Source organism: Spirillospora sp. NPDC047418, from assembly GCF_040643275.1.
Lineage (GTDB): Bacteria > Actinomycetota > Actinomycetes > Streptosporangiales > Streptosporangiaceae > Spirillospora.
This window is the reverse complement of record NZ_JBEYTW010000071.1, coordinates 1-45,278: the sequence shown is the minus strand read 5'-3', so window position 1 is coordinate 45,278 and position 45,278 is coordinate 1. Positions and strand designations below refer to the sequence as shown.

Genomic DNA, 45,278 nt, shown 5'->3' with positions numbered 1-45,278 from the left:
GCGGGCCCGCGGCACGGAGCGGCGGGCGGGGCCCCGGGGCGGGGGGGGCTGGGGCGGCGGGGGCCCCGCCGCGGGGGGCCCCCCGGGAGGCGCCGGCTCCGGCACCGGCCTTGACCTTGGTGGTCTTGACCTGCTTGGCCCCGGTCCGCTCCCGGCGGGCGATGTTCTCGCGGATCTGCCGGTACTTCGGCTCGCGCTCCTTGAACTGGACGAGCAGCGGCGTCGCCACGCAGATCGAGGAGTACGTCCCGACGATCATGCCGACGAACAGGGCGAGCGACAGGTCCTTCAGCGTGCCCGCGCCGAACAGCGTGGTGCCGATGAACAGGATCGCGCCGACCGGCAGGATCGCCACCAGCGAGGTGTTCAGCGAGCGGACCAGCGTGCTGCTGAGCGCCTTGTTCGCGGCCTCGCTGTAGGTGGTCTTGGAGGTCGGGCCGAGCGGCTTGGTGACCTCCTTGATCATGTCGAAGACGACGACCGCGTCGTACAGGGAGTAGCCGAGGATCGTCAGGAAGCCGAGCAGGGTCGCCGGGGTGACCTCGAAGCCGACCCAGGCGTAGACGCCGGCCGTGATGACGAGGTCGTGGACGAGCGCGACGACCGCGGCCACCGCCATCCGCCACTCGAACGCCACCGACAGGTAGGCGATGATCAGGACCATGAAGACGGCCAGCGCCTGCCAGGCCTTCTTCTGGATCTCACCGCCCCAGGAGGCGCCGACGACCTGGGTGCTGACCTTGTTCGCCGGAACCTTCAGCTCCTGCGTGATGCTCGACTTGACCTCGGTGACGTGCGAGGACGACATGCTCTCCGTCGTGATCCGCCAGTCGCCGCCCGCCTTCTGCACGATCGCCTGGTGGGCGCCGCCGTCGGTGACGGCGGTGCGCACCTGCTCGATCGACGCGCTCGGCGCCTTGAAGGTGAAGACCGAGCCGCCTTTGAACTCGACGCCGAAGTTGAGGCCCTGGAAGAGCAGGCCGGCGATCGACAGCAGCAGCAGGAAGCCGGAGATCGAGTACCAGATCTTCGGCCGGCCGACGATGTCGGCGCTGATCTCGCCCCGGTAGATCCGCGAACTGGCCGCGCGCAGTCCCATGGGTCAGGCCTCCTGACTCGTCTTGGGGGCGGTGGCGGTGGCCTTCTCCTGGGCGGCGCGGTGCAGCCGTCTCGGATCGAGTCCCGACATCGGATGTCCCCGGCCGAAGAACGTGGTGCGCGACAGCAGCGTGACCATCGGCTTCGTGAAGAAGAACACCACGACGATGTCGATCAGCGTCGTGAGGCCCATCGCGAACGCGAACCCGGCGACGCCGCCGACGGCGAGGAAGTACAGCACCAGCGCGGCCAGGAAGGTGACGGCGTCGGCGACGAGGATGGTACGGCGCGCCCGCTTCCAGGCGTTCTCCACCGAGGAGCGCAGCCTGCGGCCCGCTCTCAGCTCGTCCCGCAGGCGCTCGAAGTAGACGATGAACGAGTCGGCGGTGATGCCGATCGAGACGATCAGCCCGATGATGTGCGGGAGGGAGAGCCGGAAGCCCATGCCCTCACCGAGGATCACCACCGACAGGTAGGTGATGACGGACGCCACGACCAGGCTGGACACCGCCACCAGGCCGAGGCCCCGGTAGTAGAACAGGCAGTACAGCAGGACCAGGCCGAGGCCGATCGCGCCGGCGATGAGGCCGCCGGTCAGCTGGTCGGAGCCGAGCGTGGACGACACCTCGTCGATGGAGCTCTGCGTGAACTCCAGCGGCAGGGCGCCGTACTTGAGCACGTTGGCCAGGTCGGTGGCGTACTGCTGGTCGAAGCTCTCGGGCGGCCCGTCGATGCTGGCGGTGCCGCCGGTGATCGGGCCCTCCCGGATGGCGGGCGCCGAGACGACCTGCCCGTCCAGGACGATCGCGACCTGCGCCTGCGGCGCCGACGGGTTCTGCTGGTAGGCCCGGGACGCGTCCGTGGTGACCGCGCCGAACTCCTTGGCGCCCTTGCCGTCGAACTTCAGCGAGACCGACCAGCTCGCCTGGCCCTGCTGGGCATTCGGCGGCATCGCGTTGGCCTCGTCGACGTTCTCGCCGAGCACCCGGACGGGCCCGAGGATGTACTTGGTGACCTGGCCGCTCTCCTCGTCCTGGTCACAGGCGGCGACGAAAGTGCGCTTCGGGTCGTTCGCGCCGTCGGCGTGCCGGTCGCCGTTGTAGCAGTCGAGCGCCTCGAACTGCTTGATGACGGCCTTGTCGGTCACGCCGGGGTAGGTCCCCTGCCCGGTGGGGTCACCGGACGGCGGGACCAGCGGCGACGACGGCGGCGGCGTGGCCCCGCCGGACGGCTTCGGCGTCGGGGCCGTCAGCGCCTGCGACAGCGCTTTGCCGCGCGGGGTCGCCGACGAGGACGGCGAGGCGCTCGCGGACGCCGACGCGGACGGTGAAGGGCTCTTGCCGGCGTCGTCCCCGCCCTTGCCCCCGGCGGGCCCGCTCGGCGACGGGGCCGGCGAGGCCGCGCCCGCCGGGCGCCCGTCCGCCGTGGCGAACACCTCCCGGAACTGCAGCTTCGCCGTGGTGCCGATCAGGCTGACGACGCGGCTCTGCCCCTCACCGGGAACGTTCACCACGATGTTGCTACTGCCCTGCTTCGCGACCTCGGCGTCCGAGACCCCCAGGCCGTTGACGCGCTGCGTCATGATCTTGACGGCCTGGTTCATCTGCTCGGCCGGGGGATCCTCCCCGCCCGGGGTCTTGGCGGTGAGGGTGACGGTCGTCCCGCCGGCGAGGTCCAGGCCGAGCTTGGGCGTCGTGCGCCCCTGCCAGACCGCCAGGCCGGCGAGTACGACCATGACCGCGAACAGAGCCAGGAGCGTGCGCCCGGGCTTGGGAGCGTTTCTGGGCGAAGCCACTTGTCGTCGTACTTCCCGTCTTTGTCGTCGCCGCAGGAAGGTCAGGCGGACGGCTTGTCGGCCGCCTTGACCTTCGTCTTCCCCTTCGGCTTGGACTCGGGCTCGAGGTCCTCGTCCGCCGCGGCGTCCTCGGCCTCGGTGTCACCGTCCTTGGACAGGACGACCTCGGTGTCGTCCTTGGTGAGGTCGACGGCGTCGTCCTCGTCCCGCGCGTCGGCGTCGTCCTCGTCGAGGTCGTCGTCCTCGTCCTCGAGCTCATCGGGCTCGGGGTCCTTGAGGACCTGCATGACGGCCTGCTTGACGAAGCTCACTTCGACACCGTCCGCGATCTCCAGCAGGAGACCGCCGTCCTCCTCCACCTCGACGACCGTGGCGCGCATCCCGCTCGTCGTCAGGACCCGGACGCCCGGCTGTATGTCGCTCTGCATCTGCGCCTGCTCCTTGCGCCGCTTGCTCTGCGGGCGGATGAGCAGGAAGTAGAAGACCAGGGGAACGGCGAGGAGCAGAAGCAGGTTGAAGGCCCCGCTACCGCCCGAATCCGCCGCGAGAATCATGTTGCCGCCCATTACGGGAGCATCCTTCCGATGTCGGTTGCCAGCCAGTGACCGGAACGGCCACGCGCACGGGACCGCCGGCTGGAGACGGTGAACCAAGTCCCGGAGTCTAGAGAGTACGCGAGGCCCCGGCAACGACGCGACGATCGGCGACGCCGGGAAGTTCCCAACCCGTTACCGGATGATCACCGTTTCGGCCGATCGGCGGCCTCGTCCACGTCGAACAGGGTCCCCGCCGGCGGCGCCGCCGGCGGCTGGGCGAGGCCCAGATGCGCCCACGCGGCCGCCGTGGCGACCCGCCCGCGCGGCGTCCTCGCCAGCAGTCCCTGCCGGACGAGGAACGGCTCGGCGACGACCTCCACGGTCTCGGGCTCCTCCCCCACCGACACGGCGAGGGTCGACAGCCCCACCGGGCCGCCGCCGAACTTGCGCATGAGCGACTCCAGGACGGACCGGTCGAGCCGGTCCAGTCCCCGTTCGTCCACCTCGTACAACGCGAGCGCGGCCCGCGCCGATTCCAGGGTGACGGCCCCGTCGGTACGGACCTCGGCGTAGTCGCGGACGCGGCGCAGCAGCCGGTTGGCGATGCGGGGGGTGCCGCGGGAGCGCCCGGCGACCTCCGCGGCGGCGTCGCCGGTGATCCCCACGTCCAGCAGCGCGGCCGACCGGCGGACGATGACCTCCAGCTCGGCGGGCTCGTAGAAGTCCATGTGCGCGACGAAGCCGAACCGGTCGCGCAGCGGCCCGGGCAGCATCCCCGCCCGGGTGGTGGCCCCGACCAGCGTGAACGGGGCGATGTCGAGGGGGATCGCGGTCGCGCCCGGCCCCTTGCCCACGACGACGTCGACCCGGAAGTCCTCCATCGCCATGTAGAGCATCTCCTCGGCGGGACGCGCCAGCCGGTGGATCTCGTCCAGGAACAGCACCTCGCCCTCGGCGAGGGTGGACAGCACCGCCGCGAGGTCGCCGGCCCGCTCGATCGCGGGCCCGGAGGAGATCCGCAGCGGCTGCCCCAGCTCCGCCGCGATGATCATGGCGAGCGTGGTCTTGCCGAGGCCCGGCCCGCCCGACAGCAGCACGTGGTCGGGCGTCCGGCCGCGCCGCAGCGCGCTGTGCAGCACCAGCGAGAGCTGCTCGCGCACCCGCTCCTGCCCGACGAAGTCGTCCAGCTTCTTCGGCCGCAGCGCGGCCTCGATCCGCTGCTCCTCGGCCCCGTCGGCATCCGCGGAGACGAGCCGCTCGAACTCCTCGCTCATTTGCTGAGCTTCTTCAAGGCCGACTTCAGCAGCGTCGCCACCGGCGGGGCCTCCCCGCCGTCGAGGTCGGCGGCGACCGCGTCCACGGCGGCGTCGGCGTCCTTGGCCGACCAGCCGAGGTTGACCAGGCCCATCTGCACCTGGTCCCGCCACGCCTCCGAGCGGGCGGGGGCGCGGACCTCGTCGGCGCCGCCGATCGGCCCGCCGAGCCGGTCCCTGAGTTCGAGGACGATCCGCTGGGCGCCCTTCTTGCCGATGCCGGGCACCTTGGTCAGGGCGGTGAGGTCCTCGGCCGCGACCGCGCGGCGCAGCGCGTTCGGCGTGTGGACGGCGAGCATCGCCAGGGCGATCCGGGGCCCGATGCCGCTGGCGGTCTGCAGCAGTTCGAACACCGTCCGCTCGTCGTCGTCGGCGAACCCGAACAGGGTGAGGGAGTCCTCACGGACGACCAGCGACGTCGGCACGTGCGCCTGCTCGCCGACCCGCAGGCCGGCGAGGGTGGCGGGCGAGCACTGCACCGACAGGCCGACGCCGTGCACGTCGATCACCGCCCCGTCGGGACCGGCGGCGGCCACCCGGCCGCTGACGAAGGCGATCACTGGGCACTTCCTCCTCTGCTGCGGGCGGCAAGCCGCGCCCGTTCGGCGCGGGCCGCCTCCTCGATGCGCGACCGCTGGGCGTGTGCGAGCCGCTGCTGTGCTCCGCCGCGCCACACGTGGCAGATCGCGAGGGCGAGCGCGTCGGCCGCGTCCGCCGGCCTGGGCGCCGTCTCCAGCGACAGCAGCCGGGTCACCATCCGGGTCACCTGCGCCTTGTCGGCGCGCCCGTTGCCGGTGACCGCGGCCTTGGCCTCGCTCGGCGTGTGCAGGGCGACGGGCAGCCCGCGGCGGGCCGCCGCCAGCATCGCGATGCCGGCGGCCTGCGCGGTCCCCATCACCGTCCGGACGTTGTGCTGGGAGAACACGCGCTCGACGGCGACGGCGTCCGGCGCGAACTCCGCCAGCAGCGCCTCGATGCCCGCCTCGACGCCCACCAGGCGCAGGGCGTGGTCCTCGCCCGGGTCGGTCCGGACGACGGACACGTGCACCAGGTGGAGCCGCTTGCCCGGGGCGCCCTCGACGACCCCCACCCCGCACCGGGTGAGCCCGGGGTCCACCCCCATCACCCGCACGGCCGCTCCTTCGATCATCTGTTCGGCCGCCAACGCTACCAATCCGCGGCGCCGGTCAGAAGAAGTCGAGCGAGAACGGCGTGGCCGCGAACGCCGCCGCGAGCCCGGCCGCGTCCCCGCCGGCCCCGCCGTCCCCACCCGCCATGAGGCCGGTGCGGCGCAGTGTGGGGACGGGGACGCCCGCGTAGAGGGCCGCCAGGCCGCGCGGGCCGAGGCGCACGGCGTCCGCACTCGCGGCCGCGCGCTCCAGCCGCCCCGCGCCGTCCCCGATCTCCAGCGTCCAGTCGCCCGTGTTCGCGGGGCGCTGCACGTCGTCGATCCGCAGCGGGACGCGGGCGGTGACGCCGGCCGGGTAGCCGCGCGCCGCGATCGCGGCGGGGGCGTCGACCACGCGGAGCATCCACTGGCTGCGCCGGACGGTCTCGTCCTTGCGCTCGCCGAGCATCCACAGCACCGGGTCCATGGGCGGCACGCAGGCCCGCACCGTCTCGGCGGTCGAGGACCCCGACCCGACGATCGCCCACAGCGCCCGCAGGGTGGCCTCCGACGACGCGACGAGCCGGGTGACCTCCAGCGCGCGGTTGCCGTCGGCCCAGCGGTAGGACAGGAAGCCGTCGCCGGCGAGGTGGACGTAGTCGTCGCCCGCGAGCGCGCCCCGCCACCGCGCCTCGGTCCAGCCGACGGGACCGCAGTCGAGGGCGGACGCGTGCGCCCGGCCGATCACGGCGGCGACCTCGGCGGCGTCTCCGGGGCCCGGCCTGCGGACGGGGACCCGCTCGGCGGCGACGGTGCGCAGGGCCGCGGTGGAGATCTCGATGTGGTGCTGGGCGCCCGCGTGCTCCCAGCCGAGCGAGCGGTAGAGCGGCGTCGTCGCGGGATAGAGCATGGCCAGCGGGTGCCCGAACGCGGCGCACCGCTCCAGCAGGTCGCCGACCATGCGGCGGCCGAGGCCCCGGCCGCGCTCCTCCGGCGCGACCGCGACCGCGCTGACGCCGCCCAGCGACACGGCCCGCCCGTGCCACCACTGCGTCATCTCGTGCACCGCGCCCGTGGCGACGATCCCGCCGCCCTCGAACCCCGCGAACTGCCGCCCGGTCTCGAACGACGGCGCGATCATCGGGAGGCGCCGCCGCCACAGCTCGTCCGGGACCGGGCCGAACGCGCGGCCCCGGATGTCGCGGACGGCGTCGATCTCCTCGGGGGCCAGCGCGCGGATGTCCATGATCGAACCGTAGGCCATGGCCGGGACGCCGGACGCCGCCGCACCCGGGCGGGCGGCGGCGGCGTCGCGAGCAGGACGCGTCAGGCGTCGATGGAGGCCATGATCTCGTCGGACACGTCGAAGTTGGCGTAGACGTCCTGGACGTCGTCGGAGTCCTCCAGGGCGTCCAGGAGGCGGAAGACCTTCTTGGCGTTGTCCTCGTCGAGGGGGACGGTGACGCTCGGCAGGAACTTGCTCTCGGCCGACTCGTAGTCGATGCCGGCGTCGACCAGCGCGGTGCGGACGGCGACCAGGTCGCCGGCCTCGCTGACGACCTCGAAGTTCTCCTCGTCGAGCTCGTTGACCTCCTCGGCGCCGGCGTCGAGGACGGCCATCATCACGTCGTCCTCGCTGGTGTTCGCCTTGGGGACGATCACGACGCCCTTGCGGTTGAACATGTACGACACCGAGCCCGGGTCGGCGAGGGAGCCGCCGTTGCGGGTGAGGGCGACGCGGACCTCGGAGGCGGCGCGGTTGCGGTTGTCGGTGAGGCACTCGATGAGCACCGCGACGCCGCCGGGCGCGTAGCCCTCGTAGGTGATGGTCTGCCAGTCGGCGCCGCCGGCCTCCTCGCCCCCGCCCCGCTTGCGGGCGCGCTCGATGTTGTCGTTGGGGACGGAGTTCTTCTTCGCCTTGTAGATGGCGTCGTAGAGGGTGGGGTTGGCATCGGGATCGCCGCCGCCCGTACGGGCCGCCACCTCGATGTTCTTGATCAGCTTCGCGAAGAGCTTGCCCCGCTTGGCGTCGAGGGCCGCCTTCTTGTGCTTGGTCGTCGCCCACTTGGAATGGCCGGACATCTGTCACTCCTCCTCTGTCGTCCGGCGCACCAGATCGGCGAAGTAGTGGTGCACGCGGAAATCGCCTGTCAACTCCGGATGGAACGAGGTCGCCATGAGACTTCCCTGACGAACGGCGACGATCCTACCGGCGTTCGGGCCGCTCTCGGCGCGCCCGAGGATCTCCACGGCGTCGCCGACGGACTCCACCCAGGGTGCGCGGATGAAAACGGCCCGGTACGGCGTGTCTCCCATGCCGGCCAGCGGGACCCGCGCCTCGAAGGAGTCGACCTGCCGGCCGAACGCGTTGCGCCGCACGGTCATGTCGATCCCGCCGCAGGTCTCCTGGCCCGCCGCGCCGCCCCTGATCCGGTCCGCCAGCATGATCATGCCGGCGCAGGAGCCGTACGCGGGCATGCCCGCCTCGATCCGCTTGCGCAGCGGGTCGAGGAGCTCGAAGGAGCGCGCCAGCCGCCACATCGTGGTGGACTCCCCGCCGGGCAGGACGAGGCCGTCGACGCTCTCCAGCTCCGCGGGGCGGCGCACGGCCAGGGTGCGCGCCCCGGCGGCCTCCAGCGCGCGGACGTGCTCGCGCACGTCGCCTTGGAGAGCGAGAACGCCGATCGTCGGCTCAGTCGTCACGTGGGGGCCTTCCCGGGATGCGCGGCGGGTCTCGGCCGCGCGCGGCGGGTCTCGACCCTGGACTCTTCCTACAACGTGCCGCGGCCCGGCCGATCTTCCCGCGGCGGTACTCCGCGCCGAGCGCCGGTCAGGCGTGCTTGAAGCGGCGCAGCGGGAGCTCCAGGGGCAGGAAGCCGTCCTTGCCGCGGTCGGCGATGCCGCGGCCGAACATGTGCGCCTCGGCGAGGGCGAGCCCGAACTCCTCGGGGTCGAACGGGAGCGGGACGTCCGGCGCGCCCGCGTCGATGGCGCCCCAGAACGCCCGCTCGGCGGGCAGCCGCTCGCCCTGGTCGACGACGACGCCGTCCTCGGCGGTGACGAACACCTCGCGGCGCAGCTCGCCGGACTCGTACCAGCGGAACCAGCAGCCGCGGATCACGTTGTGCAGGACGAGGACGCCGCAGTCCGCGCCGGGCAGCGCGGCGGCGGCGGTGTCGGCGACCCGGCGGGCGTCGTCGTCGAGGCAGAACAGGCGCCGGTCGCACAGCAGCAGCGCCCGCTCGAACGCGCCGACGAACAGCTCGTCCTCGTACGGCCAGAGCGCGAAGTCCAGGACCGTGTCACCGGTCTCGGTCAGGGCGTCCGCCGGGTAGAGGCGGCGCGCGATCGCCGCCGCGGCGTCCGGGTCGGGCACCAGGCCCGGCCGGAACACCTCGGTGGGTTCACCCGCGCTCGCGCAGGCCAGCGCGACCGACCAAGCCATGCTCTTCCCTCCCGCGGCCGGACACCGCCCACCCGGCCACGCCGCCAGGTTAACCCGGCCGGGCCGCGCTGTGGACCCCCGGGTCCCCGATCACCTCACCAGCCGCGGCCCGCGAACTTCTGGTCCTCGCCGAGGGAGGCGGCGCTGATGCCGACCATGGCCTCGCCGAGCCCGCGGGACACCTTGGCGATCACGTCGGGGTCGTCGTGGAAGGTGGTGGCCTTCACGATGGCCTCGGCGCGCTCGGCCGGGTTGCCGGACTTGAAGATCCCCGAGCCGACGAAGACGCCCTCGGCGCCGAGCTGCATCATCATGGCGGCGTCGGCGGGGGTGGCGATGCCGCCCGCGGTGAACAGCACGACGGGCAGCTTGCCGGCCCGCGCGACCTCCTTGACCAGCTCGTAGGGGGCCTGGAGCTCCTTGGCGGCGACGTACAGCTCGTCCTCGGGCAGCGACTGGAGCCGGCGGATCTCCTGCCGGATCTGCCGCATGTGCGTGGTCGCGTTGGACACGTCGCCGGTGCCGGCCTCGCCCTTGGAGCGGATCATCGCCGCGCCCTCGGTGATGCGCCGCAGCGCCTCGCCGAGGCTGGTGGCGCCGCACACGAACGGGACGGTGAACGCCCACTTGTCGATGTGGTTCTCGTAGTCGGCCGGGGTGAGCACCTCGGACTCGTCGACGTAGTCGACGCCGAGCGCCTGCAGCACCTGCGCCTCGACGAAGTGGCCGATGCGGGCCTTGGCCATGACCGGGATGGAGACGGCGGCGATGATCCCGTCGATCATGTCGGGGTCGCTCATCCGGGAGATGCCGCCCTCGGCGCGGATGTCGGCGGGCACCCGCTCCAGGGCCATGACGGCGACCGCACCGGCGTCTTCGGCGATCTTGGCCTGGTCGGGCGTGACGACGTCCATGATCACGCCGCCCTTGAGCATCTCCGCCATGCCGCGCTTGACGCGGGCGGTCCCGGTCTCGGGCGCGGCGTTGTCAGTGGCGGGAGTGGTAGTGGACACGGGCATTCCTTACGTGGACGGACGACAAGTCACTTTCCATGATATTGCCTGCTCGGACGACCGTTCGACCCGGCAGAGTGTCAACGTGCGCGGCCCGCCGCTTACGAAGTGATCGGCGAGGTGACCGCCAGGCCCCCGCCCGGGGGCGGTCAGGGGGTGTAGGGCTTGCCGTCGTTGACGAGCAGCACCCAGACCTGGCCGGGCGCGAAGTTCATCGGCTCGCCGTCGGCGGTGGTGAAGATCGTCCCCTTGCCCTCGGACGGCCGCGACCACTGCGCCTTGTAGGACTTGCCGTCGCGCAGGACCAGCGCCCGCCCGGTACCGGTGGTGTGGATCAGCGGCGTATAGCTGCCGAGAAAGTCGTGGAACTTCGACCGGGTCGTCTTGGCGTACTGGATGACGACGGTCTTCCCGCCCAGGCGGCCGCCCTCGGCGGCCCGGTCGGGGCGCCCGCCCCAGCTGGCGAGCCACCGCTTCTCCTTGGCCGACCAGGTGAAGCCCATGGTGGCGGCCGGCCAGCGGGCGGTGAAGGACCTGGTCGGCTTCCCGCCCTCGGGGGCGTCCCCGAACCGGAAGCCGATGTCGCGCGGCTTCGCCGCCTTCGGCGCGCGCTTGAGCAGGCTCGCGGGGTCGGCGTACAGGTTGTAGGGGATCCGCTTGGCGCTGGAGCGGAAGTAGGCGCCGCCGGCCTTCTCCTGCGACAGGTCGTACACCGGCGCCTTGCGGACGTACTTCTTCATCTTGCTCTGGACGCCGGAGAACGCGAAGGCGGGCCGGCCGAACTGCGGCAGGATGTGCAGGTCGGAGATGCGGGCGCTGCGGACGGGCCCGACCTTCTTCGGCAGCCGGGAGGAGTAGACCGCCATCAGCCGGGTCTCGCCGCCCTCGACCTGCTCGACGTAGACGATGTCGGCGGCCTTCACCCCGCTCTGCGGCAGCGCCGGCCGGGTGTTCTCGATCTTGACGGCGAGGACGGGGCCGGTCATCCCCTTCGTGCCGCCGTTGAAGGGGTGCACGGCGGGTTCGGGCGTCGGGGCCGGCGCCGGCGAGCCGGTGCTGCGCGGCGGCGGCGCCGTCGCCGGGCCGCCCGAGTCCGAGCAGGCCGGCAGGGCGGCGGCACCGACGGCGAGGGCGCCGAGCCCCGCGGCCGCGCGGCCCCGGGTGGTGGTGGCCCATGCGGATCGCACGATGTACCCCTCCCTTGGACGGTCTGCCAGAGGGTAGCGAACGCGGCCCGGTGCGCCCGCCCGTCCAGCGGTACGGCCCCGGCCCCCGCTGTGATCAATCTCGCACGGCCGGACCGGGGGGCGGGGTCAGATCCCGGGGGGATCGTCGTCGATCTCGAAGAAGTCCGGGAGCGGGGCGCGCCCGGCGAGCGGCAGCACCCGGATGAGCAGCTTGCGGCGCGCGGTCCGGGCCTGGGACACGGCGTCGTTGTAGAAGTTGCGGGCGTAGCCGACCTTCGCGGCGGCCGCGGACAGCTCGTCCAGGACCTCGGCGCCGTCGCCCGCGCCGCGGGCGGTGATGGTGCCGACGAACTCGGGCTGGTCGACGACCGCGCGCAGCGCCCGCGACAGGTCGCTCTCGGCGAACTCGCGCCGCTCGGCGTCGGCGGTGCGCGCCTCGTGCGCGGCGGTCGCCAGCACCAGGCTGGTGGCCGGGTCCAGCAGCCGGGACGCGGCCAGTTCCAGCGCGGCGGCGGCCCGCCGGACGAGCGCGGCGTCCAGCGCGGCGCGGGCGGTCTCGACGCGGACGTGCAGCCGGTCCAGCCGGGTGGCGCGCCACGACACGTACACGCCGATGAGGAAGACGACGGCGATCCAGAACAGGACGTCGATGATCCAGTCGTAGGACATGCGGTGCCCTCCTACAGCCCGAGGCCGGATTCGACGACGCCGGCGCCGTCGTCGGTGACCGTCTCGTACACCCTCACCACGTCGCGGGCGACGGCCGACCAGTCATAGGCGCGGACGGCGGCGCGGGCCTCCGCGGACAGCTGCTTGCGCCGGGCCGGGTCGTCCAGCAGCTCGCCGGCCGCCGCCGCGAGCGCCTCGTGGTCGCCGACCGGGAACAGCGCGCCGGCCCGCCCGCCGAGCAGCACCCGGTCGAACGCCTCGATGTCGCTGGCGAGGATCGGCGCCCCGGCCGACATCGCCTCGGCGAGGACGATGCCGAAGCTCTCGCCGCCGGTGTTCGGCGCGACGAACACGTCCACCGAGTGGTAGGCGCGGACCTTGTCCTCCTCGCCGACCATGCCGAGGACGACGACGCGGTCGCGCAGCTCCGGCGAGACCCGGCCGATCACGTCGTCGGCGTCGCCGGGCCCGGCCAGCAGCAGCCGCAGCCCGGGGCGGCGGGGGCCGAGGATCTCGAAGGCGCGCAGCAGCACCTGCAGGCCCTTGCGGGGCTCGTCCATGCGGCCGAGGAACCCGAGCGCGCCTCCCCCGCCGCCGCGCGGGGCCTCGGCGCGGCCGCGCCAGCCCGGCAGCGGCTCGGCCATCGCGTACCGCTCGGTCGCGACGCCGTTCGGGATCAGCACGGCGTCGCCGCCGAGGTGCTCGACGAGCGTGGTGCGGGCGGCCTCCGACACCGCGATCCGGCCGGTGATCTTCTCCAGGGCGCTCCGCAGGATCGGCGCGGTCACCGACACCACCCGGGACTTCTCGTAGGACGCGTGGAAGGTGCCGACGATCGGGCCGTCCGCCGCCCAGCAGGCCAGCAGCCCGAGGGAGGGCGCGGCGGGCTCGTGGACGTGCAGCACGTCGAAGCCGCCCTCGTGGATCCACCGGCGGACCCGGCCCGCCGACAGGAACCCGAACGCCAGCCGGGCCACGGAGCCGTTGTAGGGGACGGGCACGGCGCGCCCGGCGGACACGACGTAGGGCGGCAGGTCGGCGTCGTCGTCCGCCGGTGTGATCACCGACACGTCGTGGCCGAGCCCGGTCAGCGCCTCCGCGAGGTCGCCGATGTGCTGCTGCACGCCGCCCGGGACGTCCCACGTGTACGGGCAGACGATTCCGATCTTCATCGGCCGGCTCTCATCTCCGCGCGTCCGGGAGGTCGTCCACCCAGACCCGCTGCAGCATGTGCCAGTCCTCGGGGTGGGCGGCGATGCCCTCCTCGAAGGCGCGCGCGAGCTCCTGGGTCATGGCCTGGATCTTCTCCTGCCTGCCGCCCTCGTCCGGGACGGGGATCTCCTCGTGGACGCGCGCCGCCCAGTACTCGCCCTCGTACCAGAGTGTCACGGGGATGAGGGCGGCGCCGGTCTGGATCGCCAGCGCGGCGGAGACGGCGGGCATGCGGGCGGTCGCGCCGAAGAACTCGACGTCGATGCCGCTGTCGGTGAGGTCGCGGTCGACGACCAGGCACACCGCCCGCCCGGCGCGGAGCCGCTGCGCCATCCGGCCGAACGCGGACGCGCCCTTGTGGGCGAGCACCTCCATGCCGAGGCTCTCGCGGAACTCGACGAACCGGTCGAACAGCGCCGCCGGCTCCAGCCGCTCGGCGACCGTGGTGAACGGGTATCCGCTGTGAACGAGCCACGCCCCGGCGTGCTCGTAGTTGCCCATGTGGGGCAGGGCGAGGATGACGCCGCGCCCGGAGTCGAGGTTGGTGAAGATCTTCTTCTCGCCGGTGACGCGCATCCGGCCGAGGATCCGGGCCCTGTCGTACTCGGGCAGCCGGAACACCTCCAGCCAGTACCGCAGGTAGGAGCGCAGCACCTTCTTGCTGAGGACGCGGATTTCGTCGTCGACCGCGTCCTTGCCGAGGACGCGGCACAGGTTCCGCTCCAGCTGCCGGACCCCGGAGCCGTACCGGTGCCAGGTGCGGTCGGCGAGGGCGGTGAACAGCAGCCGGGCCGCGCTCTCGGGCATCTTGCGGACGACCGTCCAGCCGAGGGCGTAGACCGCGTCGGTCACCTCGTCGCGGAGCGACGGTGCGCCCTCTCCGCGGCGGGGCGTGGTCATGGCCGCGGCTCCGGCGTCCGGTGCGCGCCGTGCTCCCGCTCGGCACCGGTGCCCGGCCCGCCTCCCGGCGGGGAGTCCTTGGCCTGGACGTACACGGTGGCGAACCGCTGCCCGACCGTGACGGTGCTGAGCGCGGCGAGCGCCCACAGCGCGACGGCGAGGATGTAGGGGACGCCGAGGCCGTCGAACCCGGCGGCGACCAGCGCGACGATGAGCCGCTCCGCGCGCTCGGCGATGCCCACGTCGCAGGTGTAGCCGAGCCCCTCCGCGCGGGCCTTGGCGTAGGACACCACGACGCCGGAGACGAGGCAGTACAGCGCGACCCCGGCGAGGGACTCCTGGCCGACCCGGTAGAGCCCGATCATCAGCCCGGCGAAGATCGCGGCGTCGGCGACCCGGTCCATGGTGGAGTCCAGGAACGCGCCGAACTTGGAGATCTTGCCGGTGACCCGGGCGACCGCGCCGTCCAGCATGTCGAACAGCACGAAGGCCGTGATGACCATCGTCCCCCAGAAGAACTCCCCGCGCGGGAACAGCACGAGCGCGCCGGCGGCGACGCCGACCGTGCCGATGACGGTGATCGCGTTGGGCGAGACCCCGGTCCGCGCGACGCCCCGTCCGATCGGGGTGAGGACGCGCCCCAGCGCGGGCCTGATCTTGTTGAGCATCGCCGTCCGTTCTCGTGTGCTGCCGTGGGGGGGGGCCGCGGCCGGCGGGGCGGGCCGCCCGTCGCCGGCGACCGGGCGCGCCCATCGTAGTGCGGACCCGGCACCGACGTGGTCAACGCCGGGTTTGGGCGCCCCCGGCCCGGACAGATCACGGATGAACACCGTTCACCCCTTGTGGTCCCGGCCCTCACGGGAAAGGGTGGTGCTACGGGTGTGACGTCGGTCACGCGCGTTGGACGAGGTCGGACGCCGCACTCGGACGTCGGGGCCGGGCCCGCCGGGGCCGGGCCCGAGCCGCACGCGGGCCTCCGCGCGGAGGCCCGTCCGAGGAGGTAGTCATGGCGGACAAGGGAGGCCACCCGGGAGCCCCCGGCAGGGCACCGGAGGCCGGCGGGTGCGACAGGGTGCGCAATGTCGCGCTGGTCGGCCACTCGGGGGCGGGCAAGACCACGCTCGTCGAGGCACTGCTCGCGGCGACCGGCACGGTGCCGCGGGCGGGCAAGGTCGAGGACGGCACCACGGTCGCCGACTTCGATGACGTCGAGGTGCGCCAGCAGCGCTCGGTGAACCTCGCGCTCGCCCCGCTGATGCACGGGGACGTCAAGGTCAATCTCATCGACACACCGGGCTACGCCGACTTCGTCGGCGACCTGCGGGCCGGGCTGCGCGCCGCCGACGCGGCGCTGTTCGTGATCTCCGCGGTGGACGGCATCGACGGCCTGACCCGGATGCTGTGGGAGGAGTGCGCGGCGGTGCGGCTGCCCCGCGCGGTCGTCATCACCAAGATCGACCAGCAGCGCGGCGACTTCGACGACGTCGTCCTGGCCTGCCAGGACGTGTTCGGCGAGGGCGTCGCGCCGCTGTACTTCCCCGCCGCCGGGCCGGACGGGCTGCGGGGCCTGATCGGGCTGCTGTCGCAGCGCTGCCTGGACTACTCGACCGGCGAGCGCACCGAGTGCGACCCCGATCCGCGGTACCTGGAGCAGATCGCCGAGCAGCGCGCGTCGCTGATCGAGGGGATCATCCAGGAGAGCGAGGACGAGACCCTCATGGACAGGTACCTGTCCGGTGAGGACATCGACGTCAAGGCGCTCATCGAGGACCTGGAGACCGCGGTCGCGCGCGGCAGCTTCTACCCCGTCCTCGCGACGTCGGTCCCGCACGGCGACCGCCCCGGACCGGTCGTCGGCATGCTGGAGCTGCTGGAGGTCGTCACGCAGGCGTTCCCGTCGCCGCTGGAGCACGGGATCCCGCCGGTGACGGCGGTGAGCGGCGGGCCCGCGAAGGAGCTCGCCTGCGACCCGGAGGGCCCACTGGTCGCCGAGGTCGTCAAGACCACGTCCGACCCCTATGTGGGGCGGATCTCGCTGGTCCGGGTGTTCTCCGGGACGCTCCGCCCCGACACCACGGTGCACGTGTCCGGGCACGGCATGGCCGAGCGCGGGCACGAGGACCACGACGTCGACGAGCGGGTCGGCGCGCTGACCTCCCCGCTGGGCAAGACGCAGCGGACCCTGGCGTCGTGCGGCGCGGGCGACCTCTGCGCGGTGGCGAAGCTCGCCCGCGCCGAGACCGGCGACACGCTGTCGGATCCGGACTCGCCGATGGTGATGGCGCCGTGGTCGATGCCCGACCCGCTGCTGCCGGTCGCGATCCGGGCGAGGTCCAAGGCCGACGACGACAAGCTCGGCCAGGCGCTCGCCCGGCTCGTCGCCGAGGACCCGACGCTCCGGCTGGAGAACAACGCCGAGACGCGGCAGCTGGTGCTGTGGTGCATGGGCGAGGCCCACGCCGACGTGCTGATCGACCGGCTCGGGACCCGGTACGGCGTCGAGGTCGACCGGGTCGGCCTGCGCGTCCCGCTGCGCGAGACGTTCGGCGGGTCGGCCAGGGGCCTCGGGCGGCACGTCAAGCAGAGCGGCGGGCACGGCCAGTACGGCATCTGCCACGTCGACGTGGAGCCGCTGCCCTCCGGCGAGGGCTTCGAGTTCGCGGACAAGATCGTCGGCGGGGTGGTGCCGCGGCAGTTCATCCCGTCGGTGGAGAAGGGCGTCCGGCAGCAGATGGGGCGCGGTGTCTCCGCCGGGTACCCGCTGGTCGACATCAAGGTCACCCTGCACGACGGGAAGGCCCACTCGGTCGACTCCTCCGACATGGCGTTCCAGGCGGCCGGGGCGCTCGCGCTGAAGGACGCGGCGAGCCAGGTGCCGATCCTGCTGCTGGAACCGGTCGACGAGGTGGACGTGCTGATCGCCGACGAGTACGTGGGCCCGATCATGTCCGACCTCACCTCGCGGCGCGGCCGGGTGCTGGGCTCCCAGGCGGTGCCCGGCGGCCGCACCATGATCAAGGCCGAGGTGCCGCAGCTGGAGATCGTCCGGTACGCGATCGACCTGCGCTCGATGTCGCAGGGCACCGGCACGTTCAGCCGCACGTTCCTGCGCTACGAGCCGCTCCCGGCGCACCTGGCCGACAAGGTCGCCGCCGAGTCGCGCGACGACTAGCCGCACCGGCCCTCGGGCCCCGCCCGCGCCCGCCGGGCGGGGCTCTAGGCTTGCCGGGTGCATCCTCCTGCCCTCCGGCTGGGGCCGCGCGCGCGGCTCTGGCGGTCACTCGCGGGCGCCGCCGTCGTCGGCGCCCTCTTCTATACCAGTGCGTACGGGAGCAACGACGACTTCCCGCTCGGGCCGATGACGCAGTTCGCGTTCTCGGTGAAGGGCGACGGCGGGACGATCAGCTCGTACTGGCTGGAGGCCGACACCGCGGCCGGCACGCATGTGGCGCTGTCCTTCGACGCCGTCGGGACGGGCATGAAGCGCGCCGAGATCGAGGGGCAGATGCCGCGGATCCGCCGGAATCCGGCGCTGCTGCAGGGGATCGCCGACGGGCAGCGCAGGCTGCACCCGGACCGGCCGAGGCTCACCAGGATCTACGTCGTGCAGGAGATCAAGACGTTGAAGCGCGGCAAGGTCGTGTCGACCATGCGGCAGAACCGCGTCGTCTGGGACGTGAAGTGACCGCCGCCGCGACACCGCAGGCGCCCGGTCCCGTCCGGCCCGCCGGGGACGCGCCCGGACCGGCCCGCACCGCGTGGGGCCGCTGGTGGTTCGGGCCCGTGCCGCGCGCCCGGATCGCCTGGCTGCGGGTCATCGGCTACGTGTTCCTGCCGTTCGACATGCTGCTGCTGACCAGCAGTTCGCTGGCGCACGCGCGGCTGCCCGCCGACCTGTACCAGCCGGTGCTGCTCGGCCGGCTGCTGCACCTGCCCGCGCCCACGCCGTGGGCCATGTACGCGCTGCTGACGGTGACGGTCGCGGCCGGGCTCGTCGCCGCGACCGGCCGGGTGCTGCCCCGCGCGAGCGGCTACCTCGCCGCGTGCGGCTACCTGTGGTGGGTCACGATCAGCATGTCGTACGGCAAGGTCGACCACGACCACCTCGCCCTCGTCGTGGCGCTGTTCGTGCTGCCGAGCGTCGGGCGCGCCGGTATCGGCGACACGCGGCGCTGCGAGGCGTCGGCGTGGTCGGTGCGCTGCGTCCAGCTCGGCGTGGTCGCCGCGTACTTCCTGTCGGCGTGGGCGAAGGTGCGGATCGGCGGGTTCCCGGCGTGGCCGAACGGCTCGACCGTCCAGTGGGCGCTGAGCCGGCGGGGGACGCCGTTCGGGCGCGGCCTGATCGACTACCCGGTGATGCTGAAGGCCAGCCAGTGGATCATGTTCCTCGCGGAGGCGCTGTCCCCCGCGCTGCTGTTCCTGCGCGGCCGGCCGCTGTACGCGCTGGTGCTGTTCTTCGCCGGGTTCCACGCCGTCACCTACGCGCTGATGACGATCCACTTCCTGCCGCACGCCATCTGGCTCGCGGCGTTCCTGCCGCTGGAGCGGCTGACCCCGCTGCTGCCCGAGCGGCTGCGCGGCGGGACGCGGGCGGCGGCACCGGCGGCGGCACCGGCGGAGCCCGCCGCCTGAGCGGGGGTCAGGTACCCGCGCCGGGGCGCCGGTCGGGGGGCAGCATGCACGCCGCCGTCCCGCCCGGCATCCGCTGCCGGTTGTTGGCGACGAGCCGGTAAACGGCGTGCGCGATCCAGCTCACCGGCGGGACGCGCATGACGACGCCGGGCACCCGCCACAGGCCGCCGGCGGCCGTCAGCATCCGCCCGATGGCCTCGGCGCCGCCGCTGACCCGCCCGGCGCGGTCGACCCACAGCACCTCGTGCCGCGCCCGCTCCGCGGTGGTGCCGAGCGCGTCCAGGTCGGCGAACTGGAACGCGACGACCGCGGCCCGGACGGGCACGTGCCGCTCCAGGAACCGCACCGAGGACGTGCAGAACCCGCAGTCGCCGTCGAAGACCAGCACCGGCCGCTCCGGCGCGCTCATGAGACCGGCCAGGCGTCGGCGAGCATCTGCCGGGTGTCGCGCAGCAGCTGGGGCAGCACCCGGGTGTGCCCGACGACCGGCATGAAGTTGGTGTCGCCGCCCCAGCGCGGGACGACGTGCTGGTGCAGGTGCGCCGCGATGCCGGCGCCCGCGACCAGGCCGAGGTTCATGCCGACGTTGAAGCCCTGCGCCCCGCTGGCCTTGCGCAGCGCGGTGAGGGAGCGCCGGGTGAACAGGGCCAGTTCGGCGTACTCCGGCTCCTCCAGCTCGGTGTAGTCGGCGACGTGCCGGTACGGGACGACCATCAGATGCCCCGAGTTGTACGGGTAGAGGTTCAGCACCGTGAACACCGATTCGCCGCGGGCCACGACCAGGCCGTCCTCGTCGCCCATCTTCGGGATGTCGCAGAACGGGCAGCCGTCGCCCGAACCGCCGCCGGTCGGGCGGCCCTCCCCTTTGATGTAGGCCATCCGGTGCGGTGTCCAGAGCCGCTGGAAGTTGTCGGGCGTGCCCGCGCCGCCCCCCTCCTCCTCGATGCGGGGCGTGCCCGCGCTCCCGGCGCCCGCCCCGGGCGCGTCGCCGCGCCCCTGCTGCGCCACGGGCTCCTCCGGCTCTGCGGTCAAGACGGTGGTCTCCTTTTGTTCACGGCCTGACCAGCAGCATAGAGAGGCAGGCGGCCGGGGCAGTAGCCGGGATGCCCTCCCGGCCGCCGCCCCGGCCGCGCCCGCGGGCCCGTCCCCGCGTGACTTTTCCGGGGCGACTCCGACACCATGGTCATCCGAACCGAACCCTGGGAGCGATCATGACCGGGCCCGACAGGCGGCAGACCGAGGACGGCGAGCCGAGACCGGATCCCGGTGCCGTGCCCTACTTCCCCGGGATGCCGGGGCGGCCGGGATCGACCCCGCCGCGGGGCGCTCCCCTCCCGGCGCCGCCCGCGCCCGCGGCGACCCCGCCCGGGCCCGCGGCGACCCCGCCGGCGGCCGGGGCGTCCCCGCCGGTGGTCCGGGCGGGTGCGGTGCCGATGACGCTGCACGGCTCCCCCGGCGACGTCACCGTGGCGGGCCGCATCACCGTCGACGACGCGGTGCTGGAGAAGATCGCCGCGCTGGCCGCGCTGGAGGTCGCCGGGGTCGCCGGACCGGCCCCGGCCGGGACGCGGGTGGCCGTGGACGAGGACGAGACCGCGGTCGACCTCGCCATCGCGGTCGAGTACGGCTGCGTGATCAAGGACGTGGCGCAGGCCGTGCAGGCGAACGTGGCGCGGGTGACGGGCATGATGCTCGGCACGCGCGTCGCCGCGGTCAACGTGTCGGTCGGGGACGTCCGCATGCCGGCGGCGCCGCCCCGGCCCCGCGGCGGCGGGGATCAGACGGCGCGCGCGTAGCAGCTCTGCATGCCGCCGCCCACCGACACCGTGGTGATCTTGACCCGTTCGACCAGGCGCGGCGCGACACCGGTGAAGTGGAAGGTGTGCGGCCGGCCCGCGTTCGCGGTGGCCTGCTGCGACTTCGGGGAGCCGCTCTGCGGGATGAGCTCGGCCCGGATCAGGCCGCTCGCGGAGACGGTGACGAGGACGTCCACGCCGGTGGCCGTGGCGCGGTAGAACGCCGTGCCGTCCGGGCACCGGTCGAGGGTCGCGCCGCCGCCGCCCGGCTGCGGGATCTGCGGTCCGCCGCCCTGCCCGCCGGTCCCCCCGGTCCCGGCGGTCGGATACGGCCGGCCGCCGCCGTTCTGCTGCGGCACCGGGTTCGTCGGCGTCACCGGGAGCCCGGACGCGCCGGGGGCGCCGGACCGGCCGGGCACGGCGGACGCGGACGTGCCCGCCGGCCCCCCGGCCCCGGCCGCGCCCTTCCCGCCGTCGTCCAGCAGCGGCACGAGGAGCACGACGACGGCGGCCGCGACGAGCAGCAGCGTGCCGCCGTAGCCGGCGATCCGGCCCCACAGCCGGGCCCGCCGGCCCCGCCGCGCGGGCCTCCTCGACTTCATTCCGCTGACTCCCCGTCGTGGCACGTGACCGATGAGGCTACCAACTCCGCGCGGCGGGCACTTCCCGCTCAGATCTGGACGCGCGCCTCGACGGCCTTGACGATCTCCTCGACCGCCTCGTCGATCGGGACGGCGTTCCGCTGCTCGCCGCTGCGGTACCGGAACGACACGGCGTCCTTGGCCACGTCGTCGTCGCCCGCCAGCAGCATGTAGGGGATCTTCTGCTTCTGCGCGTTGCGGATCTTCTTCTGCATCCGGTCGGAGGAGGTGTCGACCTCGGCGCGGATCCCGCGCTCGCGCAGCCGCGCGGCGACCTTGTCCAGGTGCGGGACGTGCGCGTCGCCGATCGGGATGCCGACCGCCTGCACCGGCGACAGCCACGGCGGCATCGCGCCCGCGTAGTGCTCGACCAGCACGCCGAGGAAGCGCTCGACCGACCCGAACAGGGCGCGGTGGATCATCGCCGGGGTCTGCCGGGTGCCGTCGGCGGCCTGGTACTCCAGCCCGAACCGCTTCGGCTGGTTGAAGTCGAGCTGGATGGTGGACAGCTGCCAGGTCCGCCCGATCGCGTCCTTGGCCTGGACGGAGATCTTCGGCCCGTAGAACGCGGCGCCGCCCGGGTCGTCCACGAGGTCGAGCCCGGACTCCTGCGCCGCCTGGCGCAGCGCCTCGGTGGCCTCCGCCCAGTCGGCCGCCTCGCCGATGAACTTGCCGGAGTCGTCGCGGGTGGACAGCTCCAGGTAGAACTCCGAGAGCCCGAAGTCGCGCAGGACGCTGAGCACGAAGCTCAGCAGCGACTTGATCTCCTCGCCCATCTGCTCCTTGGTGGTGTAGATGTGCGAGTCGTCCTGGGTCATGCCGCGCACGCGGGTGAGCCCGTGCACCACGCCCGACTTCTCGTACCGGTACACCGAGCCGAACTCGCAGAGCCGCAGCGGCAGCTCCCGGTAGGACCGCCCGCGCGCCCGGAAGATCAGGTTGTGCATCGGGCAGTTCATCGGCTTGACCCGGTACTCGACGTCGTCGACCTCGAAGGGCGGGAACATGTCCTCGCCGTAGTAGGGCAGGTGCCCGGAGGTCTCGAACAGCGACGACTTGGTGATGTGCGGGGTGTTGACGAACTCGTAGCCGGCCTCCTGCTGCCGGCGGCGCATGTAGTCCTCCATCTCCTTGCGGATGATGCCGCCCTTGGGGTGGAAGACCGGCAGGCCGCTGCCGAGCTCGGGCGGGAAGGAGAACAGGTCGAGCTCGGCGCCGAGCCGGCGGTGGTCGCGCTTCTCGGCCTCCTCCAGGAACCTCAGGTACTCGTCCTGCCTGTCGCGGGACTCCCACGCGGTGCCGTAGATCCGCTGGAGCTGCGGGTTCTTCTCGCTGCCGCGCCAGTAGGCGCCGCCGGAGCGCATCAGCTTGAACGCGGGGATCACGCGGGTGGACGGCAGGTGCGGGCCGCGGCACAGGTCCTTCCAGCGCAGCTCGCCGGACTTGGCGTCGAGGTTGTCGTAGATGGTCAGCTCGCCGCCGCCCACCTCGACGCCGGCGCCGTCGGCGGCGTCCTCGACGGGGCCGGAGCCCTTCAGCCCGATCAGCTCCAGCTTGTACGGCTCGGCGGCCAGTTCGGCGCGCGCGTCGTCGTCGGAGACCGGGCGGCGGGAGAACCGCTGGCCCTGCTTGACGATCTCGCGCATCCGCTTCTCGATGCGCTTGAGGTCGTCGGGGGTGAACGGCTCGGCGACGTCGAAGTCGTAGTAGAAGCCGTTCTCGACCGGCGGGCCGATGCCGAGCCGGGCGTCGGGGAACAGCTCCTGGACGGCCTGCGCCATCACGTGCGCGGCGGAGTGCCGCATGATCGCGCGGCCGTCGGCGGAGCCGATCTCGACGGGCTCGACGGCGTCGCCCTCGTGCAGCTCGCCGGCGAGGTCGCGCAGCTCGCCGTTGACGCGCGCGGCGATCACGGTGCGGCCGTCGGCGTCCAGGGCCTCGCCCGCGGTGGTGCCCGCCGGTACCGCCCGCTCGCCGCCGTCGAGTCTGATGCGCAGTTCGGGCACGGTGGACACGGGTACTCCTCGCGATGGTGGTCGGGGATCAGTGGTTCCCGATGCTATCGACTCGGGCTCTCGCCCGGACGCATCCGGCTCCATCGTGGTGCTCCTCTCCTCGTGGAGGGGCCCCCGGGAGCGGACTGAGCGGTCCCCGGAAAGCGGAAGGCCCCGGGGATCGCTCCCGGGGCCCTTCCGCGTGCAATGTCAGGACATGCCGCCGTCGCGCCGGGAGTGACCCGGCGTCGTCGTCTCTACGGACACGTGCGGCATGCCTCCACTGTAACCGACGGGGCGCGACCGCACACGCCGTCCGGCGGCGGCACATGCCGTCCGGCGGGGTCACGCGCGCGCTCTCGGCCCGGTGAGCTGGTCCATGTCCTCCAGCTCGCGGCCCTTGGTCTCCGGGACGGCGCGCAGCACGAACAGCAGGGCCAGGATGGAGAACAGCGTGTAGATGCCGTAGGCGAGGCCGAGCGAGAACCCGGAGATACCGGGGAACGTCGTGGTGATCACCCAGTTGGCGATCCACTGCGCGGCGGCGGCGACCGCGAGGGCGGAGGCGCGGATGAAGTTGTTGAACATCTCGCCCAGCATCACCCAGACGACCGGCCCCCAGGTCGCGGCGAACGAGGCGACGAAGACGTTGGCGGCGACGAGCGCGACGGGCCCGGCGACGCCGCCGAGGTGCGGCTCGCCGTCCACCACGGGCGCGGTGGCGAAGCAGACGGTCAGGGTGCCGAGGGAGACGGCCATGCCGGCGGCGCCGGCGAGCAGCAGCGGGCGGCGCCCGATCCGGTCGACGAGCGCGATGGCGACCAGTGTGAACGCCACGTTCACCACCGAGTTGATCACCGAGGTGAGCATCGCGTCGTTCTCGGAGAACCCGACCGCCTGCCACAGCGAGGACGAGTAGTAGAAGATCACGTTGATGCCGACGAACTGCTGGAAGACCGACAGCAGGATGCCGACCCAGACGATCGGCAGCAGGCCGAGCCGGTTCCCGCGCAGGTCGCCGAGCCGGACCGGCCGGTCCTCGGCGATCGACCGGACGATCTCCCTGATCTTGGTGTCCACGTCGCCGTGGCCCATGACCCGCGCCAGCACCCGCCGGGCCTCGGCCGTCCTGCGCTTCTTGACCAGGTAGCGCGGCGACTCGGGGATCGTCAGGGCGATCACCCCGTACAGGAGCGCGGGCACGGTGGCGCTGGCGAACATCCAGCGCCAGGCGTCCCCGCCCCAGGGGAACGTCCCGGACGCGCCGCCGTCGGACACCCGGGCGATGACGTAGTCGATGACGAGCGCGGCGAAGATGCCGAGGACGATCGCCATCTGCTGCAGGGAGCCGAGCCGGCCGCGCAGGCTCGCGGGCGCGATCTCGGCGATGTAGGCGGGCGCGATCACGGACGCGGCGCCGATGGCGAGGCCGCCGACCAGCCGCCAGGCGGTCAGGTCGGCGGCGTTGAAGGCCAGCGCCGAGCCGACCGAGCTGATCACGAACAGCGCCGACGCGATGAGCATCACCCGCACGCGGCCGATCCGGTCGCCGATCGGCCCGGCGAACCAGGCGCCGACGGCGCAGCCGAGCAGCGCCGACGACACCACGAGGCCGACGGTGAAGCCGCTCAGCCCGAACTCCGCCTTGATCGCGTCGACGGCCCCGTTGATCACCGAGGAGTCGTAGCCGAACAGGAAGCCGCCGAGGGCGGCGGCCCCGGCGAGCAGCACGGCGGTGGCCGTGGCGTGCGCGGCACCGTCCCGCTCGCCGCCGTCCGGCTCCCGGCCGTCCGATGGTCGCGGCTGGCTGCCCGAGGTCGTCATGGGCCCTGATCTTCCCCGCGAGACGGACCTTATGCCGGGTTTCGAACGCCGCTCAGTCGCGGACGGCGACGCCGAGGACGTGCGGCGAGGCGGGGTTGCCGCGCCCGGCGGGGAACTCGAACCGGCGCTCGGTCCGCACCGTGAAGCCCGATCCGGCGATCCAGTCGGGCGTGGGCCGGGACACGTGGCAGCCGGCGGCGAGGAACGGCCACACCACGTCGGCGTACCGCTGGAACCGCGCCTTCCCGGGCGCGTCCCCCCGGACGTGCTCGTAGTAGCGCAGCTCGCCGCCCGGCCTGAGGACGCGCCTCAGCTCGGCCAGGGCGCGGACCGGGTCGCGCACCGAGCACAGCACGAGCGAGGCGACCGCGACGTCGAACGACGCGTCGTCCAGGTCGAGGTCCTCGGCGACGCCGGGGCGGACCGTGACGGGGACGGGCGCGCGGCCGGCGGCGCGGCCGGCCCTGGCGCGCAGCCGCGGCTCGGGTTCGACCGCGACGACCTCGGTGACCTCGGGCGGGTAGTGCGGGAAGTTGGCCCCGTGGCCCGCGCCGACCTCAAGCACGCGGCCGGACGCGCCGGCGAGCAGCTCGGCGCGGTGCGCGTCCCCGCCCGCCCTGGCGCAGCCGGCGTCCAGCCGCGGGTAGAGCCGGGCGAAGATCGGATGGCTCAGGTCGCTCATGCCCGCAGTCTCCGCCGCCGCCCCGCGCGCCGCAAGATCGCCGTGCCCGCGCGCCGCAGGATCGCCTCGCCGGGGGCGCCGCCCGGGGGTGATACTCCAGGGCCGGGCCGCATCTCCCTCCCGCGGGTCAGGCCGCCACCGCCTCGCGGGTTCTAGGCTCCAAGTCAAATGAACGATCCAGACCGCTCCGCGCCCGCCGACCGCACCCGGCTGATGGCCGGCGTCCGCTCCGCCCTGCTGCACGGCGGGGACGGCCCGCCGGTGACCCTGCTGCCCGGCCGCCTGCGGCTGCGCGTGCCGATCCTGGTGGTGCTCGCCGCGCTGACGATCGGCTTCACCGCCGGCTCGATCGCGATCGCGATCGTGCAGTACCACGTGCGCGTCGGGCTGGCCTGGCCGCTCGGGGTGCTGCAGGCGACACCGCTGATCTTCGCGGCCCGGTGGCCGCTGGCCGCCTGGCGGGTCGCGGCCTTCGGCCTGCTGCTCACGGTGTTCGTCCGGCACGGCACGGGCTTCATGCCGTGGCCGGTCACCGCGATCCTGGCGCTGGTCGTCATCCTGTTCTTCACCGGCGTCGGCTCGGACCGGCAGACCACCGTCGGCGTCGGCGCGGTGACCGTGGTGGGGGTGCTGGTGCCCGCCGTGCTGTTCGGCATGCCGGGCTGGTTCGCGATGATCCTCGCGGGGGTCGCCGGGGTCGCGCTGACGTTCGGCGACGCGGTCGGCGGCCGGCACTCCGCGGTGGAGGAGCTGCGCCGCCGCGAGGAGCAGCACCGGCAGGACCTGGCCCGGCAGGCGGTGCTGGAGGAGCGCGCCCGCATCGCCCGCGAGCTGCACGACGTGGTCGCGCACCACATGTCGGTGATCGCGATGCAGGCGGAGGCCGCCCCCTACAAGATCCCGGATCTGCCGGACTCCGCCCGGCAGACGTTCGGGGTGGTGCGGGACGCGGCGCGCGAGGCGCTCACCGAGACCCGCCGCGTCGTGGGCCTGCTGCGCACGGAGGACGAGGGGGCCGAGCGCGCCCCGCAGCCCGGCCTGGACCGGCTGGACGACCTGGTCGCCGCCGCGCGCCGCTCCGGGCTGTCGGTGGCGACCGTCGTGGTCGGCATGCCGCGCCCGCTGAACGCGGGGGTGGACCTGTCGGCGTACCGGATCGTGCAGGAGTCGCTCAGCAACGCGTCCCGGTACGCGCCGGGCTCACGCGTCCACGTCGAGGTGAAGTACGGAACGGAGGCGCTGGTGGTGTCGGTCACCGACGACGGCGCCCGCAGCGCTCCGGAGGAGTCGCCGGGCGGCGGCCACGGCCTGGTCGGGATGCGCGAGCGCGTCACCATGCTGGGCGGCAGCCTGGAGGCGGGCCCGGGGGGCGGCGCCGGCTGGTCGGTCGCGGCCGAACTGCCCTACGGGGACGCGGACTGACCGTCCCGCCGTAGGGTGGCGTCGTGACGATTCGGGTGCTGATCGCCGACGACCAGGTGATGATCCGCGACGGGCTCGCGGCGCTGCTGTCCTCCGATCCGGAGATCGAGGTGGTGGGGCAGGCGGGCAACGGCCGCGAGGCCGTGGAGATGGGCCGCCGGCTCGACCCGGACGTGATCGTGATGGACATCCGGATGCCGGAGATGGACGGGCTCGCCGCCACCGCCGAGCTGGTCGGCGAGCCCGCCGCGGACGCCGACCCGGCGGGGGCGCGGCCGAAGGTGCTCGTGCTCACCACGTTCGACCTGGACGAGTACGTCTACGAGGCGCTCGGCGCGGGCGCCAGCGGGTTCCTGCTCAAGGACGCCTCGGCGGCCGACCTGGTGAGCGGGGTGCGGATCGTCGCGGGGGGCGACGCGCTGCTCGCCCCGTCCATCACCCGGCGGCTGATCGGCGACTTCGCGCGGCGGCGCCGGCACCAGCGGCCGAGCCCGCAGGCGACGGCGGGGCTGACGCCGCGCGAGCTGGACGTGCTGCGGCTCATCGCGCGCGGCCTGTCCAACGCCGAGATCGCCGCCGAGCTGGTGCTGGCCGAGCAGACGATCAAGACGCACGTCGGGCACGTGCTGACCAAGCTCGCGCTGCGCGACCGCACCCAGGCCGTCGTGTACGCCTACGAGAACGGGCTCGTCGGCTAGCGGGACGGGTCGAGCACGAGCTTGCCGCTGGTGCGGCGCGCCCGCATGTCCTCGTGCGCCCGCCTGGCCTCGCTCAGCCCGTACTCGCCGCCGCCGACGACGCGCAGCCCGCCGCCGGCGGCGAGGCCGAACAGCTCGTCCAGCGCGGTGCGCATCACGTCGCCGGGAAGCTGGAAGACGTGCGCCAGCCACATGCCGGAGATCGTGGCGGAGTGCGCCATCAGCGTGGCCGGCCGGACGGGCGAGGGCTCCTTGCGCGACGCCATGCCGTAGAAGGCGAGGCGCCCGAACGGGGCGAGGGCGCGCAGGCTCTGGTCGGTGACCGTGCCGCCCGTCATCTCCAGGACGGTGTCGACGCGCCGGCCGCCGTTGGCCTCGATCAGCGCGTCCTTCAGGTCGGGCTCGTTCGCGTCGATCGCGACGTCGGCGCCGAGGTCGAGGGCGAGGTCGCGCTTCTCCTTGGACGAGGCGGTCGCGATGACCCGCCCGGCGCCCCACGCCTTGGCGAGCTGGACGGCGAGCGTGCCGACCCCGCCGGCGGCGGCGTGCACGACGACGGACTCGCCCGGCGCGAGGTGGACGCTGCGGCGCAGCAGCACCCACGCGGACGCGCCCTGGACGATCATGCCGAGCGCGGTGACGTCGTCGATCGCGTCGGGGACGTCCCAGGCCAGCGCCTCGGGCGCGACGGCCTTCTCGGCGTAGCCGCCGGTGCCGACGAGCGCGACGACGCGGCGGCCGTCCGCGGTGGTGCCGACGACCTCGCCGCCGGGCACCATCGGCAGCGTGGACGCCGACAGGTAGCTGTTCTCGGCCTGGTGGGTGTCGGCGTAGTTGACGCCGGCCCGCGAGACGTCCACGAGCAGGTGCCCGGGGCCGGCGGTCGGCTCGGGAAGCTCGGTGACGGTCAGGACCTCGGGCCCGCCGAACTCGGTGATCTGGATCGCGCGCATGTCTCTCCTGTCGTGTCTCGGGCGGGCGGCTCAGCGGGGGCCGGGGACGCCGCGGAACGTGAAGGGCCCGGACGGCCGGCCCGGCACGACGTACCAGGCCTCGCCCGCGCCGTCGGCCTCCAGGATGCCCATGAACGCCTCGACGACGTCGGCCACGTCCAGGATCGGGAAGCCGGTCTCCTGGAGATGCCCCTTCAGCGGGGTGAGGATGTCGGTGTCGGCGAACGAGGGGCACAGGGCGTTCACCCGGACGCCCTCCTCGGCGAGTGTCGGGCCGAGCGCGCGGACGAGGCCGACGACGGCCGCCTTGTTGGCGCCGTAGACGGGGTCGAACGGCGTCGCGGTGAGGCCCGCCATGCTGGCGGTGCAGACGATGTCGCCGCCGCCGCGGGCGCGCAGCGCGGGCAGCGCGGCGTGCGCGCCGAACACGACGCCGTCGAGGTTGATGCCCATGGCCCGCCGGTAGGCGGCGAGGTCGAAGTCGTCGCCCACTCCCCCGCCGCCGGCGACGCCCGCGTTGAGGAAGGCCACGTCCAGGCCGCCGAAGCGCTCGACGGCGACTTGGACGGCGGCCTCGCTGTCGGCGGGCTCGCGCACGTCGCAGCGGACGAACGCGCCGTCCAGCTCCTCCGCGAGCGCGTCCCCCGCCGCGGCGTCGACGTCGGCGAGCACGACCCGGGCGCCCGCGCCGGCGAGCCGGCGCGCCACCGCGGCCCCGATCCCGTTGGATCCGCCCGTGATCAGCGCGACCTTGCCGGTGCCGTCGAAGGCTGCCATGGGGACTCCCTCCCAAAGTAACTGACTCGTCAGTTACTCTAGCGGAATGGACTTCGGTTTGAGCGAGCGGGGCGGCGAGTACTTCGGTCGCCTCCAGGAATTCATGGACTCCCACGTCTACCCGGCGGAGCCGGTCTACGCGGCCCAGCGGGCGGAACTGGCCGCGGCGGGGCGCGAGCACCACGTCCCCCAGGTCGTCGAGGACCTCAAGGTGGAGGCCCGCAAGCGCGGCCTGTGGAATCTGTTCCTCCCCGGCAGCGAGGACCCGGCGCACGGCCTGTCGGTCACCGACTACGCGTCCCTGGCCGAGCTGACGGGGCGCTCCCCCAACCTCGCGCCGGAGGCGACCAACTGCGCGGCGCCCGACACCGGCAACATGGAGGTGCTGCACCTGTTCGGCACGCCCGAGCAGAAGGAGACGTGGCTGCGCCCGCTGCTGGACGGCGAGATCCGCAGCGCGTTCGCGATGACGGAGCCGGACGTCGCGAGCTCCGACGCCACCAACATCGCCACCCGCATCGAGCGGGACGGCGACCACTACGTCGTCAACGGCCGCAAGTGGTGGACGAGCGGCGCCGCCGACCCCCGCTGCAAGATCATGATCCTGATGGGCAAGACCGACCCGGAGGGCCACCCGTACCGGCAGCAGTCGATGGTCCTGGTGCCCTTCGACACGCCCGGCGTGGAGGTCGTCCGGGCGCTGCCCGTGTTCGGGTACCAGGACCAGCACGGCCACTGCGAGATCACCTTCACCGACGTGCGCGTCCCGGTGGAGAACCTCGTCGGCGAGGAGGGCGGCGGCTTCGCGATCGCGCAGGCCCGCCTCGGCCCCGGCCGCATCCACCACTGCATGCGCGCGATCGGGATGGCCGAGCGGGCACTGGAGCTGATGTGCGAGCGCGCGGTGTCGCGCGTCGCGTTCGGCGGCCCGCTCGCCAAGCAGGGCGTGGTGCGCGAGCAGATCGCCGAGTCGCGGATGGCGATCGAGCAGGCCCGGCTGCTCACCCTCAAGACGGCCTGGCTGATCGACAGGCACGGCGTGCAGGCGGCCCGGTCCGAGGTCGCGGCGATCAAGGTGATCGCGCCGCGCGTCGCGCTGCAGGTCGTGGACCGGGCGATCCAGGTGCACGGCGGCGCCGGCGTCAGCGACGACACGCCGCTCGCCGCGATGTGGGCGGGGCTGCGCACGCTGCGCCTGGCCGACGGCCCGGACGAGGTGCACGTGCGCTCCGTGGCCCGCGCCGAGCTGGGCGCGTACCTCGGCGCATGACCGGTGACACGGGGGAGGCGGGCGTACGGCGGCGGATGCCGTACGCCCGGCGGCGCGAGCAGCTGCTGCAGGTCGCGCTCGGGGAGTTCGGCCGCCGCGGCTACCACCTGACGCAGATGGAGCACGTGGCGGCGGCGGCGCAGGTGTCCAAGGCGCTGCTCTACCAGCATTTCGGGTCCAAGGAGGAGCTGTTCGCCGAGGTGACCGAGGCGATCGTCGCCGAGCTCACCGGCCGGCTGAACGAGGCCGTGCGGGCCGCGCACGGGTCGGCGGACGGCATCCGGGCGATGATCCGGGTGCTGTTCGACTACGCCACCGAGGAGCCGGACGCGTGGGCGCTGGTCGTCCGGCATCTGGACAAGCCGGAGGTGGGGCTTGAGCTGCGGGAGCTGCGCGACCGGCTCGGCACCGCGTTCGCCGACCTGCTGCTGCGCCGCCGCCGCGCCGACCCGGCGCTGTCCCCGGCCGCGCTGGAGGTCAACGAGCGCCGCGCCCGGCTGCTCGTGCCGCTGATGTACGGGTCGATGCTGTCGATGGTGTCGTGGTGGCTGGAGCATCCCGACACCGCGCGGGAGCGCGCCGAGCAGATGGCCGTGGAGTTCATCTGGCTCGGCCTCGACCGCCTCCGCGCGGGCGAGCGCCTGCCCCGGGAGCCCTGACTCCCGAACGGCGTGTCAACCGAACACGGCGTCGCGGACGACGTCGAGGGCGGTCAGCACCGCGCCGCGCAGCACGGCGTCGCCCTCGACGCGGCTCGCCCGCACGTCGGTGGGGGCCGGGCCGAGGGCGCCGAGCCGGTCGGCGACCAGCCCGGCGAGCCGGTCGCCGCCCGTGCGGCCGAGCCCGCCGCCGAGCACGACGAGCCCGGGGTCGAGGACGGCGACGAGCGCGAAGGCGGCCTCGGCGATCCACCCGGCCACCTGCTCGTCGGTGAGGCCGGCCACGGCGGCCCGGTCCAGCAGGTGGCAGAAGTCGGTGCCGCCGAACTTCAGCAGCCCCACCTCGCCGGCGCCGCCGGACGCGCCGCGGCGCAGCCGGCCGTCCAGCACGACCGCGCCGCCGATGCCGTCGTCCAGCCACAGCAGGGCGAAGTCGGCGCGGCCCGCGGCGGCGCCCTCCCGGTGCTCGGCGATCGCGCCGAGGTTGACCTCGTTCTCCAGCCGCACCGGCGCGCCGAGGCGCCGCTGGAGCGCCTCGCCGAGGTCGGGGCGCCCGCCGGGGACGCCGCTGTCGGTCACCAGGCCGGTGCGCGGGTCGACGGGCCCGGGAGTGCCGAGCACGACGGTGTGCGGGGCGCGGCCGTCCGCCGCCTCCGCGACCGCCGCGGCGATGAGCGCGGCCAGGTCGGGGGCGGGCGGCAGCGGCCGGGTCGCGGTGCCGGTCTCGTTCCCGGCGATGTCGGCGACGGCGACGTGGACGGCGTCGCGGCGCAGGTCCACCCCGGCGATGTGGGCGCGGCCGGCGACGAGGCCGTAGAGGCGGGCGTTCGGGCCCCGCCGGTCGGCGCCGGTCTCCCCCGCCACCTCGACCAGCCCGGCCGCCCGCAGCCGCTCGATCAGGTCGGACACGGTCGGCCGGGACAGCCCGGTCAGCGTCCGCAGCTGCGGGGCGGTCAGCGGGCCGCGGTCGAGCAGCAGGTCGAGCGCGAGCCGGTCGTTGATCGCGCGGGCCATCGTGGGGTCGGCGGTCTTCACGGGCCACATATTAGTCAGGGTTCCTGCCTGATTCGCTTTTCATCAGGAAGCCTTCCTGTTAGTTTCTCGGTCCATGACCTCTCCCCACCGGGCCATCGGCGCGGTCTTCGCCGTCCACGGGGCCGTGGCGGGCACGCTCGCCACCCGCCTGCCGTGGATCCAGGACCGCCTCGACCTCTCCCCCACGGTGCTCGGGCTGGCCCTGCTGTGCCCGTCCATCGGCGCGTTCACCGCGATGCCGACCGCGAGCCGCGCGGCGCACCGGATCGGCGAGCGCCGCACCGTCCGGCTGCTGATCGCGGCCTGGTGCGCGGCGCTCGCCCTGCCCGCGCTCGCGCCCGCGCCCGGCTGGCTGTTCCCGGCGATGCTGCTGTTCGGCGCGACCGCCGGAATGTCGGACGTCGTCATGAACGCGCACGGCGTCGCGGTGGAGCGGGCCGTGCGCCGCCCGGTCATGTCGGGGCTGCACGGCCTGTGGTGCGTCGGCAGCCTCGCCGCGGGCGGCGCCGGCATCGCCGCCGCGCACGCCCGGATCGACGCCCGGCTGCACCTCGGGGTGGTCGCGCTCGTCCTGCTGGCGGCGGGCCTGGCCGCCGGGCGCGGGCTGCTCGCGGACCGGCCGGCGGAGGGCGTCCCCGCGCCGCGCCGGTTCGCGCTGCCGACGCGGGCCGTCGCGGCGATCGGCGCGGTCGGGTTCTGCGGGACGTTCGCCGAGGGCGCGAGCGCCGACTGGTCCGCCGTCTACCTCACCGAGGTGACGGACGCGGGCCCCGGCCTCGCCGCCGCCGCGTTCACGGTCTTCATGTCGTGCATGGCGGTCACCCGGCTGGCCGGCGACCGGATCGTGCGGCGGTTCGGCCCGGCGGCGGTCACCCGGTGCGGCGGCTCGGTCGCCGTGGCCGGCGGGGTCATGGTGGTGGCCGCCCGCGCGCCGTGGGCCGCGATCGCCGGGTTCGCGCTGGTCGGCATCGGCATCGCCACCGTCGTCCCGCTGGTGTTCGCGGCGGCGGCCGGCCTCGGCGCGACGCCCGGCGAGGGCGTGGCGGGCGTCGCGACGATCACCTACCTGTCCGGGCTGACCGCGCCCGCGGTGACCGGCTGGACGGCGGGCGCGCTGTCCTACCGGGCCGCGTTCGCGATGATCACGTGCGTGGTGGCGGTGATGACGCTGTCGGCCGGCGCGCTGCGCCCGCGCGGACCGGGCGGGCCGGGCCCGGCCGCGCCCGACCCGGCGGCGAAGGCGCTGCGCTAGCCGTACCCGACCGGTCCGGCCGGGGCGCGGGCATGCGAAAGGCCGGGGACGGCGAGCGTCCCCGGCCTCTCACGGGTCTAGATCAGCGGCAGTGCCTCAGAGCGGGTAGACGCCCTCGGCCTGCGGGCCCTTCTGGCCCTGGGTGATCTCGAAGCCGACGCGCTGGTTCTCGTCCAGGCTGCGGTAGCCGTTGGTGGTGATCGCCGAGTAGTGGACGAACACGTCCGGGCCGCCGCCGTCGGGAGCGATGAACCCGAAGCCCTTTTCGGCGTTGAACCACTTCACGGTGCCTTCGGCCATGGTGTTCCCCTTCCGGGTAGAACTCACCGGGCCGCCGGGCGGCGGACCGGGCTGCAGCGGACTCATCTCACGCCCGCCGGTCGCCCGGAGAAAACGTTTCGAGACTGCCTGGCGGCCGGCCGGCCGGGCCGGTCGCCATCGTGCAACGCACCCGAACCTACCCGATGCCGGGCCGCCTCATGCACCGACACACCTAAACAAGATCCGCCAGGGCCGCCGCCGCGCGGTGGCAGTCGTGGAACGTGCAGTACAGCGGCACGGGGGCGAGCCGGACGACATCGGGTTCGCGCGCGTCGGCGACCACGCCGTGGGCCTCGGCGAGGCTCCGGACGAGCCCGCCGGCGTCCGCGACGCGCAGCGACAGCTGGGTGCCGCGCGCCGCCGGGTCCGCCGGTGTGATGATCTCCGCACCGCCGATCGGGGCGAGCCGGGACGCCAGGTAGCCGGTGAGGCGCTCGCTCCTGGCGCGCAGCGCGTCCATCCCGACCCGGTCGAAGATCTCCAGGGAGGCGAGGACGGGCGCGAGCGCCATGATGGGCGGGTTGGACAGCTGCCAGGCGTCGGCGGACGCGGGCGCCGTGATGTCGGGGTCCATCCGGAACCGGACGGCGGGCTCGGTCCCCCACCAGCCCGACAGCTTCGGCACGGACGCGTCCCGGACGTGCCGCTCGTGGACGAAGCAGCCCGCGACCGCGCCCGGACCGGAGTTCAGGTACTTGTAGGTGCACCAGGCGGCGAAGTCCACGTCCCAGTCGTGCAGGCGCAGCGGGACGTTCCCGGCGGCGTGCGCGAGGTCCCAGCCGACGACGGCGCCGGCGGCGCGGCCCGCCTTGGTGATCGCGGGCATGTCCATGAGCTGGCCGGTCAGGTAGTTGACGCCGCCGAGCAGGACGAGCGCGACCGTGCCGCCCTCGCGTTCGAGGAAGCCGAGGACGTCCTCGGTGCGCAGGTTGTCCTCGCCGGGGCGGGGCGTCAGCCGCACGACCGCCGCCGCCGGGTCGAGCCCGTGGTGGACGGCCTGGCTGGCGACCGCGTAGGAGTCCGACGGGAACGCCGCGTCCTCGATCACGATGCGGGTGCGGTCCCCGGACGGCCGGTAGAAGCTCGCCATCATCAGGTGCAGGTTGACGGTCAGCGAGTTCATCGCGACGACCTCGTGGGGCCGCGCGCCGACGAGCCGGGCCGCGGGCTCGCGGAGCAGCTCGTGGTAGTCGACCCACGGCCGGCGCGCCCGCGTGTGCCCTTCGACGGCCAGCCGCGCCCAGTCGTCCAGCTCCTCGCGGAGCCGGTCCGCGACGCCGCGCGGCTGGAGGCCGAGCGAGTTGCCGGCGAAGTACGCGGCCTCCGCGTACGCCCCGCCGGGCGCGGGCGGGATGTGGAACTCGCCGCGCAGCGCGGGCAGCGGGTCGCTCCCGTCCAGCCGCCGCGCCTCGTCCTCCCTGTCCGCGCCTTCCCTGCCCGCGCCTTCCCTGTCCGCCGCACTGGTCACTGGGTCATTCCTTCGGTGGTCACGAGGTCGTGAGCGGGGTCGTGCGCGTGCGCGCGGGCCCGGGCGGGGGCGAAGAACGCCTCGGCGTTGCCGCCGAGCAGCCGGGAGCGGTCCGCGTCGTCCAGCCCGGGGCAGGCCCGGATCGTCGCGCCCGGCTCCAGCTCGCCGAGCGGGAACGGGTAGTCGGTGCCGAGCATGACCCGCTCGGGGCCCATCACGTCCACGAGGAGGCGGAGGGCGCGCGGGTCGAACACGGCCGAGTCGACGTGGAACCGGTCGGTGTACTCCGACGGCGGGCGCGGCGAGTCGGCGCGGACGATGTCGCGGCGGTGCCAGGCGTTGTCGGCCCGCCCGAGCAGGAACGCGAAGGAGCCGCCGCCGTGGCAGAAGCACAGCCGCAGCGACGCGGGGATGCGCTCGAACGCGCCGGACAGCATCAGCCCGAGGATGCTCAGCTGCGTCTCGGCGGGCATCCCGGACAGCCACGGCAGCATGTGGCCGCGCATCCGGTCGGCGCCGAGCATGTCCCACGGGTGGGCCAGCACGGGGAGGCCGATCGTCGCGCAGTGCGCGAGGAACACGGTGATGCCGTCGTCGTGGAGGTCGCGGTCGCCGACGTGGTTGCCGATGTGGACGCCGCGGTGCCCGGCCGCCTTCGCGCGCGTCGCGACCCGGCAGGCGAGCGACGGGTCTTGGAGCGGGACCTGGCAGAGCGGCAGCAGCCGGTCCGGTGCGTGCGCGCAGAAGGCGAGGATGCGCTCGTTGACGAGGTCGCACCAGTCGGCGGCGCGGGACGGCTCGGCGGCGTACCCGAACATCAGCGGGGTGGACGAGACGGCCTGGACGTCCACGCCCGCCGCGTCCATGTCGGCGACGCGGCGGGCCGGGTCCCAGAGCGCCTCGCCGACCGGCCGGTACTCCTCGTCCCCGCACATCATCATGCCGGTGCCGCCGCCGTCGACGCGCAGCCACGGCTGCCCCTCGTCGGCGAGCAGGCGGCCCTCGTCACGGCCGAGCTGCGGGAAGACATGGGCGTGGACATCGAAGACGGTCATGTCAGACCCGGGGCGCGGTGGTCGGGGTCATGGTCTGCGGCCAGGTCCTGCCCGGGTGGACGGCCCCGCAGTTCGCGCACTTGCGGTCGCCGCCGTAGAAGCCCTCGAAGACGGGCGGCAGGTCGTCGACGATCGAGGCGACCTGGAGTTCGGCGCGGTGGACGAGGTGGTGGCACTCGGTGCAGTACCACTCGAACGCCTCCGTCAACCCCTCCGGCCGCGGGATCTCCACGACGAGGCCGATCGACCCGGCCTCGGGCCGCTGCGGCGAGTGCCGGACGTGCGGCGGCAGCAGGAACACGTCGCCCTCGTTGATCTGCACGTCCACCGGCGGGCGGCCCTCCTCCTCCATGACGCGCAGCACCATGTTGCCCTTGAGCTGGTAGAAGAACTCCTCGGTCGGGTCGTCGTGGAAGTCGGTGCGCTGGTTGGGGCCGCCGACGACCATGATGATCAGCCCGGCGTCGTCGAACACCTGGACGTTGCCGACCGGCGGCTTCAGCAGGTCGCGGTGCTCGTCGATCCAGGCTTCGAAGTTGAACGGCCGTCCGTGCGACAGCTGCGGGAGTGTCATGCTCCGGCCTCCTTGCCGTTGCGGGGGATGTGGGCGACGCACGAGATCTCGATGAGCAGGTGCGGGTGCGGGAGCTGGTGGACGGCGACGGTCGTGCGCGCCGGGCCGGTCTCGTCGAAGTACTCGCCGTAGACCTCGTTGTAGCCGCCGAAGTCGTTCATGCTCACCAGGTAGGCGGTGACGTTGACGACGTCCGACAGGTCTCCGCCGGCGGCGCCGAGGAGGTCGCGGACGTTCTCGATGACGGCGCGGGTCTGCGCGCGGATGTCGAGGTCGGTGACGCCCATCGGGTCGGCGCTCGCGCCGACGAACGTCCCGTCGGGGCGGCGGGAGCTCGTCCCGGACACGAACACGAAGTCGCCGGCCCGCTTCAGGTGGGGGAACCGTCCGCGCGGCGTGGCCTTGCCGTCCACGAGGAACGCGTCGCCCATCACGTCGTCACCTCCACGCTGCCGAGGCCGGCGCCGGTGACGCGGACGTGCGCGTCCTCCGGCAGCGGGACGGCGGCGGTCGCGGCGCCGGCGAGGACGATCCATCCCGGTTCGAGCTTCATCCCGGCGCCGAGCGCGAGCCGCGCCGCCGCCCGCAGCGACCGCGCCGGGTCGCCGAGGATCGCGGCGGACGAGCCCGCCTGCACGGGGCGCCCGTCGATCTCCAGCAGCAGCCCGACGTTCGACAGGTCGCGCGGTTTGTGCCACGCCCCGTAGCCGAACCGCGCCGCGGAGGCGTTGTCGGCGATCACGTCCGGGAGGGTGAACTTGAAGTCCTGGAAGCGGGAGTCGAGCACCTCGAACCCGACCGCGACGCCCGCGACGGCCGACTCGACCTCGGCGGGCGACCGGACCTCCCGTCCGATCAGGTAGGCGATCTCGGGCTCGACGCGCGGGTGGATGAGGCGCGACACGTCCACGGACGACTCGGCGAGCATCCGGTCGGTGAGCAGGCCCCAGATGACGTCGTCGACGCCCATCTGCACCATCTTGGCGCGGCTGGTGAAGCCCATCTTCACCCCGGCGACCCGCTCGCCGCGGCGCCGGCGGCGCTCGATCCCGGCCCGCTGCACCGCGTAGGCGGCGGGCACGTCGAAGGGCGCCGTGCCGGTCAGCTTCGGGACCGCCCGGACGTCGCGGGCGGCGTCGTCCAGCGTCGCCGCGAGGGCGTGGACGTCCACCATCAGCCCTCCTCCTTGCCGAAGGCGACGCGGACGTCGCCGAGCCCGTCGATACGGGCCTCGAACACGTCGCCGGGCGCGGCCGGGACCACCGGCCCGAGCGCACCGGTCAGCACGGTGTCGCCGGCCCGCAGCGGGCGGCCGACGCGGACCAGCGTGTCGGCGAGCCACAGCGCCGCGTTCAGCGGGTGGCCGAGACAGGCGGCGCCGTTGCCGGTGGAGACCTGCTCGCCGCGCCGCTCCATGACCATCCCGCACAGGCGCAGGTCGACGTCCTTCAGCAGGACGGGGCGGTTGCCCAGTGCGTACATGCCGGACGAGGCGTTGTCGGCGACGGTGTCGGCGAGCGTGATGTCCCAGTCGCGGACGCGGCTGCCGACCACCTCGATCGCGGGCAGCGCGAACGCGGTCGCGCGGATGACGTCGGCGGCGGTGTGCCGCTCGTGGGTCAGGTCGTGCTCCAGGACGAGCGCGACCTCGGCCTCGGCGCGCGGCTGCAGGACGGTGCCGGCGGGGATCTCCTCGCCGTCCGGGACGGCCATGTCGGCGAACAGCATCCCGAAGTCGGGGCTGTCGACGCCGATCTGCCGCTGGACGGCCTTCGAGGTCAGGCCGATCTTCCGGCCGGCGAGGCGGCGGCCCTCGCCGAGCCAGCGCTCGGTGAGCCTGTCCTGGACGGCGTAGGCGTCGTCCGCCGTCGTGATCAGGTCGCGGACGGGCGCGCACGGCGTGCCGCTCGCGTAGGCGCCGAGGAGCCGTTCGGCGGCCTGGTCGATGGTGGTTGTCACTGGGCTCGCTCTCAGATCTGGATGCAGACGTTGACGGGTTCGGAGAAGAAGTCCATGGAGTACTCTCCCCCTTCCCGGCCGATCCCGGACGCTTTGACACCGCCGAACGGGGTGCGCAGGTCGCGCAGGTTCCAGCAGTTCACCCAGACGATGCCCGTCTCAATGCGGGGCGCCACCCGGTGAGCCCGCGACAGGTTCGTCGTCCAGATCGTGGACGCGAGGCCGTAGGGGCTGTCGTTGGCGAGGTCGACGGCCTCGTCCTCGGTGTCGAACGGGGCGACGTGGCAGACGGGCCCGAAGATCTCCTCCTTGACCGTGCGTGCGGTCTCGGGAAGCCCGGTGAGGACGGTGGGCTCGACGTAGAAGCCGCCGTCCCTGGCGTCGCCGAAGGCCGGGGCGCCGCCGCCGGCGACGACCGTGGCGCCTTCCTCTTCGGCGAGCCGGTAGTAGGAGAGCACCTTGTCGCGATGCTCGGCCGAGATCATCGGACCGTAGCCGTCGAGTTCCTTCGCCCGCGCGGCCAGCCTCTCGACGAACTCGTCGAAGACGGGCCGCTCCACGTAGACGCGCTCGGTGCAGAGGCAGATCTGCCCGGAGTGGGTGAAGGACGAGCGGACCGTGCCGTCCACGGCGGCGCCGAGGTCCGCGTCGGCGAAGACCAGCGCGGGGTTCTTGCCGCCCAGCTCGAACGACACGGGCGTCACGTGCTCGGCGGCGCTGCGCATGATCGCGCTGCCGGTGGCGGACTCGCCGGTGAACGCGATCGCGTCCACCCCCGGGTGTTCGGTGAGGAACTCCCCGGCCGCGCCCGCGCCGTGCCCGTGCACCAGGTTGAACACCCCGTCCGGCACCCCGGCCTCGTCGATGACCCGTGCGAGCAGGGTGGCGGTGGACGGCGTCTCCTCCGACGGCTTGACCACGATGGTGTTCCCGCACGCCAGCGCAGGGGCGATCTTCCAGGTCGACAGCAGCAGCGGGAGGTTCCACGGCGAGATGATCGCCACCACGCCGAGCGGCCGACGGACGGTGTAGTTGAGCGCCTCGCCCGTCCCCGTGCTCCATCCCGGGATGCGCGTCGTGTAGGCACGCTCGGGGCGGCCGTACAGCAGGTCGGCGTAGGCGCGGAAGTTGCCGGCCGCGCGCGGCACGTCGACGGTCTCGGCGAACGCCCGGGGCCGGCCGGTGTCCGCGACCTCCGCCTCGACGAACTCCTCGAACCGGGCCTGGATGCCGTCCGCGATGCGCCGCATCGCGGCGGCCCGCTCCTCGGCACCGGCCGCGCCCCACTCGCCCTTCAGCGCCGCCCGCGCCGCCGCCACGGCGTCGTCCACGGTCTCCCGCGCGGCCTCGGGGACGGTGCCCAGCTCAGCACCGTTCGCGGGGTCGATGAGCGGGAACGAGGCACCGTCCGCACGGAAGACGCCGCCGACGTAGTGCTCAGCCTTCATCCGTTCCTCCAGCGCAGCTCGACAGTCCGATCCTCTGCCCCGCGAGCTATGCCTGGCAAATACCAATCGACCAGTGAGCTATCACGAACTCGTGATAGTAAGGCGGCATGCGCGCGATCGACCTGCTCAACGGACGGCTGAAGCTCCGGCACCTGGTGCTCGTCGTCGCCATCGCCGACCACGGCAGCGTCCTGCGGGCCGCCGAGCACCTGCATCTGGCGCAGCCGGCCGTCACCCGCAGCCTGCGCGAGGTGGAGAACCTCCTCGGCGTCGACCTGTTCACCCGCGGCCCGCGCGGCGTGACACCGACCCTGTTCGGGGACGCGTTCATCGAGCACGCCCGCGCCGTGCTGGCCGAACTGCGTCGCGCCGGCGAGCGCATCACGGGCCTGGCGGACGGGGAGGTCGGCACGGTCACCATCGGCACGCTCCTGGCCGGGTCGAACGTCCTGCTCCCCCGCGCGATCGCCGCGCTGAAGAAGGACCGGCCGGGCATCACCGTGATCGTCCAGGAGGCGACGTTCGACGCCCAGGTGCCGCGCCTGCTGGACGGCGAGATCGACCTGATCCTCGGCCGCCTCAACCCGATCGACGACCTGCGCGGCCTCCGCCAGATCACCCTCTACGGCGAGCCGGTGCTCCTGGTCGCCCGCCGGAACCACCCGGCCCGCACCCTGCCGGACCTCGGCCTCGCCGACCTGCTGGCCTACCCGTGGGTGCTGCCGCTGGAGCAGACGGCGCTGCGCACCGAGTTGGAGCAGGTGTTCCGCGCGTCGGGCCTCACGCTGCCCGACAACCTGGTCGAATGCACGTCGGTACTGACCGTCCGGACGCTCGTCCGCGACACCGACATGATCGCCGCGCTCCCCGAACTGGTCGCCCGCACGGACGCCGACATTGCGCCGCTGCCGATCCCGCTGGAGACCGTCCGCCGCCAGGTCGGCGTGACGCTGCCCGCACACCGGGCGCCGACGCCCTCGGCCCGCCTGATGCTCGACCACCTCCAGCACGAGGCGGCCGCGCTCACGGCCTGATCAGCCCTGCCAGCGCCTTGCCGACCGCCGACCCGGCATCGCCCAGATCGAGGACGACGTCGAAGTGGTCCCGGTCGGGCACGACCATCAGCTCAGAGCCGTCCCACATCGGCTGGAACGTCCGCGACTGCGCCACGAACCCGTCGCCGTCGTTCTCCGCGACCACGAGAACCACCGGGCACTTGTGCTCGGCCGGTTGCAGGGCGGGGCTCAACGCCGCCGCCCTCTCCAGATCCAGCTTCACGTAGTCGTTCACGTAGATACGGGTGACCGGCCGGATGTCGAACAGCCCGCTGATCGGCATCGCGGCCTTGACGACGTCCTCCGGAACCCCGAACTCGTCCTGCCAGCCGCCGACCATCGTCATCGCGGTGAGATGCCCGCCCGCCGAACTGCCGCCGACCACAATGCGCTCAGGGTCGAGCCCATACTCGCGCCCGTGCCGGTGAATCCACGCGATCGAGGCCCGCGCCTGCCGGACGATCTCTTCCAGCGTGGCCTTCGGCGCGAGCGTGTAGTCGGGCACCACCGTCGCGATGCCCTGCTCGTGAAGAGCCCGCGCCATGAACGACGACTCCTCCTTCGACAGCGCGAACCAGTAGCCGCCGTGGAAGAAGACGAACGCGGGCCTGAGCCCGCGCTCGTCCACTCCCCACACGTCCAGCCGCTCGCCGCTCACCTCGTCGAAGACGACCCCGCGATGCCCCGGCAGCCCCTCGACGGCCCGCGCGGACTCCTCCCGGTACCGCACGAGGTGCCGTTCAAGCAGGTCATGCCCCGCCTTTCGCCGCACGTTGTAGGCGACGTCCAGTTCTTCATCGCTCAGCCCGCTGCCCGGCCACTCGTCCGCATCGCTCACGCCCCCACCCTCCTCCCCCCCGCGCCGCCGGACAAATACCGATTCACCCGGCGGCTATCACCACTCTGCTATCCACGCGCCACCTCGAACCACACGGAGACCCCGTCCTTGCCGTCGACGATCCCCCACCGGTCGGCGAGCCCGTCAACGATCATGAGCCCGCGCCCGGACTCGCTCAGCCCGTCCCGCTGGGGCGGCACGATGGGCCGCGCATGCGCACCGCCCTCGTCCTGGACCTCCACATGCAGCCGCGCGGCCGAGACCAACACCGACACCCGCACCCCGCCGCCGGGCAGCCCGCTGTGGGTGTGGCGGACGGCGTTAGTGGCGATCTCGCACACCATCAGGTCGACGTCGCCCAGGTCGAACGAGTGCTCAACCCCTTCCAACACCTGCCGCACGTAAGCACGAATGTCTCGGACGCCGAGCCCCTCACTGGACGACAGCCGAGCGTCCCTCCGCTCCCAGACGATCACGACGCCACCCCCGCGATCCGCCGAGCGGCCAGCCGCACCGACTCGGCCGGGACCTTGCAGGCCGCGTCCCACAGATAGGCCCACCGCCCGTCCCGCTCCTGGACGCCGAGCACCGCCAGCGACCGCCGCCGTGCGGCCAGGGGAACCGAGAGCACGGGCTCCGCCGTGGCGTCGAGGTAGAGAACGGACCCCTGCCCGACCTCCCGCAGAGCCCACATGAGCCGCACGAGAACCCGAAACCGCTCCAGCGTCACCCCGTCCCGCTCCGGCCCGCCGAGCGCCGCCCCTTCCGGGGACTTCGGTAGATTGCCCACAGTCCGACTCCTTTCAGTCGGGCGAGGCCCCGGGTCTCGGTGTGGCTGCACCGACCGGGGCCGCTCTCTCTGTTCTCCTGCGCCATGCCTTCAGGCAGTGGCACTCTGTGTCCGCAAGAATGCACTACGTACATGCTCTGCGCAATACTGCATGTGAAATCCGGCTCACAGAGGGAGAACCACGTGTCAGGCAAGCAAGACCGGAGCCACAGCCCGCTCCTCCGCGCCCGCCGCCTCGCGCTGGAGCTGACGAGGCGCCGCGAGTCCGCCGGCCTCACCCGCGACGAGGTGACGCGCCGCCTGGAGTGGGCGAACTCGACCTTGTTCCGCATCGAGACCGGCCGCACCAGGCCGCAGCCCCGCAGCGTCCGCGAACTACTGGACCTCTACGGCGTCACGGGCCCCCAGAAGGAGGGGCTCATCCAACTCGCCCGCGAGGCCCGCCGGCCCGGCTGGTGGCACTCCTTCCGCGACGTCCTCCCTGATCCATATGAGGTCTACATCGGTCTGGAATCCGGTGCCGCAGTCATCCGCGCGTTCCAACCCCTCGTGGTGCCGGGCTTCCTCCAGACCCCTGATTACGCCCGCGCGGTGATCCGCGGTGGCCCTCAGGAACTGGAACCTGACGAGATCGACCGCAGAGTGCATGTGCGCATAGCACGACAGCAGATCCTCTCTCAGCCGGACCGTCCACGCCTCTGGGTGGTCTTGGACGAAGCCGCGCTCCATCGCACGGTTGGCAGTACGGCGATCATGCGGGAGCAACTTGCGCACCTGGTCACGATGTCGGAACAAGGGAAGACGACCATCCAGATCGTTCCGTTCAAGTGCGGCGCCCACGCCGGCGCCACCGGTCCGTTCGTCATCCTCGGCTTTGCCGAACCGACCGATCCGAACGTGGTGTACCTCGAAACCATCCCAGATGGAATCTACCTGGAGCGCGCAAGTGACGTTGAGGCATATATGCTTGCATTTGACCATCTACTCGCGGCTGCCCTACATCCTGACGACTCGGTAGCATTGATTAACCGCGTAGCGGATGCGATCACCTGAGGCAATGACAAGGATGTGCGCGATGGGCAACTCGGACGCGATCTCTGCCGCATGGCGCAAGAGTGCTCGTAGTGGCCAGAACGGCGAGTGTGTCGAAGTCACATCCATCTGCGGAGGAATAGGAGTCAGGGACAGCAAGGACCCCGGCGCCGAGCAGCTTACGTTGGGCTTGGGCACGTGGGCGGCGTTCGTGGGTGAGGTTCGAGACGGCCGGTTCGACCTCCCCTGAGCTACGCGCTCCTATACGGAACGTCTTCGCCGACTACTGGAAACTGCCACTGTCGCCATGGGGTTCGTGGACGGCGTTCGCCGAGGGCTTCGTGGTTGTCTCAGGTGACCATTGCGCGGTCGTGGTGTCGGCTGAGGTCGGTCAGTGCGGTGATGGCCGGGTCGTTCGGGGTTTCCAGCGCTGGTAGGCGACCACCGCCGCGGTTGACCAGGACGATGGCGGTCGCGGTGAATCCCTCCATGAGGGACCGGAGGATCACGTGGTTCGAGCGCGCGTATCGGCGGATCAGGGCGTCGACGAACGTGCTGAAGACCTCGATGTCGATCTCGCACTCGTCCGCTTGCATCGGGCCGAGACCTGAGGGGAGGTCTGTGAGCGTGGCGAATGATTCCGCCGCGCGCAGGAAGACTTGCGCGACGCCCGTGGCGGGATTCCAGAGGACGCGTTGGCCTATCTGGAAGTACTGGCTCATCGTCCTCCTTGTACGGCAGTCCGAGATCGTGATCTTGTCATGGTCGGCTGATTCGGGCTCGCTGGTGGAACCAGCGGGCGCGGGCTTGGTGACGCCGTCGCCACA

At 73.2% G+C, this 45,278-nt stretch carries 49 protein-coding genes; 12 read left to right on the top strand and 37 right to left on the bottom strand.

Annotated features, from left to right (window positions below; genetic code table 11):
• The 16 genes from secF to pgsA all read right to left on the bottom strand — a co-directional run.
• Positions 1 to 1,099 (bottom strand): protein translocase subunit SecF (secF, locus tag ABZ806_RS32800; RefSeq protein ID WP_500221329.1); only part of this gene is annotated, 1,099 nt, incomplete at its 3' end.
• A gap of 3 nt (positions 1,100 to 1,102) precedes the next feature.
• The gene (secD, locus tag ABZ806_RS32795) at positions 1,103 to 2,833 is read right to left on the bottom strand and encodes a protein translocase subunit SecD (protein WP_500221328.1); all 1,731 of its coding nucleotides are present in this window, start codon (positions 2,831 to 2,833) and stop codon (positions 1,103 to 1,105) included.
• A gap of 101 nt (positions 2,834 to 2,934) precedes the next feature.
• Entirely contained in the window at positions 2,935 to 3,459 is a 525-nt protein-coding gene (yajC, locus tag ABZ806_RS32790; protein WP_500221327.1) for a preprotein translocase subunit YajC, read from the bottom strand.
• A 173-nt stretch (positions 3,460 to 3,632) separates the two neighbouring features.
• Positions 3,633 to 4,703: a Holliday junction branch migration DNA helicase RuvB gene (gene ruvB, locus ABZ806_RS32785; protein ID WP_500221326.1), complete on the bottom strand. Its 1,071-nt coding sequence runs from the start codon at positions 4,701 to 4,703 to the stop codon at positions 3,633 to 3,635.
• A complete protein-coding gene (gene ruvA / locus ABZ806_RS32780; protein WP_500221325.1) occupies positions 4,700 to 5,302 on the bottom strand; it encodes a Holliday junction branch migration protein RuvA in 603 nt (200 codons plus the stop codon). The genes ruvB and ruvA overlap by 4 nt, the downstream gene beginning before the upstream one ends.
• The gene (gene ruvC / locus ABZ806_RS32775; RefSeq protein ID WP_500221324.1) at positions 5,299 to 5,874 is read right to left on the bottom strand and encodes a crossover junction endodeoxyribonuclease RuvC; all 576 of its coding nucleotides are present in this window, start codon (positions 5,872 to 5,874) and stop codon (positions 5,299 to 5,301) included. The genes ruvA and ruvC overlap by 4 nt, the downstream gene beginning before the upstream one ends.
• Positions 5,875 to 5,929: 55 nt before the next feature.
• Entirely contained in the window at positions 5,930 to 7,096 is a 1,167-nt protein-coding gene (locus ABZ806_RS32770; protein ID WP_500221323.1) for a GNAT family N-acetyltransferase, read from the bottom strand.
• Positions 7,097 to 7,176: 80 nt separating this feature from the next.
• Positions 7,177 to 7,932 (bottom strand): YebC/PmpR family DNA-binding transcriptional regulator, encoded by a 756-nt coding sequence (locus ABZ806_RS32765; protein WP_500221322.1) that lies wholly within the window; start codon positions 7,930 to 7,932, stop codon positions 7,177 to 7,179.
• 3 nt (positions 7,933 to 7,935) lie between these two features.
• Entirely contained in the window at positions 7,936 to 8,553 is a 618-nt protein-coding gene (gene pdxT / locus ABZ806_RS32760; protein ID WP_500221321.1) for a pyridoxal 5'-phosphate synthase glutaminase subunit PdxT, read from the bottom strand.
• A 127-nt stretch (positions 8,554 to 8,680) separates the two neighbouring features.
• Positions 8,681 to 9,295 carry a DUF6928 family protein gene (locus ABZ806_RS32755; RefSeq protein WP_500221320.1) on the bottom strand — a complete coding sequence of 205 codons (615 nt, stop codon included), beginning with the start codon at positions 9,293 to 9,295 and terminating at the stop codon, positions 8,681 to 8,683.
• Between the two features lie 95 nt (positions 9,296 to 9,390).
• Positions 9,391 to 10,314 (bottom strand): pyridoxal 5'-phosphate synthase lyase subunit PdxS, encoded by a 924-nt coding sequence (gene pdxS, locus ABZ806_RS32750; protein WP_500221319.1) that lies wholly within the window; start codon positions 10,312 to 10,314, stop codon positions 9,391 to 9,393.
• Positions 10,315 to 10,457: 143 nt separating this feature from the next.
• Positions 10,458 to 11,495 (bottom strand): DUF3048 domain-containing protein, encoded by a 1,038-nt coding sequence (locus ABZ806_RS32745; protein WP_500221318.1) that lies wholly within the window; start codon positions 11,493 to 11,495, stop codon positions 10,458 to 10,460.
• Between the two features lie 126 nt (positions 11,496 to 11,621).
• Positions 11,622 to 12,164, bottom strand: a complete 543-nt coding sequence (locus ABZ806_RS32740) for a hypothetical protein (RefSeq protein ID WP_500221317.1) — start codon at positions 12,162 to 12,164, stop codon at positions 11,622 to 11,624.
• 11 nt (positions 12,165 to 12,175) lie between these two features.
• Positions 12,176 to 13,336, bottom strand: coding sequence for a glycosyltransferase family 4 protein (locus tag ABZ806_RS32735; protein ID WP_500221316.1), 1,161 nt, complete (start codon positions 13,334 to 13,336; stop codon positions 12,176 to 12,178).
• Positions 13,337 to 13,346: 10 nt separating this feature from the next.
• On the bottom strand, positions 13,347 to 14,276 hold the full coding sequence (locus ABZ806_RS32730) for a phosphatidylinositol mannoside acyltransferase (protein WP_500221315.1): 930 nt from the start codon (positions 14,274 to 14,276) through the stop codon (positions 13,347 to 13,349).
• On the bottom strand, positions 14,273 to 14,944 hold the full coding sequence (gene pgsA / locus ABZ806_RS32725) for a phosphatidylinositol phosphate synthase (protein ID WP_500221314.1): 672 nt from the start codon (positions 14,942 to 14,944) through the stop codon (positions 14,273 to 14,275). Before pgsA ends, ABZ806_RS32730 begins: the two co-directional genes overlap by 4 nt.
• A 338-nt stretch (positions 14,945 to 15,282) precedes the next feature.
• Between pgsA and ABZ806_RS32720 the strand changes: the two genes are divergently transcribed.
• From ABZ806_RS32720 to ABZ806_RS32710, 3 genes are read left to right on the top strand one after another with little or no spacing between them, the layout of a single operon-like run.
• A complete protein-coding gene (locus ABZ806_RS32720) occupies positions 15,283 to 17,448 on the top strand; it encodes an elongation factor G-like protein EF-G2 (RefSeq protein ID WP_500221313.1) in 2,166 nt (721 codons plus the stop codon).
• Positions 17,449 to 17,505: 57 nt separating this feature from the next.
• Positions 17,506 to 17,961 carry a hypothetical protein gene (locus tag ABZ806_RS32715; protein WP_500221312.1) on the top strand — a complete coding sequence of 152 codons (456 nt, stop codon included), beginning with the start codon at positions 17,506 to 17,508 and terminating at the stop codon, positions 17,959 to 17,961.
• Positions 17,958 to 18,908: an HTTM domain-containing protein gene (locus ABZ806_RS32710; protein ID WP_500221311.1), complete on the top strand. Its 951-nt coding sequence runs from the start codon at positions 17,958 to 17,960 to the stop codon at positions 18,906 to 18,908. The genes ABZ806_RS32715 and ABZ806_RS32710 overlap by 4 nt, the downstream gene beginning before the upstream one ends.
• A 7-nt stretch (positions 18,909 to 18,915) precedes the next feature.
• Here the strand turns inward: ABZ806_RS32710 and ABZ806_RS32705 are convergent, their stop codons facing one another.
• Entirely contained in the window at positions 18,916 to 19,317 is a 402-nt protein-coding gene (locus ABZ806_RS32705; RefSeq protein WP_500221310.1) for a thiol-disulfide oxidoreductase DCC family protein, read from the bottom strand.
• Positions 19,314 to 19,853 (bottom strand): HIT family protein, encoded by a 540-nt coding sequence (locus ABZ806_RS32700; RefSeq protein WP_500221330.1) that lies wholly within the window; start codon positions 19,851 to 19,853, stop codon positions 19,314 to 19,316. Before ABZ806_RS32700 ends, ABZ806_RS32705 begins: the two co-directional genes overlap by 4 nt.
• Positions 19,854 to 20,119: 266 nt before the next feature.
• Here ABZ806_RS32700 and ABZ806_RS32695 point away from each other — a divergent pair, with 266 nt between their 5' ends.
• The gene (locus ABZ806_RS32695; RefSeq protein ID WP_500221309.1) at positions 20,120 to 20,704 is read left to right on the top strand and encodes an Asp23/Gls24 family envelope stress response protein; all 585 of its coding nucleotides are present in this window, start codon (positions 20,120 to 20,122) and stop codon (positions 20,702 to 20,704) included.
• Here the strand turns inward: ABZ806_RS32695 and ABZ806_RS32690 are convergent.
• The 4 genes from ABZ806_RS32690 to ABZ806_RS32675 all read right to left on the bottom strand — a co-directional run bounded on the left by ABZ806_RS32690 (position 20,686) and on the right by ABZ806_RS32675 (position 25,845).
• Positions 20,686 to 21,306, bottom strand: coding sequence for a hypothetical protein (locus ABZ806_RS32690; protein WP_500221308.1), 621 nt, complete (start codon positions 21,304 to 21,306; stop codon positions 20,686 to 20,688). The genes ABZ806_RS32695 and ABZ806_RS32690 overlap by 19 nt on opposite strands.
• 68 nt (positions 21,307 to 21,374) lie before the next feature.
• Positions 21,375 to 23,360, bottom strand: a complete 1,986-nt coding sequence (thrS, locus tag ABZ806_RS32685; RefSeq protein WP_500221307.1) for a threonine--tRNA ligase — start codon at positions 23,358 to 23,360, stop codon at positions 21,375 to 21,377.
• Positions 23,361 to 23,684: 324 nt separating this feature from the next.
• The gene (locus ABZ806_RS32680; protein ID WP_500221306.1) at positions 23,685 to 25,163 is read right to left on the bottom strand and encodes a sugar porter family MFS transporter; all 1,479 of its coding nucleotides are present in this window, start codon (positions 25,161 to 25,163) and stop codon (positions 23,685 to 23,687) included.
• A 52-nt stretch (positions 25,164 to 25,215) separates the two neighbouring features.
• Complete coding sequence (locus tag ABZ806_RS32675) at positions 25,216 to 25,845, bottom strand: class I SAM-dependent methyltransferase (protein ID WP_500221305.1); 630 nt, start codon at positions 25,843 to 25,845, stop codon at positions 25,216 to 25,218.
• A 168-nt stretch (positions 25,846 to 26,013) separates the two neighbouring features.
• Here ABZ806_RS32675 and ABZ806_RS32670 point away from each other — a divergent pair, with 168 nt between their 5' ends.
• Positions 26,014 to 27,267, top strand: a complete 1,254-nt coding sequence (locus ABZ806_RS32670; protein WP_500221304.1) for a sensor histidine kinase — start codon at positions 26,014 to 26,016, stop codon at positions 27,265 to 27,267.
• A 23-nt stretch (positions 27,268 to 27,290) separates the two neighbouring features.
• Positions 27,291 to 27,965: a response regulator gene (locus tag ABZ806_RS32665; protein WP_500221303.1), complete on the top strand. Its 675-nt coding sequence runs from the start codon at positions 27,291 to 27,293 to the stop codon at positions 27,963 to 27,965.
• Here ABZ806_RS32665 and ABZ806_RS32660 read toward each other — a convergent pair.
• The gene (locus ABZ806_RS32660) at positions 27,962 to 28,918 is read right to left on the bottom strand and encodes a quinone oxidoreductase family protein (protein WP_500221302.1); all 957 of its coding nucleotides are present in this window, start codon (positions 28,916 to 28,918) and stop codon (positions 27,962 to 27,964) included. The genes ABZ806_RS32665 and ABZ806_RS32660 overlap by 4 nt on opposite strands.
• Positions 28,919 to 28,948: 30 nt before the next feature.
• Positions 28,949 to 29,695, bottom strand: coding sequence for an SDR family oxidoreductase (locus ABZ806_RS32655; protein ID WP_500221301.1), 747 nt, complete (start codon positions 29,693 to 29,695; stop codon positions 28,949 to 28,951).
• A gap of 46 nt (positions 29,696 to 29,741) precedes the next feature.
• Between ABZ806_RS32655 and ABZ806_RS32650 the strand changes: the two genes are divergently transcribed.
• Entirely contained in the window at positions 29,742 to 30,965 is a 1,224-nt protein-coding gene (locus ABZ806_RS32650; RefSeq protein ID WP_500221300.1) for an acyl-CoA dehydrogenase family protein, read from the top strand.
• Positions 30,962 to 31,624, top strand: a complete 663-nt coding sequence (locus ABZ806_RS32645) for a TetR/AcrR family transcriptional regulator (protein WP_500221299.1) — start codon at positions 30,962 to 30,964, stop codon at positions 31,622 to 31,624. Before ABZ806_RS32650 ends, ABZ806_RS32645 begins: the two co-directional genes overlap by 4 nt.
• 15 nt (positions 31,625 to 31,639) lie before the next feature.
• Here the strand turns inward: ABZ806_RS32645 and ABZ806_RS32640 are convergent, their stop codons facing one another.
• Positions 31,640 to 32,659, bottom strand: coding sequence for an ROK family transcriptional regulator (locus tag ABZ806_RS32640; RefSeq protein WP_500221298.1), 1,020 nt, complete (start codon positions 32,657 to 32,659; stop codon positions 31,640 to 31,642).
• 73 nt (positions 32,660 to 32,732) lie between these two features.
• Here ABZ806_RS32640 and ABZ806_RS32635 point away from each other — a divergent pair, with 73 nt between their 5' ends.
• The gene (locus tag ABZ806_RS32635) at positions 32,733 to 33,911 is read left to right on the top strand and encodes an MFS transporter (protein WP_500221297.1); all 1,179 of its coding nucleotides are present in this window, start codon (positions 32,733 to 32,735) and stop codon (positions 33,909 to 33,911) included.
• Between the two features lie 96 nt (positions 33,912 to 34,007).
• Here the strand turns inward: ABZ806_RS32635 and ABZ806_RS32630 are convergent, their stop codons facing one another.
• The 8 genes from ABZ806_RS32630 to ABZ806_RS32595 all read right to left on the bottom strand — a co-directional run bounded on the left by ABZ806_RS32630 (position 34,008) and on the right by ABZ806_RS32595 (position 40,736).
• Positions 34,008 to 34,211 carry a cold-shock protein gene (locus ABZ806_RS32630; protein WP_067639228.1) on the bottom strand — a complete coding sequence of 68 codons (204 nt, stop codon included), beginning with the start codon at positions 34,209 to 34,211 and terminating at the stop codon, positions 34,008 to 34,010.
• Positions 34,212 to 34,404: 193 nt separating this feature from the next.
• Complete coding sequence (gene kynU / locus ABZ806_RS32625; protein ID WP_500221296.1) at positions 34,405 to 35,700, bottom strand: kynureninase; 1,296 nt, start codon at positions 35,698 to 35,700, stop codon at positions 34,405 to 34,407.
• Positions 35,697 to 36,755 (bottom strand): amidohydrolase family protein, encoded by a 1,059-nt coding sequence (locus ABZ806_RS32620; protein WP_500221295.1) that lies wholly within the window; start codon positions 36,753 to 36,755, stop codon positions 35,697 to 35,699. The genes kynU and ABZ806_RS32620 overlap by 4 nt, the downstream gene beginning before the upstream one ends.
• A 1-nt stretch (position 36,756) precedes the next feature.
• Positions 36,757 to 37,329, bottom strand: coding sequence for a 3-hydroxyanthranilate 3,4-dioxygenase (locus tag ABZ806_RS32615; protein WP_500221294.1), 573 nt, complete (start codon positions 37,327 to 37,329; stop codon positions 36,757 to 36,759).
• The gene (locus ABZ806_RS32610; RefSeq protein WP_500221293.1) at positions 37,326 to 37,760 is read right to left on the bottom strand and encodes a RidA family protein; all 435 of its coding nucleotides are present in this window, start codon (positions 37,758 to 37,760) and stop codon (positions 37,326 to 37,328) included. The genes ABZ806_RS32615 and ABZ806_RS32610 overlap by 4 nt, the downstream gene beginning before the upstream one ends.
• Complete coding sequence (locus ABZ806_RS32605) at positions 37,760 to 38,503, bottom strand: 2-keto-4-pentenoate hydratase (protein WP_500221292.1); 744 nt, start codon at positions 38,501 to 38,503, stop codon at positions 37,760 to 37,762. The genes ABZ806_RS32610 and ABZ806_RS32605 overlap by 1 nt, the downstream gene beginning before the upstream one ends.
• The gene (locus ABZ806_RS32600; protein WP_500221291.1) at positions 38,503 to 39,288 is read right to left on the bottom strand and encodes a 2-keto-4-pentenoate hydratase; all 786 of its coding nucleotides are present in this window, start codon (positions 39,286 to 39,288) and stop codon (positions 38,503 to 38,505) included. Before ABZ806_RS32600 ends, ABZ806_RS32605 begins: the two co-directional genes overlap by 1 nt.
• An 11-nt stretch (positions 39,289 to 39,299) precedes the next feature.
• A complete protein-coding gene (locus ABZ806_RS32595; protein ID WP_500221290.1) occupies positions 39,300 to 40,736 on the bottom strand; it encodes a 2-hydroxymuconic semialdehyde dehydrogenase in 1,437 nt (478 codons plus the stop codon).
• 107 nt (positions 40,737 to 40,843) lie between these two features.
• On the opposite strand from ABZ806_RS32595, the gene ABZ806_RS32590 reads away from it, so the two are divergent.
• Positions 40,844 to 41,770: a LysR substrate-binding domain-containing protein gene (locus tag ABZ806_RS32590; protein WP_500221289.1), complete on the top strand. Its 927-nt coding sequence runs from the start codon at positions 40,844 to 40,846 to the stop codon at positions 41,768 to 41,770.
• Here the strand turns inward: ABZ806_RS32590 and ABZ806_RS32585 are convergent.
• From ABZ806_RS32585 to ABZ806_RS32575, 3 genes are all read right to left on the bottom strand, one after another.
• Complete coding sequence (locus ABZ806_RS32585; protein ID WP_500221288.1) at positions 41,760 to 42,629, bottom strand: alpha/beta hydrolase; 870 nt, start codon at positions 42,627 to 42,629, stop codon at positions 41,760 to 41,762. The two genes, ABZ806_RS32590 and ABZ806_RS32585, sit on opposite strands and share 11 nt — an antisense overlap.
• A gap of 68 nt (positions 42,630 to 42,697) precedes the next feature.
• Positions 42,698 to 43,105 carry an ATP-binding protein gene (locus ABZ806_RS32580; RefSeq protein WP_500221287.1) on the bottom strand — a complete coding sequence of 136 codons (408 nt, stop codon included), beginning with the start codon at positions 43,103 to 43,105 and terminating at the stop codon, positions 42,698 to 42,700.
• Positions 43,102 to 43,419 (bottom strand): hypothetical protein, encoded by a 318-nt coding sequence (locus ABZ806_RS32575; RefSeq protein WP_500221286.1) that lies wholly within the window; start codon positions 43,417 to 43,419, stop codon positions 43,102 to 43,104. The genes ABZ806_RS32580 and ABZ806_RS32575 overlap by 4 nt, the downstream gene beginning before the upstream one ends.
• A 183-nt stretch (positions 43,420 to 43,602) precedes the next feature.
• Between ABZ806_RS32575 and ABZ806_RS32570 the strand changes: the two genes are divergently transcribed.
• Together ABZ806_RS32570 and ABZ806_RS32565 are read left to right on the top strand one after the other, a co-directional pair.
• On the top strand, positions 43,603 to 44,472 hold the full coding sequence (locus ABZ806_RS32570) for a helix-turn-helix domain-containing protein (protein WP_500221285.1): 870 nt from the start codon (positions 43,603 to 43,605) through the stop codon (positions 44,470 to 44,472).
• Positions 44,459 to 44,701 carry a DUF397 domain-containing protein gene (locus tag ABZ806_RS32565; protein WP_500221284.1) on the top strand — a complete coding sequence of 81 codons (243 nt, stop codon included), beginning with the start codon at positions 44,459 to 44,461 and terminating at the stop codon, positions 44,699 to 44,701. The genes ABZ806_RS32570 and ABZ806_RS32565 overlap by 14 nt, the downstream gene beginning before the upstream one ends.
• Before the next feature lie 100 nt (positions 44,702 to 44,801).
• Here the strand turns inward: ABZ806_RS32565 and ABZ806_RS32560 are convergent.
• Positions 44,802 to 45,278 (bottom strand): DUF6086 family protein (locus ABZ806_RS32560; RefSeq protein ID WP_500221283.1); only part of this gene is annotated, 477 nt, incomplete at its 5' end.

What these genes read in the sequence shown, in the direction of transcription:
- secD (WP_500221328.1), bottom strand. Translation starts at nt 2,833, where the DNA reads ATGGTCGTACTCGCCGGCCTGGCGGTCTGGCAGGGGCGCACGACGCCC.
- yajC (WP_500221327.1), bottom strand. Translation starts at nt 3,459, where the DNA reads ATGGGCGGCAACATGATTCTCGCGGCGGATTCGGGCGGTAGCGGGGCC.
- ruvB (WP_500221326.1), bottom strand. Translation starts at nt 4,703, where the DNA reads ATGAGCGAGGAGTTCGAGCGGCTCGTCTCCGCGGATGCCGACGGGGCC.
- ABZ806_RS32770 (WP_500221323.1), bottom strand. Translation starts at nt 7,096, where the DNA reads ATGGACATCCGCGCGCTGGCCCCCGAGGAGATCGACGCCGTCCGCGAC.
- ABZ806_RS32765 (WP_500221322.1), bottom strand. Translation starts at nt 7,932, where the DNA reads ATGTCCGGCCATTCCAAGTGGGCGACGACCAAGCACAAGAAGGCGGCC.
- ABZ806_RS32755 (WP_500221320.1), bottom strand. Translation starts at nt 9,295, where the DNA reads ATGGCTTGGTCGGTCGCGCTGGCCTGCGCGAGCGCGGGTGAACCCACC.
- pdxS (WP_500221319.1), bottom strand. Translation starts at nt 10,314, where the DNA reads ATGCCCGTGTCCACTACCACTCCCGCCACTGACAACGCCGCGCCCGAG.
- ABZ806_RS32740 (WP_500221317.1), bottom strand. Translation starts at nt 12,164, where the DNA reads ATGTCCTACGACTGGATCATCGACGTCCTGTTCTGGATCGCCGTCGTC.
- ABZ806_RS32735 (WP_500221316.1), bottom strand. Translation starts at nt 13,336, where the DNA reads ATGAAGATCGGAATCGTCTGCCCGTACACGTGGGACGTCCCGGGCGGC.
- ABZ806_RS32730 (WP_500221315.1), bottom strand. Translation starts at nt 14,276, where the DNA reads ATGACCACGCCCCGCCGCGGAGAGGGCGCACCGTCGCTCCGCGACGAG.
- pgsA (WP_500221314.1), bottom strand. Translation starts at nt 14,944, where the DNA reads ATGCTCAACAAGATCAGGCCCGCGCTGGGGCGCGTCCTCACCCCGATC.
- ABZ806_RS32720 (WP_500221313.1), top strand. Translation starts at nt 15,283, where the DNA reads ATGGCGGACAAGGGAGGCCACCCGGGAGCCCCCGGCAGGGCACCGGAG.
- ABZ806_RS32705 (WP_500221310.1), bottom strand. Translation starts at nt 19,317, where the DNA reads ATGAGCGCGCCGGAGCGGCCGGTGCTGGTCTTCGACGGCGACTGCGGG.
- ABZ806_RS32695 (WP_500221309.1), top strand. Translation starts at nt 20,120, where the DNA reads ATGACCGGGCCCGACAGGCGGCAGACCGAGGACGGCGAGCCGAGACCG.
- ABZ806_RS32690 (WP_500221308.1), bottom strand. Translation starts at nt 21,306, where the DNA reads ATGAAGTCGAGGAGGCCCGCGCGGCGGGGCCGGCGGGCCCGGCTGTGG.
- ABZ806_RS32680 (WP_500221306.1), bottom strand. Translation starts at nt 25,163, where the DNA reads ATGACGACCTCGGGCAGCCAGCCGCGACCATCGGACGGCCGGGAGCCG.
- ABZ806_RS32675 (WP_500221305.1), bottom strand. Translation starts at nt 25,845, where the DNA reads ATGAGCGACCTGAGCCATCCGATCTTCGCCCGGCTCTACCCGCGGCTG.
- ABZ806_RS32670 (WP_500221304.1), top strand. Translation starts at nt 26,014, where the DNA reads ATGAACGATCCAGACCGCTCCGCGCCCGCCGACCGCACCCGGCTGATG.
- ABZ806_RS32660 (WP_500221302.1), bottom strand. Translation starts at nt 28,918, where the DNA reads ATGCGCGCGATCCAGATCACCGAGTTCGGCGGGCCCGAGGTCCTGACC.
- ABZ806_RS32655 (WP_500221301.1), bottom strand. Translation starts at nt 29,695, where the DNA reads ATGGCAGCCTTCGACGGCACCGGCAAGGTCGCGCTGATCACGGGCGGA.
- ABZ806_RS32650 (WP_500221300.1), top strand. Translation starts at nt 29,742, where the DNA reads ATGGACTTCGGTTTGAGCGAGCGGGGCGGCGAGTACTTCGGTCGCCTC.
- ABZ806_RS32645 (WP_500221299.1), top strand. Translation starts at nt 30,962, where the DNA reads ATGACCGGTGACACGGGGGAGGCGGGCGTACGGCGGCGGATGCCGTAC.
- ABZ806_RS32635 (WP_500221297.1), top strand. Translation starts at nt 32,733, where the DNA reads ATGACCTCTCCCCACCGGGCCATCGGCGCGGTCTTCGCCGTCCACGGG.
- ABZ806_RS32630 (WP_067639228.1), bottom strand. Translation starts at nt 34,211, where the DNA reads ATGGCCGAAGGCACCGTGAAGTGGTTCAACGCCGAAAAGGGCTTCGGG.
- ABZ806_RS32620 (WP_500221295.1), bottom strand. Translation starts at nt 36,755, where the DNA reads ATGACCGTCTTCGATGTCCACGCCCATGTCTTCCCGCAGCTCGGCCGT.
- ABZ806_RS32615 (WP_500221294.1), bottom strand. Translation starts at nt 37,329, where the DNA reads ATGACACTCCCGCAGCTGTCGCACGGACGGCCGTTCAACTTCGAAGCC.
- ABZ806_RS32610 (WP_500221293.1), bottom strand. Translation starts at nt 37,760, where the DNA reads ATGGGCGACGCGTTCCTCGTGGACGGCAAGGCCACGCCGCGCGGACGG.
- ABZ806_RS32605 (WP_500221292.1), bottom strand. Translation starts at nt 38,503, where the DNA reads ATGGTGGACGTCCACGCCCTCGCGGCGACGCTGGACGACGCCGCCCGC.
- ABZ806_RS32595 (WP_500221290.1), bottom strand. Translation starts at nt 40,736, where the DNA reads ATGAAGGCTGAGCACTACGTCGGCGGCGTCTTCCGTGCGGACGGTGCC.
- ABZ806_RS32590 (WP_500221289.1), top strand. Translation starts at nt 40,844, where the DNA reads ATGCGCGCGATCGACCTGCTCAACGGACGGCTGAAGCTCCGGCACCTG.
- ABZ806_RS32565 (WP_500221284.1), top strand. Translation starts at nt 44,459, where the DNA reads ATGCGATCACCTGAGGCAATGACAAGGATGTGCGCGATGGGCAACTCG.